General features: G+C 73.9%; 42 protein-coding genes, 2 tRNA genes and 1 pseudogene. 16 read left to right on the forward strand and 29 right to left on the reverse strand.

Annotation, left to right across the window (positions count from 1 at the left end; translation table 11 throughout):
* Window positions 1-270: 270 nt before the first annotated feature.
* The 4 genes from ACFVU9_RS32995 to purS all read right to left on the reverse strand — a co-directional run bounded on the left by ACFVU9_RS32995 (window position 271) and on the right by purS (window position 4,329).
* Complete coding sequence (locus ACFVU9_RS32995; RefSeq protein ID WP_380506965.1) at window positions 271-1,083, reverse strand: sterol carrier family protein; 813 nt, start codon at window positions 1,081-1,083, stop codon at window positions 271-273.
* 62 nt (window positions 1,084-1,145) lie between these two features.
* Complete coding sequence (gene purL / locus ACFVU9_RS33000; RefSeq protein ID WP_380498504.1) at window positions 1,146-3,401, reverse strand: phosphoribosylformylglycinamidine synthase subunit PurL; 2,256 nt, start codon at window positions 3,399-3,401, stop codon at window positions 1,146-1,148.
* On the reverse strand, window positions 3,401-4,078 hold the full coding sequence (gene purQ, locus ACFVU9_RS33005) for a phosphoribosylformylglycinamidine synthase subunit PurQ (RefSeq protein ID WP_329931337.1): 678 nt from the start codon (window positions 4,076-4,078) through the stop codon (window positions 3,401-3,403). The genes purL and purQ overlap by 1 nt, the downstream gene beginning before the upstream one ends.
* Complete coding sequence (gene purS, locus ACFVU9_RS33010; RefSeq protein ID WP_030278336.1) at window positions 4,075-4,329, reverse strand: phosphoribosylformylglycinamidine synthase subunit PurS; 255 nt, start codon at window positions 4,327-4,329, stop codon at window positions 4,075-4,077. Before purS ends, purQ begins: the two co-directional genes overlap by 4 nt.
* Before the next feature lie 466 nt (window positions 4,330-4,795).
* Between purS and ACFVU9_RS33015 the strand changes: the two genes are divergently transcribed.
* From ACFVU9_RS33015 to ACFVU9_RS33045, 7 genes are all read left to right on the forward strand, one after another.
* Complete coding sequence (locus tag ACFVU9_RS33015; RefSeq protein ID WP_030304494.1) at window positions 4,796-5,113, forward strand: Lsr2 family protein; 318 nt, start codon at window positions 4,796-4,798, stop codon at window positions 5,111-5,113.
* 153 nt (window positions 5,114-5,266) lie between these two features.
* A tRNA-Gly gene (locus tag ACFVU9_RS33020) sits at window positions 5,267-5,339 on the forward strand.
* Window positions 5,340-5,378: 39 nt separating this feature from the next.
* A tRNA-Gly gene (locus ACFVU9_RS33025) sits at window positions 5,379-5,451 on the forward strand.
* Window positions 5,452-5,626: 175 nt separating this feature from the next.
* Window positions 5,627-6,652 carry an ABC transporter ATP-binding protein gene (locus ACFVU9_RS33030; RefSeq protein ID WP_380445546.1) on the forward strand — a complete coding sequence of 342 codons (1,026 nt, stop codon included), beginning with the start codon at window positions 5,627-5,629 and terminating at the stop codon, window positions 6,650-6,652.
* Entirely contained in the window at window positions 6,649-7,503 is an 855-nt protein-coding gene (locus ACFVU9_RS33035; protein WP_380445547.1) for an ABC transporter permease, read from the forward strand. The genes ACFVU9_RS33030 and ACFVU9_RS33035 overlap by 4 nt, the downstream gene beginning before the upstream one ends.
* A gap of 96 nt (window positions 7,504-7,599) precedes the next feature.
* Complete coding sequence (locus ACFVU9_RS33040; RefSeq protein WP_380445548.1) at window positions 7,600-8,829, forward strand: sensor histidine kinase; 1,230 nt, start codon at window positions 7,600-7,602, stop codon at window positions 8,827-8,829.
* Window positions 8,830-8,869: 40 nt separating this feature from the next.
* Window positions 8,870-9,490, forward strand: a complete 621-nt coding sequence (locus ACFVU9_RS33045) for a response regulator transcription factor (protein WP_359970474.1) — start codon at window positions 8,870-8,872, stop codon at window positions 9,488-9,490.
* Between the two features lie 27 nt (window positions 9,491-9,517).
* On the opposite strand, the gene ACFVU9_RS33050 is transcribed toward ACFVU9_RS33045, so the two are convergent.
* The 4 genes from ACFVU9_RS33050 to purD all read right to left on the reverse strand — a co-directional run bounded on the left by ACFVU9_RS33050 (window position 9,518) and on the right by purD (window position 15,679).
* Window positions 9,518-10,417, reverse strand: a complete 900-nt coding sequence (locus ACFVU9_RS33050; RefSeq protein WP_380445549.1) for a phosphoribosylaminoimidazolesuccinocarboxamide synthase — start codon at window positions 10,415-10,417, stop codon at window positions 9,518-9,520.
* A 145-nt stretch (window positions 10,418-10,562) separates the two neighbouring features.
* Window positions 10,563-12,107 (reverse strand): N,N-dimethylformamidase beta subunit family domain-containing protein, encoded by a 1,545-nt coding sequence (locus tag ACFVU9_RS33055; protein WP_380445550.1) that lies wholly within the window; start codon window positions 12,105-12,107, stop codon window positions 10,563-10,565.
* Between the two features lie 216 nt (window positions 12,108-12,323).
* Complete coding sequence (locus ACFVU9_RS33060) at window positions 12,324-13,883, reverse strand: hypothetical protein (protein ID WP_380506979.1); 1,560 nt, start codon at window positions 13,881-13,883, stop codon at window positions 12,324-12,326.
* A 545-nt stretch (window positions 13,884-14,428) separates the two neighbouring features.
* Window positions 14,429-15,679: a phosphoribosylamine--glycine ligase gene (purD, locus tag ACFVU9_RS33065; protein ID WP_387599772.1), complete on the reverse strand. Its 1,251-nt coding sequence runs from the start codon at window positions 15,677-15,679 to the stop codon at window positions 14,429-14,431.
* A 369-nt stretch (window positions 15,680-16,048) separates the two neighbouring features.
* On the opposite strand from purD, the gene ACFVU9_RS33070 reads away from it, so the two are divergent.
* The gene (locus tag ACFVU9_RS33070; protein WP_380445553.1) at window positions 16,049-16,834 is read left to right on the forward strand and encodes an SLATT domain-containing protein; all 786 of its coding nucleotides are present in this window, start codon (window positions 16,049-16,051) and stop codon (window positions 16,832-16,834) included.
* Between the two features lie 66 nt (window positions 16,835-16,900).
* Here the strand turns inward: ACFVU9_RS33070 and ACFVU9_RS33075 are convergent, their stop codons facing one another.
* The 3 genes from ACFVU9_RS33075 to ACFVU9_RS33085 form a co-directional block, all read right to left on the reverse strand.
* Window positions 16,901-17,548, reverse strand: a complete 648-nt coding sequence (locus tag ACFVU9_RS33075; protein ID WP_380445554.1) for a hypothetical protein — start codon at window positions 17,546-17,548, stop codon at window positions 16,901-16,903.
* Window positions 17,549-17,665: 117 nt separating this feature from the next.
* Window positions 17,666-18,649, reverse strand: coding sequence for a GntR family transcriptional regulator (locus tag ACFVU9_RS33080; RefSeq protein ID WP_387599776.1), 984 nt, complete (start codon window positions 18,647-18,649; stop codon window positions 17,666-17,668).
* Window positions 18,650-18,809: 160 nt separating this feature from the next.
* Window positions 18,810-19,607 (reverse strand): carbon-nitrogen family hydrolase, encoded by a 798-nt coding sequence (locus ACFVU9_RS33085; RefSeq protein WP_387599779.1) that lies wholly within the window; start codon window positions 19,605-19,607, stop codon window positions 18,810-18,812.
* A 173-nt stretch (window positions 19,608-19,780) separates the two neighbouring features.
* Here ACFVU9_RS33085 and ACFVU9_RS33090 point away from each other — a divergent pair, with 173 nt between their 5' ends.
* A complete protein-coding gene (locus ACFVU9_RS33090) occupies window positions 19,781-20,602 on the forward strand; it encodes a maleylpyruvate isomerase family mycothiol-dependent enzyme (protein WP_380498511.1) in 822 nt (273 codons plus the stop codon).
* Window positions 20,603-20,759: 157 nt separating this feature from the next.
* Window positions 20,760-21,584: a Bro-N domain-containing protein gene (locus ACFVU9_RS33095; protein WP_387599782.1), complete on the forward strand. Its 825-nt coding sequence runs from the start codon at window positions 20,760-20,762 to the stop codon at window positions 21,582-21,584.
* Between the two features lie 96 nt (window positions 21,585-21,680).
* Here ACFVU9_RS33095 and ACFVU9_RS33100 read toward each other — a convergent pair whose 3' ends face one another.
* The 3 genes from ACFVU9_RS33100 to ACFVU9_RS33110 form a co-directional block, all read right to left on the reverse strand.
* The gene (locus ACFVU9_RS33100) at window positions 21,681-23,033 is read right to left on the reverse strand and encodes a nitrate/nitrite transporter (protein ID WP_380506991.1); all 1,353 of its coding nucleotides are present in this window, start codon (window positions 23,031-23,033) and stop codon (window positions 21,681-21,683) included.
* A 73-nt stretch (window positions 23,034-23,106) separates the two neighbouring features.
* Entirely contained in the window at window positions 23,107-24,285 is a 1,179-nt protein-coding gene (locus ACFVU9_RS33105) for a M64 family metallopeptidase (protein ID WP_380498513.1), read from the reverse strand.
* Between the two features lie 206 nt (window positions 24,286-24,491).
* Window positions 24,492-25,718, reverse strand: a complete 1,227-nt coding sequence (locus ACFVU9_RS33110) for a benzoate/H(+) symporter BenE family transporter (RefSeq protein WP_387599784.1) — start codon at window positions 25,716-25,718, stop codon at window positions 24,492-24,494.
* A gap of 208 nt (window positions 25,719-25,926) precedes the next feature.
* Here ACFVU9_RS33110 and ACFVU9_RS33115 point away from each other — a divergent pair, with 208 nt between their 5' ends.
* Window positions 25,927-26,874 carry an LPXTG cell wall anchor domain-containing protein gene (locus tag ACFVU9_RS33115; protein WP_380445562.1) on the forward strand — a complete coding sequence of 316 codons (948 nt, stop codon included), beginning with the start codon at window positions 25,927-25,929 and terminating at the stop codon, window positions 26,872-26,874.
* Window positions 26,875-27,129: 255 nt separating this feature from the next.
* Complete coding sequence (locus tag ACFVU9_RS33120; protein WP_387599787.1) at window positions 27,130-28,110, forward strand: LAETG motif-containing sortase-dependent surface protein; 981 nt, start codon at window positions 27,130-27,132, stop codon at window positions 28,108-28,110.
* 80 nt (window positions 28,111-28,190) lie between these two features.
* Here the strand turns inward: ACFVU9_RS33120 and ACFVU9_RS33125 are convergent, their stop codons facing one another.
* The 3 genes from ACFVU9_RS33125 to pdhA are packed head-to-tail and all read right to left on the reverse strand — an operon-like array spanning window position 28,191 to window position 31,801.
* The gene (locus ACFVU9_RS33125) at window positions 28,191-29,657 is read right to left on the reverse strand and encodes a dihydrolipoamide acetyltransferase family protein (RefSeq protein WP_387599790.1); all 1,467 of its coding nucleotides are present in this window, start codon (window positions 29,655-29,657) and stop codon (window positions 28,191-28,193) included.
* A 15-nt stretch (window positions 29,658-29,672) separates the two neighbouring features.
* Window positions 29,673-30,647 (reverse strand): alpha-ketoacid dehydrogenase subunit beta, encoded by a 975-nt coding sequence (locus ACFVU9_RS33130; protein WP_380441665.1) that lies wholly within the window; start codon window positions 30,645-30,647, stop codon window positions 29,673-29,675.
* Window positions 30,647-31,801 carry a pyruvate dehydrogenase (acetyl-transferring) E1 component subunit alpha gene (gene pdhA / locus ACFVU9_RS33135; protein ID WP_387599793.1) on the reverse strand — a complete coding sequence of 385 codons (1,155 nt, stop codon included), beginning with the start codon at window positions 31,799-31,801 and terminating at the stop codon, window positions 30,647-30,649. Before pdhA ends, ACFVU9_RS33130 begins: the two co-directional genes overlap by 1 nt.
* A gap of 424 nt (window positions 31,802-32,225) precedes the next feature.
* Here pdhA and ACFVU9_RS33140 point away from each other — a divergent pair, with 424 nt between their 5' ends.
* Both ACFVU9_RS33140 and ACFVU9_RS33145 read left to right on the forward strand, forming a co-directional pair.
* The gene (locus ACFVU9_RS33140; RefSeq protein WP_380441668.1) at window positions 32,226-32,885 is read left to right on the forward strand and encodes a response regulator; all 660 of its coding nucleotides are present in this window, start codon (window positions 32,226-32,228) and stop codon (window positions 32,883-32,885) included.
* A 67-nt stretch (window positions 32,886-32,952) separates the two neighbouring features.
* Complete coding sequence (locus tag ACFVU9_RS33145) at window positions 32,953-34,062, forward strand: phosphotransferase (protein ID WP_387599796.1); 1,110 nt, start codon at window positions 32,953-32,955, stop codon at window positions 34,060-34,062.
* 29 nt (window positions 34,063-34,091) lie between these two features.
* On the opposite strand, the gene ACFVU9_RS33150 is transcribed toward ACFVU9_RS33145, so the two are convergent.
* The 11 genes and pseudogenes from ACFVU9_RS33150 to ACFVU9_RS33200 form a co-directional block, all read right to left on the reverse strand.
* Window positions 34,092-35,858 carry a protein kinase gene (locus ACFVU9_RS33150; RefSeq protein ID WP_380441672.1) on the reverse strand — a complete coding sequence of 589 codons (1,767 nt, stop codon included), beginning with the start codon at window positions 35,856-35,858 and terminating at the stop codon, window positions 34,092-34,094.
* A 111-nt stretch (window positions 35,859-35,969) separates the two neighbouring features.
* Window positions 35,970-37,379: a protein kinase gene (locus ACFVU9_RS33155; protein ID WP_380498519.1), complete on the reverse strand. Its 1,410-nt coding sequence runs from the start codon at window positions 37,377-37,379 to the stop codon at window positions 35,970-35,972.
* A gap of 300 nt (window positions 37,380-37,679) precedes the next feature.
* Window positions 37,680-38,255: a bacterial proteasome activator family protein gene (locus ACFVU9_RS33160; protein WP_359970521.1), complete on the reverse strand. Its 576-nt coding sequence runs from the start codon at window positions 38,253-38,255 to the stop codon at window positions 37,680-37,682.
* A 267-nt stretch (window positions 38,256-38,522) separates the two neighbouring features.
* Window positions 38,523-39,176: a hypothetical protein gene (locus tag ACFVU9_RS33165; RefSeq protein WP_387599801.1), complete on the reverse strand. Its 654-nt coding sequence runs from the start codon at window positions 39,174-39,176 to the stop codon at window positions 38,523-38,525.
* A 137-nt stretch (window positions 39,177-39,313) separates the two neighbouring features.
* Window positions 39,314-40,291, reverse strand: a complete 978-nt coding sequence (locus ACFVU9_RS33170; RefSeq protein ID WP_380507168.1) for an NAD(P)H-quinone oxidoreductase — start codon at window positions 40,289-40,291, stop codon at window positions 39,314-39,316.
* A gap of 112 nt (window positions 40,292-40,403) precedes the next feature.
* Window positions 40,404-41,450, reverse strand: a complete 1,047-nt coding sequence (locus ACFVU9_RS33175) for a potassium channel family protein (RefSeq protein ID WP_380441680.1) — start codon at window positions 41,448-41,450, stop codon at window positions 40,404-40,406.
* Between the two features lie 25 nt (window positions 41,451-41,475).
* The gene (locus ACFVU9_RS33180; RefSeq protein ID WP_387599812.1) at window positions 41,476-42,657 is read right to left on the reverse strand and encodes a molybdopterin molybdotransferase MoeA; all 1,182 of its coding nucleotides are present in this window, start codon (window positions 42,655-42,657) and stop codon (window positions 41,476-41,478) included.
* Between the two features lie 50 nt (window positions 42,658-42,707).
* Window positions 42,708-43,005: pseudogene (locus ACFVU9_RS33185) on the reverse strand (DUF6457 domain-containing protein); the annotation flags it as partial.
* A 111-nt stretch (window positions 43,006-43,116) separates the two neighbouring features.
* A complete protein-coding gene (locus ACFVU9_RS33190; protein WP_380441682.1) occupies window positions 43,117-43,704 on the reverse strand; it encodes a molybdenum cofactor guanylyltransferase in 588 nt (195 codons plus the stop codon).
* A gap of 16 nt (window positions 43,705-43,720) precedes the next feature.
* Entirely contained in the window at window positions 43,721-44,656 is a 936-nt protein-coding gene (locus ACFVU9_RS33195; RefSeq protein ID WP_387599805.1) for an MBL fold metallo-hydrolase, read from the reverse strand.
* 149 nt (window positions 44,657-44,805) lie between these two features.
* Window positions 44,806-45,441, reverse strand: a complete 636-nt coding sequence (locus ACFVU9_RS33200; RefSeq protein ID WP_380498523.1) for an FMN-dependent NADH-azoreductase — start codon at window positions 45,439-45,441, stop codon at window positions 44,806-44,808.
* A 107-nt stretch (window positions 45,442-45,548) separates the two neighbouring features.
* On the opposite strand from ACFVU9_RS33200, the gene ACFVU9_RS33205 reads away from it, so the two are divergent.
* On the forward strand, window positions 45,549-45,950 hold the full coding sequence (locus tag ACFVU9_RS33205) for a winged helix-turn-helix transcriptional regulator (protein WP_380498524.1): 402 nt from the start codon (window positions 45,549-45,551) through the stop codon (window positions 45,948-45,950).
* 94 nt (window positions 45,951-46,044) lie between these two features.
* Here ACFVU9_RS33205 and ACFVU9_RS33210 read toward each other — a convergent pair whose 3' ends face one another.
* Window positions 46,045-46,809 carry a polyprenol monophosphomannose synthase gene (locus ACFVU9_RS33210; RefSeq protein ID WP_380441690.1) on the reverse strand — a complete coding sequence of 255 codons (765 nt, stop codon included), beginning with the start codon at window positions 46,807-46,809 and terminating at the stop codon, window positions 46,045-46,047.
* Between the two features lie 350 nt (window positions 46,810-47,159).
* Between ACFVU9_RS33210 and manA the strand changes: the two genes are divergently transcribed.
* Complete coding sequence (gene manA / locus ACFVU9_RS33215; protein ID WP_387599809.1) at window positions 47,160-48,359, forward strand: mannose-6-phosphate isomerase, class I; 1,200 nt, start codon at window positions 47,160-47,162, stop codon at window positions 48,357-48,359.
* Window positions 48,360-48,418 lie beyond the last annotated feature (59 nt).

Below are 48,418 nucleotides of genomic sequence, written 5' to 3' on the forward strand. Positions count from 1 at the left end.
TCCCCGGCCCATTCCCCCATCGCCACAGAATGAGTCTGGCCCCACCGCTTGCGCGGCGGGGCCAGAACCCAAGATCTTCATCAGCCTTCTAGGGCGTGTCTTTCGGCTCAGGTCGGAGGGCCGCGGCGTCAGGGTGCGTGCATCGCAAGGCGGAGGAGGGAGTCCATGCGGAGCATCGGCGACCGACGACAACGCAGCGAGGCGCGTGCCCTGGCGTCGCGGCACCCGGCCTGATCCGAAAGACACGCCCTGGGGCGAAGAGCCGCCGGATCAGCCGAGGACCGGCAAGTACGCGCTCAGGTCGCTGCGTTCGCCCGAGGCCGAGACCGCGGCGGCGTCCACCGCCGCGGCCCAGGCGGTGCGGCCGGTGGCGAGCCGGATCCAGGTCAGCGGGTCGGTCTCGACCACGTTGGGCGGGGTGCCCCGGGTGTGCCGGGGGCCCTCGACGGCCTGCACGACGGCGTACGGCGGGATCCGCAGCTCGACCGCGCCGCCGGGGGCCCGGGCCGCGAGGGTGTCGGCGAGCAGCCGGGTGACGGCGGCGACGGCCTGGCGGTCGTGCGGGAAGGCCTCGGGGCCGAGGGCGTCGGCCAGGTCGTCGGCGTGCACGACCGTCTCGACGAGCCGGGTGACCAGCATGTCGGCGAGCGTCATCGAGCCGAGCCGGATCTCGAACCGCCGTGCCGGGTCGGCGGCTTCGGGCCGCTCCAGCAGTCCGGTCAGCGCGTCGGCGGCCCGTCCGAAGGCCTCCGCCACCGCGGCCGGGGCCCCGGCGAAGTCCGCCGCGGCGCGCTCCCCGGCCTGCTCGTCCAGCAACAGCGCGACCGTACCGACCGCCGCCACCCAGCCCGTCAGGTCCAGCGGCGGGCGCCCCTGGAGCGGATCGTCCAGGTGCGCGGGGACGAAGTCGAGCTGGACGGCGAGGTGCGCGAGCAGCTCGCGGACGGTCCACTTCCCCAGCCTGGTCGGCAGGTCCAGCTGCTCCGCGGTGAGGCCGCGCACGGCGGCGCGCAGCGCCCCGGTCTGGGCGGCCAGCGCGGCGCGGACCTTCTGCGGTTGGTACGTGCGGGACTTGGGAGGCATGCGGCTCAAGATACGCCGAGGGGCGGACGGTTCGATCGAACCGCCCGCCCCTCGAAAGCCGATCAGGCCAGCAGGGCCTCGATGACGCCGGTGTGGGCGTCCTTCAGCTCGGCCAGCGTGACGCTGAACTGCCCCTGGACGTCGATGCTGTCGCCGTCCACGACGCCGATCCGGGTGGCCGGCAGGCCCCGGGCGGTGCACATGTCGTTGAACCGGAGCTCCTCGCTGCGCGGCACCGCCACGACGGCGCGGCCGGCCGACTCGGAGAACAGGAACACGAACGGGTCCGTGCCCTCGGGCACGATGATCCGCGCGCCCTGGCCGCCCTTGAGGCAGCTCTCCACGAGCGCCTGGCCGAGGCCGCCGTCGGAGAGGTCGTGCGCGGCGTCGATCATGCCGTCGCGCGAGGCGGCGATCAGGATGTCGCCGAGCAGCCGCTCGCGCTCCAGGTCGACCTTGGGCGGCAGGCCGCCGAGGTGGTCGTGGACGACCTGGGACCAGGCCGAGCCGCCGAGCTCGTCCGCCGTGTCGCCGAGCAGGTAGAGCAGCTGCCCCTCCTCGGCGAAGGCGACCGGGGTGCGGCGGGTCACGTCGTCGATGACGCCGAGCACCGCGACCACGGGGGTCGGGTGGATGGCGACCTCGCCGGTCTGGTTGTACAGCGAGACGTTGCCGCCGGTGACCGGGGTGCCGAGGACCAGGCAGGCGTCGGCCAGTCCGCGGGTGGCCTCGGCGAACTGCCACATGACGTCCGGGTCCTCGGGGGAGCCGAAGTTGAGGCAGTCGGAGACGGCGAGCGGCTTGGCGCCGCCGGCCGCGACGTTGCGGTAGGCCTCGGCGAGGGCCAGCTGGGCGCCGGTGTACGGGTCCAGCTTGGCGTAGCGGCCGTTGCCGTCGGTGGCGACCGAGACGCCGAGGTTGGTCTCGTCGTCGATCCGGATCATGCCCGAGTCCTCGCCGTGCGAGAGCACGGTGTTGCCGAGCACGTACCGGTCGTACTGGTCGGTGATCCAGGACTTGGAGGCCTGGTTCGGGTGGCCGGCGACCTTCAGCAGGTCGGCCTTGAGGCCCTCGCCGGTGGTCGGGCGGGCCAGCCGCTCGCCGGTGGGGGCGTCGGCCTGCAGCGCGTCCTGCCAGCTCGGGCGGGCGTACGGGCGCTGGTAGGTCGGGCCCTCGTGGGCGACGGTGCGCGGCGGCACGTCGACGACGAGCTCGCCGTGCCAGAAGATCTCCAGGCGCTCGCCGTCGGTCACCTCACCGATGACGTTGGCGATGACGTCCCACTTCTCGCAGATCTCCAGGAAGCGGGCGACCTTGTCCGGCTCGACGATCGCGCACATGCGCTCCTGCGACTCGCTCATGAGGATCTCCTCCGGCGAGAGCGTGTTGTCGCGCAGGTGCACGGTGTCGAGGTCGATCCGCATGCCGCCGGAGCCGGCCGAGGCCAGCTCGCTGGTGGCGCAGGACAGGCCGGCGCCGCCGAGGTCCTGGATGCCCTTGACGAGCTTCTCGCCGAAGATCTCCAGGGTGCACTCGATGAGGAGCTTCTCCTGGAACGGGTCGCCGACCTGGACGGCCGGGCGCTTGGCCGGCTTGGTGTCGTCGAAGGTCTCGGAGGCCAGCACCGAGACGCCGCCGATGCCGTCGCCGCCGGTGCGGGCGCCGTACAGGATGACCTTGTTGCCGGCGCCGGAGGCCTGCGCGAGGTGGATGTCCTCGTGCTTCATGACGCCCACGCACAGCGCGTTGACCAGCGGGTTGCCCTGGTAGCAGGAGTCGAAGACGACCTCGCCGCCGATGTTCGGCAGGCCCAGGCAGTTGCCGTAGCCGCCGATGCCCGCGACGATCCCGGGCAGCACGCGCCGGGTGTCCGGGTGGTCGGCCGCGCCGAACCGCAGCGGGTCCATGACGGCGACCGGGCGGGCGCCCATCGCGAGGATGTCGCGCACGATGCCGCCGATGCCGGTGGCCGCGCCCTGGTAGGGCTCGATGTACGACGGGTGGTTGTGCGACTCGACCTTGAAGGTCACCGCGTAGCCCTGGCCGACGTCCACGACACCGGCGTTCTCGCCGATGCCGACGAGCATGGCGTCGGAATCGGGCTTCTTCTCGCCGAACTGCTTCAGGTGGACCTTGCTGCTCTTGTACGAACAGTGCTCCGACCACATGACCGAGTACATCGCGAGTTCCGCCCCGGTCGGGCGGCGGCCGAGAATCTCCCGGATCCGCGCGTACTCGTCCTCCTTGAGGCCGAGTTCGGCCCACGGCTGGGCCGCGTCCGGGGTCTGCTCGGCGTTCTTGACGGTGTCGAGGCTCATCAGGCGTTCACCAGCTGCTTCAGGACGGAAGTGAAGAAGCCCAGGCCCTCGGTGGTCGGACCGGTGAGCGGCTCCACCGCGTGCTCCGGGTGCGGCATCAGGCCGACGACATTGCCGGCGGCGTTGGTGATGCCGGCGATGTCGCGGTACGAACCGTTCGGGTTGACGTCCAGGTAGCGGGCGACCACCCGGCCCTCGGCCTCCAGCTCGTCCAGGACGTGCGCGTCGGCGACGAAGCGGCCCTCGCCGTTCTTCAGCGGAACCACGATTTCCTGGCCCGCCGAGTAATCCCGGGTCCACGCGGTGCCGGCGTTCTCGATCCGCAGCTTCTGGTCGCGGCAGACGAAGTGCAGCGAGTCGTTGCGGGTGAGCGCGCCCGGCAGCAGGTGCGATTCGCACAGCACCTGGAAGCCGTTGCAGATACCGAGGACCGGCATTCCGAGCTTCGCCTGCTCGATGATGGTGGTCATGACCGGCGAGAAGCGGGAGATCGCCCCGCAGCGCAGATAGTCGCCGTAACTGAAACCGCCCGGCAGGACGACGGCGTCGACCTGGTGGAGATCCTCGTCACGGTGCCAGAGGGAGACCGGCTCGGCGCCGGCCAGCCGGACCGCGCGCTGCGCGTCGCGGTCGTCGAGGGAACCGGGGAAAGTGACGACGCCTACGCGGGTGGTCACTTCGCCGCCTCCTCGACCCGGACGGTGAAGTCCTCGATCACGGTGTTGGCGAGAAAGGTCTCGGCGGCTTCGCGGATACGGGCGAGTGCGGCGTCGTCGACCGGACCCTCCAGCTCCAGCTCGAAACGCTTGCCCTGGCGGACGTCGGCGATCCCGGTGAATCCGAGACGGGGCAGTGCGCGCTGCACCGCCTGTCCCTGGGGGTCGAGGATCTCCGGCTTGAGCATGACGTCGACTACGACGCGTGCCACTGGCACTCCCGGTGGTGTCTTCGTGAGGCGGGGGAACTCCAGACTACCGGTGGTTTCGGGCGGGATTGCTGGCCGGGGAGAGCGACGCGCGTAGACCCGAGACCCTTACGCCGCAAGGGATCCGGCCGCGCCGACCCCCACCCCCGCCAGCCGATTTCGGCGGATTGGCCGGCCGGGCGGAGAACCCCCGAAGAACACCCGAATACGGCACTCCGGGACAGAACCGCCCGTCCCGCGCTCCGGTATCCGCAAGTCCCACGAAGAGACGTGAATATCCGGAAAAGAATGCCGGACTCTTCGATTTCGACCAGCTTCGGGTGCAGAATAGGGCCACCTGTCGCGGCAAGTGCTGCGTATCCGGCGGGCCACCAGGCCTGCCCGTATGCGCTTGCGCGAGTGGTGCACATCAGGCCCCGGGGCGCACCCCGCGCGCCGACGGCCGAATTGCCCGAGAGGATTGACACCCATGGCACAGCGTGTAGTTGTCACGCTCTCCGACGACCTGGACGGCGGCGCCGCCGCGGAAACCGTCCACTTCGGCGTCGACGGGAAGTCGTACGAGATCGACCTGTCCGTGGACAACGCGGAAAAGCTGCGGGAGGCCCTCGCGCCGTTCGTCGCGGCCGGGCGGCGGCAGAGCCGCACCGGAAAGTCCTTCCGCCGCACCGCGCTGACCCCCGACCCGGCCGCGGTCCGCGCCTGGGCCCAGTCGCGCGGAATGGAGCTGCCGGCCCGCGGGCGCATCCCCAAGCACGTGTACGAGGCGTTCGCCGAGGCGAACTGACCCCGGCGGGGACGTCCGGCCCGAGCCGGCGGTCCCGCGGTCGCCCTGCCCGCCGAAAGGGTGGGGCGACCACCCCGAACGATGCTGTAGAGTATTCCTCGTCGCCGCAACGGAGAGATCCGAAGAGGCGGCCGGTGCCCCACCAGGCACCGTGCGGACGTGGCTCAGTTGGTAGAGCATCACCTTGCCAAGGTGAGGGTCGCGAGTTCGAATCTCGTCGTCCGCTCGCAGTGCGCGAGCACAGCACAACTCAATAGTTTGACCTGCGGACGTGGCTCAGTTGGTAGAGCATCACCTTGCCAAGGTGAGGGTCGCGAGTTCGAATCTCGTCGTCCGCTCAGAAACGAAGGGCTCCTCGGTAGAGGGGCCCTTCGGCATTTCCCCGGGCACTCCCCGCACCCGCGGGCGTACCGGTGACCGATGACATTTGTCACCGCCGACCCGTGGATCCGCACCCCCTTCCGATGACGGCGCGCACTGACCGCGCGGACCGGGCGGCGGAAGGCTGGAGCCATGGAAACGCGCCAGCCCGCCGGCACCTCCGGCCCCGTGATCGAGGTCACCGACCTCCAGCGCCACTACGGCTCCGGCACCACCGGCTACCACGCCGTCCGCGGCGTCGACCTGACCGTCGGCCGCGGCGAGCTCTACGCCCTGCTCGGCACCAACGGGGCCGGCAAGACCTCCACCATGGAGCTCGTCGAGGGCCTGGCCGCGCCCAGCGGCGGCACCGTCCGGGTGCTCGGCCACGACCCGTACCGGGAGCGGGCCGCGCTCCGCCCGCGGATCGGCATCATGCTCCAGGAGGGCGGCTTCCCCGGCGAGCTCACCGTCGCCGAGACCGGCCGCACGTGGTCCGGCCTGACCAGCGGCGCCCGCCCGGTGGCGGAGGCGCTGGAGCTGGTCGGCCTCGGCCACCGGCGCGACGTGCGGGTCAAGCAGCTGTCCGGCGGCGAGCGCCGCCGGCTCGACCTCGCGATGGCCCTGCTCGGGCGCCCCGAGGTGCTCTTCCTGGACGAGCCCAGCACCGGCCTGGACCCGGAGGCCCGCGCCGCCGTCTGGCGGCTGGTCCGCGAGCTGCGCGCCCAGGGCACCACCGTGCTGCTCACCACGCACTACCTGGAGGAGGCCGAGGAACTGGCCGACCGGCTGGCGATCATGCACGGCGGGCGGGTCGTCACCACCGGCACCGTCGCCGAGGTGATCGCCGGACGGCCCTCCCGGATCACCTTCGAACTGCCCGAGTTCAGCGGGGCCTCGCTGCCGCTGCTGGCCGGGGCCGAGGTCGCCGTCGACGGCCGCAAGGTCACCGTGCAGACCTCCGCCCTCCAGCGGGACCTCCACGAGCTGCTCGGCTGGGCCCACCACCACGACCTCGCGCTCGGCGCCCTGGACGCCCGCAGCGCCTCGCTGGAGGAGGCCTTCCTCGCGATCGCCTCCGAGGCCGCCCACCAGGACGAGCCGCGGCCGCCCGCGCCCGCCGGCCGCGCCTCCCGTCCCTCCCGCTCCTCCCGCCGCCTGATCGGATCCGCCCGATGACCACCGCCGCCCCCTCCAGCGCCACCGGCACCACCACCGGCACCGCCGCCGGCCCGCAGGGGACCGCCCTGCGCCGCCTGGCCTCCCTCGGCCGCTCCGAGGCCACCCTGCTGCTGCGCAACCGCTCGGCCCTGTTCACCGCCCTGCTGCTGCCGGTGCTGATGATCGCCGGCCGCCGCAGCATGCTGAAGCAGCAGGCCTCGGACCACCCCGGCCTGGACGTCGACTCGCTGCTGATCATCGGCACCATCGGCGGGATCCTGGCCTTCGTCGTCTACTACAACCTGACCGCCGCGTACGTCGGCCGCCGCAACGAGCTGGTGCTCAAGCGGCTGCGCACCGGCGAGGCCCGGGACCTGGAGATCCTGGCCGGCACGGCCGTGCCCTCGGTGAGCCTCGCGCTGCTGATGAGCGCGGTCGTCGCGGGCGGCGGCGCCGCCTTCCTGCACCTCGGCGCCCCGGTGAACCCGCTGCTGCTGGCCGCCGGGCTGCTCCTGAGCATCGGCACGATGATGGCGACGGCCGCGCTCACCAGCGCCTTCACCAAGACCGTCGAGACCGCCGGCATCACCACCCTCCCGCTGCTGCTCGTCTCGCAGTTCGGCTCCGGCCTGTTCATCCCGCTGGAGGTCATGCCCGACCGGGTCGCCGACTTCTGCCGGCTGCTGCCCACCACCCCGGGCTTCCAGCTGATCCGGATCGGCTGGACCGGCACCGACGGCTCGGCCGCCGCCACCGGCTTCGGCGGCACCTGGTCCACCGCCGTGCCGCACCTCGTCACGGGCGCCGTGTGGCTGGGCCTGGCGGGCTGGGGCGCGGTCCGGTACTTCCGCTGGGAGTCCCGCCGCTGACGTCCCGGCGGACGGCACCGCAACCGAAGCCCCGGCCCCTCCCTCCCTCTGATATGAAGGCAGCGACAGCAACGTGACGGGACGGGGAGCAAGTCGATGCAGGTCAGGGGGCCGATCCGGCGCTGGAAGGGCTACGGCAAGCCGCAGCGCGCCGAGCTGTACTTCCGCTGGTCGCTGTACCTGATGGCGTGGATGATGCTGCCGATCAACCTCGTGGTCAGCGCCTCCCCCGCGAACCTCCCGCACTACGGCACCGCCGTCCGGGTCGCCCTGGTCGTCTCGCTCGCCTCCACGCTGGTCACGCTCCGGGCGTACCGCACCGCGCTCGACCACTACCTGAAGCGGCCGGTCGAGTACCGGCGCTGGCTGGTCGTCAACGCCGTCCTGACGGTGGTCGGCTCCTGGACCGTCATCCTGCTCGGCCCGTCCACCGGCGGGCCGGTGAGCCCCCACGCGCCGCCGTTCACCGCGGTCGTCGCCACCGCCCTGATGGGCTCGGCGATCGGCCCGACGGCCGTCGCGGTCTCCCTGCCCCGGACCTTCCTGATCGCCATCGGCCAGGTCCTGGCGATCGCTCCCGCGATGGTGCTGGCCGGGTTCGACCCGGGCATCACGATCGGGCTGCTGGTCGGGGCGGTGATCGGCCTGTCCTTCCTGATCGGCAGCTGCCGCAGCTTCGCCTGGGTGACCGCGATCGTCTGGGAGCTGGACGCCGCCCGCGAGGCGCAGTCCCGGCTCGCCGTCGCCGAGGAGCGGCTGCGCTTCTCCCGCGACCTGCACGACGTCATGGGCCGCAACCTCACGACGATCGCGCTCAAGAGCGAGCTCGCCGTCCAACTCGCCCGCCGGGGGCGCGCGGAGGCCGCCGAACAGATGGCCGAGGTGCAGCGGATCGCCCAGGACTCGCAGCGCGAGGTCCGCGACGTCATCCGCGGCTACCGCACCGCCGACCTGCACGCCGAGGCGATCGGCGCCCGGGCGGTGCTGCGCTCCGCCGACGTCGCCTGCGAGATCGACCTCGGCGAGGACGCGGACCGGCTGCCGGCCCCGGTGCAGTCGGTGCTCGGCTGGGTGATCCGCGAGGCCACCACCAACGTGCTGCGGCACAGCGAGGCCGCGCACTGCCTGATCCGCCTGCACCGGGAGGACGGCCGGGCGGTGCTGGAGCTGGAGAACGACGGCGTGCCGGAGGTCCCGCTGCCCTCCCAGGGCGGCGGCACCGGACTGCGCGGGCTCCGCGAGCGGCTGGCCGCCCACGACGGCGAGCTGACCGTCCCGACGGCCGCACCGGGCACGTTCCGGATGCTCGCGGCCGTACCGATCTGACCGACGTCACCCCGTCCGCCGGCGCCGAGGAGGCCCACCGATGACCGAGACCCCGCCCGTCCGCGTCCTGCTCGCCGACGACGAGCACCTGATCCGGGGCGCGCTGGCCGCGCTGCTGTCGCTGGAGGACGACATCGAGGTCGTCGCCCAGGCCGGCTCCGGCCCGGAGGCGCTCGCGATGGCCCAGGCGCACCGGCCCGACATCGCCGTCCTGGACCTGCAGATGCCCGGACGCGACGGCATCGAGGTCGCCACCGAACTGCGCCGGCTGCTGCCGGACTGCCGCTGCATGATCGTCACCGGCCACGGCCGGCCCGGCTACCTGAAGCGGGCGCTGGAGGTCGGGGTGCGCGGCTTCCTGCCCAAGACCGTGTCGGCGGCCGACCTCGCGGGGATCATCCGGACCGTCCGGGCCGGCGGCCGGTACGTCGACCCCGAGCTCGCCGCGGACGCGATCAGCGCCGGCGAGACGCCGCTGACGCCGCGCGAGACCGACGTTCTGGAGCTGGCCGCGGACGGCACCCCGATCGCCGAGATCGCCGCGCGGGCGGCGCTGTCCCAGGGCACCGTCCGCAACTACCTGTCCTCGGCGGCCACCAAGCTGGGCGCGGAGAACCGGCACGCGGCGGTGCGGATCGCCCGCGAGCACGGCTGGATCTGACGGCCGTACCCGCGGGCGGTCGGGTGATCAGACCCAGCTGGTGCCGGTTAGGCGCTCGTACACCTCGACGTACTTGGCCCGGGTCCGCTCGACCACCTCGGCCGGCAGCGCCGGCGGCGGCTCCTCGCTGTAGCGGTCCCAGCCGGAGGCCGGGGAGACCAGCCAGTCGCGGATGAGCTGCTTGTCGAAGGACGCCTGCGAGCGGCCGGGCTCGTAGTCGTCGGCCGGCCAGTAGCGGGAGGAGTCCGGGGTGAGCACCTCGTCGCCGATCACCAGCTCGCCGTCCAGCAGGCCGAACTCGAACTTGGTGTCGGCCAGGATGATGCCGCGGTCGCGGGCGATGTCCCGGGCGCGGGCGTAGACGTCCAGGGTGGTGCGGCGCACCTGGTTGGCCAGCTCGGCGCCGATCCGGCGGGCGGTCTCCTCGTAGGGGACGTTCTCGTCGTGCTCGCCGACCTCGGCCTTGAGCGCCGGGGTGTAGATCGGGGCGGGCAGCTCGGAGCTGTTGACCAGGCCCTCGGGCAGCGCGATGCCGCAGACCGTGCGGCTCTCCTCGTACTCGCTCAGGCCGGAGCCGGCCAGGTAGCCGCGGGCGACCGCCTCGACCGGGATCATGTCCAGGCTCTTGCAGATCAGCGTGCGGCCCTTCCAGTCGGCGGGCGCGCCGGCCGGGACCTCGGTGGAGATCACGTGGTTGGGCACGATGTCGGCGATCCGCTCGAACCACCACAGGGAGAGCTGGGTGAGGACGCGGCCCTTGTCGGGGATCTCGTTCGGCAGCACCCAGTCGTGGGCCGACATCCGGTCGCTGGCCACCATGACCAGCTCGCCCGACTCGGTGCGGTAGAGGTCGCGCACCTTGCCGGTGTGCAGGTGGACCAGGCCGGGCACCTGGACCGGCTCGGGCTTGGTGACAAATCCGCTCAAGGTGTTCAGTCCTCAGGGGTCGTTCACGGGCGTGGGCCATCAGTCCAGCGGCCGGGCCGTGCGAAAGGGGAGGTCACTGCCCCCGCAGTCTTTCACGAACGCTCCCGGCGGCCTTCCGGGCCTTCCGGGCCCTGCGCCGACGGGCTCAGGGCCCGTTCTTGCAGAGCCGGTCGAGCAGATTGGCGGTGGCGCGCTGGACGCGCTCGTCGGTGAGGCCGGGGCGGCCCAGCGCGGGCGACCAGGCGAAGGTGCCGGCCGCGAAGACGTACGCGCCGCTGGGCGCGCGGTAGAGCGAGGTCTCCTGGTAGCGGGTGCGGCCGGCGAGGTCCCGGTACGGGGAGTGGGCCAGCAGGACGCGCTCGGTGTGCTCGGGCAGCGCCACCTTCGGGTAGTAGCGGTCGGCCTCGCCGGCCACCAGGCCGGGCAGTTCGTCGCCCTCCTGGAGCCCGGTGCCGTCCCACAGCCAGTGCGCGGTGTGCCGGGCGAGCAGCGGGGCGGGCGCGGCGACCCGGCCCGAGTACTGCACGCCGAGCAGGTGCTGCTCGGGTTCGCCGGCGTCCCGCCACAGGGCGCTCGCGGCGCCCGGCGCCCCGGCCGCCGGGCTGCCCGGCCGGACCTTCTGGCGCTTGCGGCAGTTGAGCAGCCGGTTCGGCTCGCCGGAGGCGGCGGCGGTCAGCTCGACCCGCCAGTACATGGTGTTGGCGGACAGAAAGACCAGCGAGGTGCCGCCGTCGCGGGCCCGCTCGGCGGCGCGGCGCATCGGCTCGGACCAGTACTCGTCGTGGCCGGGGAAGACCAGCGCCCGGTGCCGCGCCGGATCGACCAGGCCGGCGTGCAGGTCGGTGGCGGTCGCGTAGGCGAGGTCGTAGCCGTAGCGCTCGGCCCAGCGGATGAAGTCGTAGGCGTGGCCGACGTGCAGCGGCAGCCCGGCGGTGGCGTGCGGGCGGTCGAAGGAGACGGTGACGGCCGCCTCCGACTCGCCGACCAGCCCGCCCCGGCCGTCCCACGCGTGGTAGAGGCTCGCGCCGCTGCGGCCGTCCTCGGGGAACAGGTTGTAGGCCTGCCAGGTCACGTCGGGGAGCACCAGGAGCAGTTCGGCGGCGTGCGCCCGGTCCTCGAAGTCCCGTACGGTGAACGGGATGTGGCTGCGGTGCAGCATGTCCGCGGTGGTCAGCACGGCGACGTACGCGCCGGGCCGCCAGTGGGCGGGGATCTGCAGCCGCCAGGAGTGCCACCAGTGGTGGCAGGACACCGTCCGGCCGACCACCAGCGGGGCGGGCTGGGCGAGGCCGGCGATGAGCGGGCTGGACGTCATGTGGTGCGCCCCGTCACCGCCGTAGTGGCCGATCCGGTAGACGTCCACGGTGAACTCGCGCGGCGGGTTGACGGTGACCCGGAAGTCCACCGAGCCGCCGGGGCGGACCACCCCGGCCGAGGCGAAGCCCTTGATCTGCTGGACGACGTCGTCGGCGCTGCGCGGGGTGCCGACCGGCGGCCGGGGCCGGGCAGCGGCGGCCAGCGGGCGCTGGCCGGGGGCGTCCACGGACACGTACCAGGGCACGGTGCCCTCGGCGTCGGCCAGGTACTCGTCGGGGCTGCGCAGCCAGGGCAGCGGGCCTTGGCCGAAGGGGTCGGAGGCGCTGTAGGCAAGCGTTCCGGACTCCCAGCGGCGGTTGAGTTCGGTACCCACGCGCCCCTCCCAGGTGCACTCCCCTCCGGCTGGCACGTGCCCCCCGGATGTGCGTGCGGTCTAATACACCACACAGTGCTGGCGCAGCGTCACCCTGCGGTAGCAATTGGTGGTGGCAATCTCGGGCCGGTCGGCGGCGGGCCCTCCGGCCTGCGCGGACGGCCGCCCGCGGGCCCGGCCGGGGGCGCGTGGGCGGCGTTCGAGCGCCGCTGTCGATCAGAGGCGGACGGGCTTCTCCAGGCGGACGTCGGCGGCGTCGAGCCAGGCGCGCAGGGGGCCGTCCTGGCCCTGTTCGACGGCTTGGGCGACGGGGGCGGCGAGGTCGGTGCGGCGCACGCCGCGGATCAGCAGGACCGGGCCGTCCAGCCAGTCCAGGCCGGGGGTGGCGCCCGCGGTGTCGACGGCGGCGCAGCAGACCATCGCGGTGACGTGGTCGACCAGCAGGTCGCGGCCGCTGCGGACGGGTTCGAGCAGCGGGGCCGGGGCGGTGGTGCGGGCCAGCTCGGCGGCGAGGGCGGCGGCCAGTTGTTCGCCGTCGCCCTCGGCGAGGCGGACCAGCAGCCGGGTGAGCGTCGGGGCGCCGGGGCGGGCCTGGGGCGCGAGGCGGTCCAGGGCGCTCTGCAGGGCCGCGGCGCGGGCCCGCCAGCCGGCGTCGACGGCCTCGGCCGGGTAGTCGGTCCACTCCAGCTCGTGCCAGGCGCCGGCGGCCGGCTCGCCGAAGAACAGCTCGGCGGCGAGCCGGGAGACCGCCCGGTCGACGGTGCCGGGCTCCTCCAGCAGGTCGCAGGCGGGGCGGTCGCCGAGCCGGGTGCCGTAGCCGTCGGCCAGCCGGTCGCGCCGGGACAGCTCGGTGAGGGCGGCGACCACGCCGGCGTTGAGGTGGGCCGGGTGGCGGCCGAGCCGCCAGGCGGGCAGTGCGACCCGGGTGAGCAGGCGGTCCCAGCCGGCGTAGGCGAGGCCGACCTGCTCCTGGGCGGCGATCCGCAGGCCGTAGTCGACCGTCCTGGCCTGCTCGGAGGCCCAGCTCGCGACGGACCGCTCAAGCTCGGCCGCGTGGCCGCGGCAGGCGCCGAGGAGGCGGCGGGTGATCCGGTCGGTCAGCAGGGCCGGGCCGCGGCGCGGCGCCCGGGGCGGGCCGGCCAGCACGGCGCCGCCGAGCCCGGCCGGGGACGGGCCGGTGTCCAGGCTGGCGTCGAGGCTGCGCAGGAAGCGGCGGGCGGCGGCGATGTCCGGGTCCGCGGAGGCGGCGGTGCCGGCCACCACGGGCGCGAGCAGGGCGCGCAGCTCGTCGGCCCGCATCCACCACAGGAACGGCGAGCCGATCACCAGGACGGGCGCGGGCGGCTCGGACCGGGGGTGGTGCGGGTGCGCGGGCTGGACGTCCTCCAGCCAGCTGTCGCAGTCCGGGGTGAGCGCGATGGCGGAGGGCGCGGGGACGTCCAGCCGGTCGGCGAGTTCGGCGATCAGCCGGTACAGCTCGGGCGCCTCCGCGCGCTCCAGCGGGACGGCCGGGGTGCGCGGTGGGACGGCCCTGCGGTAGGCGCGGGCGGCCAGGCCGGCCACCAGGAGGGCGAGCACGGCGACCGCGCCGACCGCCCAGCGGGCGGCGTCCCAGCCGGCCGCGTCGGAGGCGCCGGGCGCCCCGATGCGGCCGGTGAACCGTCCGGCCAGCAGGACCACCGCGACGGCGGCGGGCACGGCGGCGGTGGCCAGGGCGAGCCCGCGGATCCGCAGGACCGCCTGGGCGTGTGCGCGCGCGGTGTCGGCAGCGGCCATACGGTGCGGCACCCCCTTCGGAGCCCTCGGGCGCCCGCTGACGGGCCCCTGAGCCGACTCGAAACGATCAGTTCCGACCGGGAAGCGGTGGTGTCCGATCCCGGTAGTGCGTGCTGTGTGGCGCTTCTGCCATGTTCGACGCCCCGGTCCGCGTGGGTGTTCCGGAACGACCCGGTTTCCACTCGTCCCGGTGACGCCGTCCGAATATCCGGACGACGTACCGGACGCCCCGCGACCGGTCCGGTGCGAAGCACCCGGGCGACCGCCCGGCCGGACGCCGTCCAGCATCCCCCCGCGGGACCGCCGCTACCCGGCGGCGACCCCAGCGCGCGGCCACGGCGCGGTGCGATCCAGCGCACCATAAGGCCGGGCGGCCGGTTACGTCAGCCGGATGCGGGTGCTGTCACTCGATGGGCTGGAATCCGGCCGCCGAACGGTGCGCCGCCCACCACGGCCGCCCCCGCCCGGGAACGCCGCAGGGCGCTGCGTCCATGGGGGTGTTTCCCACGACGCGGCGCCCTGCGGGGTGCGGACGGCCCGGACGGCTAGGCGGTGGCCGCCGCCTTGAGGGCGATGTCGGTGCGGTGCTGGCCGCCCTTGAGCGAGATGCGGTCGACGGCGGCGTACGCCCGGCCGCGCGCCTCGGCGAGGTCGGCGCCGGTCGCGGTGACGGACAGGACCCGGCCGCCGGCGCTCAGCACCCGGCCGTCCCCGGCCGCCGCGGTGCCGGCGTGCAGGACGAACGCGGTGCCGTCCGCCTCGGCCTCGGCGAGGCCCTCGATCGGGTCCCCGGTGCGCGGCGCGGCCGGGTAGCCCTCGGAGGCGACGACGACGGTCACGGCCGCGTCCTCGCTCCAGCGCAGCGGCTCCAGCTGGTCGAGCGTGCCGGTGGCGGAGGCCAGCAGGACGCCGGCCAGCGGGGTGCGCAGCCGGGCCAGCACGACCTGGGTCTCGGGGTCGCCGAAGCGGGCGTTGAACTCGATCACCCGGGTGCCGCGCGAGGTGAGCGCGAGGCCGGCGTAGAGCAGGCCGGAGAACTCGGTGCCGCGGCGGCGCAGCTCGTCCACGGTCGGCTGCAGGACGGTGTCCAGGACCTCCTGGACCAGCCCGTCGGGCGCCCACGGCAGCGGCGAGTAGGCGCCCATGCCGCCGGTGTTGGGGCCCTCGTCGCCGTCCAGCGCGCGCTTGAAGTCCTGGGCGGGCTGCAGGGGGAGGACGGTGGTGCCGTCGGTGATCGCGAACAGCGAGACCTCCGGGCCGTCCAGGTACTCCTCGATGACCACGCGCTCGCAGGCGGCGGCGTGGGCCAGCGCGGCGGCGCGGTCCGAGGTGACGACGACGCCCTTGCCCGCCGCCAGGCCGTCGTCCTTGACGACGTAGGGCGCGCCGAAGGCGTCGAGGGCCTCGGCGGCCTCCTCGGCGGTGGTGCACACGTAGGAGCGGGCGGTCGGGACGCCGGCGCCGGCCATCACGTCCTTGGCGAAGGCCTTCGAGCCTTCCAGCTGGGCGGCCGCGCCGGACGGGCCGAAGACGGGGATCCCGGCCGCGCGCACGGCGTCGGCGACGCCCGCGACCAGCGGGGCCTCCGGGCCGACGACGACGAGGTCGGCACCGAGCCGCCCGGCCAGGCCGGCGACCTGGGCGCCGTCCAGCTGGTCGACCGGGTGGACCGTCGCCACCTGCGCGATGCCGGCGTTGCCCGGGGCGCAGTGCAGCTCGGTGACGGCGGGATCTTGGGACAAGGAGCGGCACAGGGCGTGTTCGCGGGCGCCGCCGCCGATGACGAGGACCTTCACGGTTGGCAAGGGTAGTCGGTGGCCTGTTCCGGCCGCTCTCCGGTCCCGTCGGAACCTCCAAGCGGAGAGCTCCGTACGCTCACGATGTCGGAGGATCCTCCAAGGCCGGGCCCCGTCTTTCGGCGGCGGGTGGCCGGGTCAGGACGGCGGGTCACCGGGGCCTCGCTCGGACGGGTGAAATCTCGCCGACCCCCGCATCCCTCCGACCTCGTGTTCCGGTGGCCGAATCCGATAACGATCAAGGGGGAAGCGCCCCGCGGTCAGCCATTTGGCGGTAAGAAGTGCTGTTGGACAACCTCTGGCAGACGATCCGTCAGCCGGACGCGTCGCCAGACCCAGCCGCCCGCCCCGCCACAGGGAGCCCCACAGGTGAGCCAGCCGGAAATGCAGCCCGAGGAGAGTGCCTGGGGCAAGGAGATCGGCGAGGAGGACCAGCCCGTCGCGGCGGTCGCCCGCCGGGCGTCCACCCGCCGCCGGACCGATCTGAGCGCCCGCCAGTTCCCGCTCGGGGACTGGGGTGAGCCGGCCGAGCGGCTGGAGGAGCTCTACCGCTGGTCCGAGGAGCGGGCGGTCGAGGCGATCGAGTGGTACCGCAAGGACCGGGTCTGGAAGCGCCGCTGGGCCCGCCTGCTGCGGTTCGGCACGGTCGGCTTCGCGATCGGCGGGGTGTCCGCCCCGCTGGTGGACCTGACCGGCACCGTCGCGCACGGCACCAGCTGGGGCTACGTCGGCCTGGCCCTCGCGGCGGCCTGCCACGGCACCGACCGGGCGTTCGGCCTCACCTCCGGCTGGATGCGGGACGTGAGCACCGCGCAGGCGCTGCAACGCCGCCTGGAGGCCTTCCAGTTCGACTGGGCGTCGGAGTGCGTGCGGGAGGTGCTCGGCCCGACCGAGGGCACCGCGGGCGAGGCGGCCGAGCGCTGCCTGGGCGTGCTGCGCCGGTTCTGCGAGGACGTGTCGGACATGGTCCGCACCGAGACCTCGGAGTGGATGCTGGAGTTCCGCGCGTCGATGACGCAGCTGCCCACCCAGGCCCCCGGGACGTGGGGCGGGCGCACCGAGACCGGCGTGGGCGCCCAGGTGCGGGTGCTGCCCCCGCCGGGCACCCGGCCCACCATGCCGCGCCAGCGGCCGCCGGAGGGCCCGCTGCGGTAGGCGGGCGGCCGTGCGGGGGCGGACGTGCGGGGGCCGAGGACCGGACAGCCGAGGCTGCCGCCCGGCTCAGGCGAAGACGATCATCGAGCCCTGGGAGACGCTCCGGGTCGCCGCCGCGTACAGGCCCGCCCACGCGTGCCGCTCGCGGGCGAAGGGGTGCAGGTCGTCCAGCGGCGGGCCGAACGGCTGCTCCAGGCCGGTCGGCCCGAGCGGCTTGGTCGGGGCCGGCGGGTTGTACGGGTCCAGGCCCAGGGACGGTGCCACGGCCTGGAGTTCGCGCAGCAGCCCGTGGCTGGAGCCGAGCGGGCCGCCGACCGCGAGCAGCGCGTCGTCCACCAGCGGCACCGCGAACTCGATCGGCACGTAGGCGCCCGCGTGGTCGAAGTGCCAGACCAGGTGGGACTGTTCGGCGCTGTTCTCGAACATCTCCAGGAGCTGCTCGTAGTCGCCGCCGAGCGAGTCGACCGGCGTGATGTCGAGGCCGGTGAGGCCCAACAGGTAGGCGCGGCGCAGGAAGTGCAGGGAGTCGTAGTCGAAGGCGGCTATCGGCTCGACCGCCCCGCTGATCCCCGGGACGTACTGGTAGACCGGCACTTCGGGCAGTCCGCGCGAGGTCAGCACGGCGTTGTACAGCGCGAGGTCGTCCCGGAAGGGGTTGTCGGGGCTGTGGCTCAGCACGTCCACGAGCGGGACGAGCCAGAGGTCGCAGGCCATGGCCGGCTCTTCCTCTCCGGGCGGGGAGTCGTCCGCGCGGACGGGGACGACTACGGGCGGCGGTGTCCGCACCGGGACGGGTCCCGACGGGGACGTCCGGTACGACGACCGCCCACCCTACCGGCCCGGCGCGCGATGCGGATCGGGCCGTCCCTGCGGGTGCTCGGGGGGCTCGGGCAGCCGCCGGCCGAACCGGCCGTGCGGGATCGATCGCGGCTGCGGCACCAGGCCGAGCCCCAGTCCGAGCTCCCGGCCCAGCTCGCGGCCGACGTCCTCGCCGCGCCGCGCGCGGGCCGTCCCCGGCACCGCGGGGCCCGGCTCGTCCGGCGGCGGCCCGGCCGGCCCGGGGGCCGGGGCGGGCTCCTCGTCCACGGACTCGGTGAGCAGCCCCAGCACGGCCACCGACTCCAGCGGCTGCCCGGCCAGCTCGGCCAGCAGCCGGACGGTGAACAGGTTGTACTCGCAGATGATCCGGTGCGCCCCGGCGAGGTCCCGGGCCTCGATCGCGTCCACCAGGTCGACGTGCCGGTCCCAGCACACCCCGCCCAGCGCGGACAGCTCCCGCAGGTAGGACGCCGCGAACATCCAGGACTGCACGCGCAGCCAGTCCAGGTAGGCGCCGATCCGGCGGTTGCCGAGCAGCCCGGCGACCTCCTGCCAGAACCGGCGGTCGCAGCCCACCATGACGTCCAGGTTCCCGGCCCTGGCCGCCCGCACGGCCGCGTCCGCCCGGCGGCGCAGCGAGGGCAGCCGGGTGAGGTCGGGCAGGGCGCGGCGGGAGCGGTACTGGCGGTAGTAGCTGTCGGTGAGCAGCACCCGGGACTCGAAGATCTCCACGAAGTCGTCCCAGCCCAGCTCGGGCACGGTGAAGCCGCGGTGGTGCTCGGCCCGCAGCAGGCCCTGGGCACCGAGGTCGACCAGCGCCTCGCGGGCCGGGGTCGCGGAGACGCCGTACAGCTCGGCGATCTCCTTGACGGTGAAATTGCGGCCCGCCTCAAGGCGGCCGGCCATCATCTCCTCGCGCAGCGCGCCCGCGATCTGCTCGCGGAGGCTGTTGCGGCGGATGACGGGACGGGTGTCGCCTGCGCCGTTGCCGGCCATGCGCGCGACCTCCTCGGGCGGGCCGACCGGCCGCCCCTCGGCGGACCGGCCGAAGAACGACTGGGAACACGACGAGTGCTCATCTTCTCAAACCCGTCCGGAGCAGGTACAAACCAACCCCGGGAACGGCCGGATCCCGCCCGTTCCGGCCCCTCCGGCGTCAGCGCTGGACCGGCGCCGGGATCCCCAGCAGGCGGTCCCGCAGCACCGGGAACTCCGCCCGCGCCTTGGCCACCTCGGCCGGGTCGAACTCGACGGTCAGCACCTGCTCCCCCGCCCCGGCCTCGGCCAGCACCCGGCCCCACGGGTCCACCACGATGCTGTGCCCGGCCTGCTCGACCCCGCCGTGCGTCCCGGCGGTGTTGCAGGCGAGGACGTACGCCTGCTCCTCCACCGCGCGCGCCCGGGCCAGCAGCGTCCAGTGCTCGCGGCGCCGCGCCGGCCAGGCCGCCGGGACGACCAGCAGCTGCGCGCCCGCGTCGAGCAGGGCCCGGAACAGCTCGGGGAAGCGCAGGTCGTAGCAGGTGGCCAGGCCGAGCGTGCCGAAGTCGGTCGCGGCCGTGACGATCTCCTGCCCGGCGCCCATCACCACCGCCTCGCCGCTGTCGAAGCCGAAGCGGTGGATCTTGCGGTAGGTGTGCATGAGCTCGCCGTCGGGGGCGAACAGCAGCGAGGTGTTGTAGATCGGCCCGTCCGGGTCGCGTTCGACGATCGAACCGGCGTGCAACCAGACCCCGGCGGCCCGGGCGGCGGCCGCCATGGCGTCCGAGGTGGGCCCGTCGAGCGTCTCCGCGCCCTCCGACCAGAGGTCGTAGGCGAAGCCCCCGAGCGGCCACAGCTCGGGCAGGACCACCAGGTCACAGCCGTGCTGGGCCCGTACCAGGGAGGCCGCCCTGGCCCGTCGCTCGGCCGGCGGCTCGGCGTCGGAGACCGCGAGTTGGATCAATGAAGCGCGCACAGTACCACCGTCCACGGCAAGAGTCCTACGATCGTCACCCGAAAGCGCTGCCCGGCTGTCACCCGGCAGCGTAACGTGCGGTTAGCGTGTGCGCCCGAAGGCCGGACCGACCCGGCCGGCCGACGGGGCAGGGTGCGCGCGGCAAGGCAGCTGACGGAGGGCCGGAGATTCCCGTGACGGACAACCAGACCGTGCAGGCGCACACCGAGGCGTGGACGCAGAGCATCGAGTCCATATCCGAACTGGTGACCCCCCTGCCGGAGGGCGCCTGGAACCGCGCCACCGAGTGCCCCGGCTGGTCCGTGCGGGACGTCGTCTCGCACATCATCGCCGTCGAGTCCGAGCTGCTCGGCGACCCCCGCCCGATCCACGCGCTCCCGCGCGACCTGCGCCACGTCACGAGCGAGTTCGCCCGCTACGTCGAGCTGCCGGTGGACAAGCGCCGCTGCCACACCGCGCTGGAGATGACCGGCGAGCTGGAGTACACGATCATCCGCCGCTCGCGGGCCCTGCGCAACGCCCGGCAGACGCCCGAGGAGCCGGTGCGCTGGCCGGCCGGCCCGTTCGCCCGGGACGTGCCGTACCACGAGCTGCTGCGGCTGCGGGCCTTCGACGTCTGGGTGCACGAGCAGGACCTGCGCCGGGCCCTGGCCGCACCCGGCAACCTGGCCTCCCCGGCCGCCCTGGTCGCCCGGGACGTCCTGCTGGAGAGGCTGCCCAAGGCCGTCGCCCACACCGCGGGCGCCCCGGCCGGGACGACCCTCGTGCTGGACGTCACCGGCCCGGTCGAGTTCCTGCGCACCGTGCGGGTCGACGCGGCCGGCCGCGGCACCGTGGACGAGTCGGTCAGCCTGGCCCCCGACGTCCAGCTGACCATGGACTGGGAGACGTACGTCCGCCTCGCCTGCGGCCGCGGCCGCCCCGGCCCGGTGGGCGTCGAGGGCGACAAGGAGCTGGCCGAGCGGGTGCTGGCCACGTTCTCGGTCACCATCTGAAACAGCAGTCGCGCACCACCCGGCGTACACGCACAACCGTGCGCCGGGGCGGTACGCCTCGTGCATCCGTGCGTCAACGTGGGACCAGTACCCCACTCGTTCGACCTCGTTGTTCCGAGCAGTCCTGCCATCACTCGGAAGAAGGAGGGGCGTCCCCATGGACGACGAACAGGAACAGCAGGAACAGATGGTGCTGGTGCGGTCGAGCTTCCCGGTCACGGGCCAGCCGATCAGGGTGGTGATGATCGACGGGCAGCCGTGGTTCGTCACGGCGGACGTGTGCCGAGTGCTCGGCCGCAGCAATCCGAGCGAGGCACACAAGATCGTGAAGCCGATGAACGCACGGATGGTCGACCTGCGCCTGGTAACCATCAGAAATTCTGATGGTTACCAGGTTCTCGCAGGTCAGAAACCATACAGGCGTGGAAATCCCATGCTTGGGGTCATCAGCGAGACGGGTCTGTACACCCTGATCATGAGGTCGACCAAGCCGAACGCGCAGCCCTTCCAGGAATGGGTCACCCGCGACCTCCTCCCGTCCATCCGCCGAGGGGACACCGACATCCCCACCCAGCAGCGGCGGATGGCGGAGACCCTCACCGAGGCGATCGGCCAGCAGGTGCAGATCATCGCCGAGATCGACCACGAGGACTGGCCAGGTGTGACCATCCACTCGGACGGGACGGTGCACTGTCGGCACGGGGAGATGGTCTTCCACATGCCGACGCGGGAGGAGGACAGCGGGCCGCCCTTCGGCGCGTACTACGCCTGCCGGTCCGTGGAGCGGGTCGGGATCCGGGGCAGCAGGGTCGTCTCCGGCTGCCCGAAGCTGAAGCTGGTGGACCTGGTCCGCCTGCGGCGTGAAGCGCAGCACGAGTCGGCTCCACCTGACCACGGGCTCATGCACGCAGAGCTCCATGGCGCCCGGATCTACGGGACGCCACCGCAGATGGCCGCGATGATGCGGGAGTACGGTCGCTGACGTATGCCCCCGGTATGAGTGAGTTCAACTCACTCATACCGGGGGCATTAACCTTCCCCAAAGGATGGCTAATCGCGTTTTCGCAGGTCAGAAACCCTACGCACCCACTGCCACTAGCCTCCGCCGCAGCCGCAGGATCATCGCCGTCCCCACCGCCAGCGGCACGTACTGCCAGCAGAACGCCCACCGGAAGGCGTCCGCCGAGTACGTCTCCGCGCCGGCCGGGGCCAGGGCGTCGAGCAGGACACCGATGCCGAACAGGGTGATCATCGTGCCGATGAAGCCGCCCATGTTGACGATGCCGGAGGCCGTCCCGAGCCGCTCCACCGGGTTGCGGGCGCGGGCGTAGTCCAGGCCGACCAGCGAGGCCGGGCCGTTGCTGCCCATCACCAGGATGATCCCGACGAGCAGCCACACGGGCGGGTGCGCGCCCGGCCAGGCCAGCACCAGCGCCCAGCCCAGCGCGGTCGCCCCGATCACCGTGAACACGATCGGCATCCGGGCGCGCGGCGAGAAGGACAGCACCCGGCCGAACACGAAGCCGCAGGTCATGTTGGAGAGCACCAGCAGGGTCAGCAGCCCGCCGGCCTCGGCGCGCGTCATGCCCTGCGCCTCGACCAGGTAGGGCAGGCCCCAGAGCAGGCCGAAGGCGTTGCCGGGGAACTGCGTCGTGAAGTGCACCCAGAGTCCGAGCCTCGTGCCGGGCTCCTGCCAGCACTCCCGGACCTGCCGCCCGATCCCGGTCCGCGGCCGGTGCTGATCGACCGGCTCGGCCACGGCGGGCGCGTCCTTCAGGAAGAGCGCGACCAGCGCGAACACCGCCACGCCCAGCAGCGCGATCGCCGCGAAGGTCGGCGTCCAGCCCTCGCTGTGCAGCACCTGCGCGAGCACCACCGTCGTGAACAGGTTGCCGCCCATCCCGACGAGGCCGGTCAGCTGCGCCACGAACGGGTTCTTCGCCGCCGGGAACCAGCGGGCGGCGATCCGCAGGACGCTGATGAAGGTCATCGCGTCCCCGCAGCCCAGCACCGCGCGGGAGGCCAGCGCGGGGGCGAACGAGGAGCTGAACGCGAAGGCCAGCTGCCCGGTGCTCAGCAGCAGGACGCCGAGCAGCAGCACCCGCCGCGGCCCGAACCGGTCCACCAGCAGCCCGACGGGCACCTGCATGGCCGCGTAGACCAGCACCTGGAGGATCGAGAAGGTGGAGAGCGCCGAGGCGCCGATCCCGAAGCGCTCGGCGGCGTCCAGCCCGGCCACGCCGAGGCTGGTGCGGTGGATCACCGCGAGGACGTAGACGCTGACGCCGACGGACCACGCGAGCCACGCGGCGCGCCCGCCGGGCGGGGACGCGAAGGCGGCCGAGGACGTGACGGCGGCCGGGGACTCGTCGGAGGAACGGGGAGCGGGGGCGGACAGGGGACGGACTGAACGGTCTGGCTCCACGGGCATAGTGCATCCAGGGTAGTCATCCCATGATTGGACGCCCAGAGTGGGGTACGACCGATCTCCCCGGGACCTGCGCTCAGCCGGTGACCGTCCAGGACACCGAGCGGGTCATGTACTTGTCCCGGAAGCCCTCGTCGCGCACCCAGTCCGTGGTGTCCCGGACGGTCGCCGTGACGGTGGCGGCGCGGCCGGCCGGGATGTTCAGCTGCGCCGAGTCCAGCCGCCCGCCGTTCACCGTCCGCGGATCCGCCGGGACGCCGTCCACCGTCCAGTCCACCCGCAGCTGGCGCGGCCCGGACAGCGGCAGCGGCCGGGCGTCCAGCTGCGGGCGGCCGTCCACCTCGCCGGGCGGCGGCACCGGGGGGTCGGTCGGGCGGATCCGGCGGTACAGCTCCTCGATGATCGCCTCGCGCGAGGGCAGGTTGTAGGCACTGCCCAGGGTGCGCATCACCGAGTCCTGCGTCGGCCGGTAGAGGCCGTTGGCGCTGCGGTACGCCCCGACCGTCCCGGCGCCGTCCGGGGACGCGGCGCCCAGCCAGCGCCACCACTTGGTCTGCTTCTTGCGCATGTCGTCGGCGTTGAGGGTCGAGAGGTTCGGGTAGTCGGCGTCGTCCGGCGCGGAGTCGTACTCGTCCCCGAGGTCCCCCACGGTGTGGCCGATCTCGTGCTGGATGATCCGCCCCGCGTCCGGGCTGCCGCCCGCCAGGGTGGTCACCCCGGTGCCCCCGGCGCCGCCGTACTCGGTCGAGTTCGCCAGCGCTATCAGGTACTGCGGCCCGGCGCTGTCCCCCGCCAGCCGGGCGGTGGCCGCCTCGTCAGCGCAGAGCAGCCGGGCGGTGCCCTCGCACCAGAAGTGCATGCCGAGCGGGGTCGAGGGGTTGCGGCCGCGGCTCTCGGTCTCGGCTATCCCGGAGACCGGCGAGAGCACCTCGACCCGCCGTATGTTGAAGAACGCCTGGTAGCTGCGGAACGGCTCGATGTCCATCAGCGAGTGCCAGGCCCGGTCCGCCTGCTGCTGGAAGAGGTCCTGCTCGGCCGCCGTGTAGCCGTCGCCGAGCAGCACCAGGGTGATCCGGTTGGCCGGGTCGCCGGTGCGGCGTATGTCGACGGTCGGGGCGGGCGCGGCGCCGCGCAGGTCGGCGCGCTGGGCCGTGTGCGGCGGCACCGCCCGGTCGACGGGGGCGCCGGCCCCGATCACGCCGAACGGCGAGGGGCCGACCAGCTCCAGGGCGGCCGGGAGTACGGCGGTGGACACCAGCACGAGCGCGGCCAGACTCCGAACGAGACGGCCAGGGTTGCCAGGCGGCATACGGGTGCGTCCTCGGGGCTCCGGTCACCCGGTGTCGCCCGGGTGGTGGAGCGGAGACGTACCCGACCCGGCGTGTCGCCCCCACCGGCGGACGAAAAAGTCACCGACCTGGCCGAACGATCCACATCGGACCAGTCATACCAATGAATCTGTCAGGGCTTCCGTGCCAGGCCGAGCACCAGGTGCGTCCCCAGCCCGAACAGCAGCCCCCAGAACGCCGAACCGATCCCGAACAGGCTCATCCCCGACGCACTCGCCAGGAACGTCACCACCGCCGCGTCCCGCCCCCGCTCCTCCGCGACCGCCGCCGCCAGGCTGCCCTGCAGCGACGCCAGCAGCGCGACCCCGGCGATCACCGCGATCAGCTCCTTCGGCAGCCCGGTGAACAGGCTCACCAGCACCCCGCCGAAGCTCCCCACCACGACGTACAGCGCCCCCGAGGACATCCCCGCGACATAGCGCCGCCGCGGGTCCGGGTGGGCCTCCGGGCCCGAGCAGATCGCCGCCGTGATCGCCGCGAGGTTGACCCCGGGCGAGCCGAACGGCGCCATCAGCAGCGACATCGCGCCGGTCGACCCGATCAGCAGCCGGTCGTCCGCCCGGTACCCGAAGGCCCTCATCACCCCGAGGCCCGGCGCGTTCTGCGAGGCCAGGACGACGATCGTGAGCGGCAGCGCCAGCCCCACCACGGCCGACCAGGAGAACGCGGGCACCGTCAGGACCGGCACGGTCGGCCCGCCCGACCCCACCCGCAGCGGCAGGCCGACCGTGACCGCCGCCAGCACCCCGCCCACCAGCAGCGCCACCGGCACGGCGTAGCGCGGCGCGAACCGCTTGGCCAGCAGGAACGCCGCGAAGCTCCCCACCACCAGCACGGGTGCGCCGTGCACCGCCCCGAAGATCCCGGCGCCGAACGAGAACAGGATGCCCGCGAGCATCGCGTTGACGATCCCCACCGGCACCGCCGCGATCAGCCGCCCGAACCAGCCCGTCACCCCGAACAGCGTCACCACGACCGCACACACGACGTACGCCCCGACCGCCTCCCGGTACGGGTACGCCCCGAGGCTCGTCACCAGCAGCGCCGCCCCCGGCGTCGACCAGGCCGTGATCACCGGCGTGCGGGTCCACCAGCTCAGCAGGAACCCGCTCACCCCGCTGCCGACGCCCACCGCCCAGATCCAGGACGCCGTGTGCGCCGCGTCCAGCCGCCCCGCCGAGGCCGCCGCGAGGACCACCACCAGCGGCCCCGAGAACGACACCGCGATGCACACCAGCCCCGCCAGCAACGCCGTCCCCGACGCGTCCCGCCGCAGCGACCGCCGCTCCCCGTCCCCGCCCGGCACCGTCCCCGGACGGACAGTCAGCTCATCCGTCATTCCGGCAGTATCCCGAAACACGGCTCCGGAAGGCTTCCGAAAAAACTTCTGAACCCACCTGCAACCACCGGCGGGGATGCGCGTCTATACGGATGAAGGCACGGAGAGCGAGACCGGCAGAGCCGGGGGGCGCTTCCGCTCAGGAGGAGCGGAGCCGGTCGTCTTCACCCACCACACCGTCAGACCCATGACCCTGGGGAGTCACGTCATGCGCACGTCCGTTATCACCCGCTTTGCGAAGAACACCCGCTCGCTCTCCACCCGCCGCACCCTCGCCGCCCTCGCCACCACCGCCGTCCTCGCCGGCGGCATCCAGATCCTCACCACCGACACCGCCTGGGCCTGCTCCGGCCCCTACCAGGGCCCCGGCACCACCATCTCGGCCGACGCTCGGGCGCGGCACCACGCGAACCCCCTGGACGCCGACATCATCGAGCCGAACCCGACCTCGCTGACCGCCGGTTCGAGCATCGAGTTCGGCGTGAAGCTGCTCAACCTCAGCGGAGCCGACTACGACAACGCCGCGTTCGGCCTCACCCTGAAGGACGACAGCGGCGCGAACCGCCTCCGCACCGGGGACGTGACCATCGAGGCGATGATCGACGGCACCTGGACGAAGCTCGGCATCGACGACGGATGCGGCGGCGAGGCCGTCCGGGTCGACACCGGGTCGTTGGGCCAGCACCTGGCCGACGGCCGGACGGCTCGGGTGATGTTCCGGTTGCACCTGGCCGCCAGTGCCCCGAAGGACCTCACCATGCTCTCGGTCACCGCCTCGCCCTGGGCGGAGGCCGGACCCGCCAGCAAGCCCGTGGGCGTGGGCATCAGGGTCCTCCACGCCAACGGCGAGGCCAAGCCCGCCGGCAAGCCCACGGTCACGGCGAAGCCGAGCGCCCCGGCCAAGCCCGCGCCCGGCAAGCCCGCCGCGGACGAGACCAAGACCGCCGCCCCGGCCGCGCCCACCGCCGAGGCCCCCAAGTCCCCCGTCACGAGCCCGACTTCCGCCCCGGCCACCACCGCCCCGGACGGCGCCACCGAGCTCGCACACACCGGTTCCTCCTCCACCAACGGCTTCCTCGCCCTGTCCGCCGCCGCGCTGCTCGCACTCGGCGCGGGCGTCCTGATCGCCGTCCGTCGCCTCCGGCCCCAGCGGTAACCGACGAACGGACACCACGAAGGGGCCTTCCTCCACACGGCGGTGTGGAGGAAGGCCCCTTCTTCTCGCGCTAGCAGCAGACGTCCGAAAAACTTTTGAACTCACCTGCAACCACCAGCGCAGATGCGCGTCTATACGGATGAAGGCACGGAGAGCGAGACCGGCAGAGCCGGGGGGCGCTTCCGCTCAGGAGGAGCGGAGCCGGTCGTCTTCACCCACCACACCGTCAGACCCATGACCCTGGGGAGTCACGTCATGCGCACGTCCGTTATCACCCGCTTTGCGAAGAACACCCGCTCGCTCTCCACCCGCCGCACCCTCGCCACGCTCGCCACCACCGCCGTCCTCGCCGGCGGCATCCAGATCCTCACCACCGACACCGCCTGGGCCTGTGCCGGTCCGTACGAGGTGACGACTCCGGCCACCCCGGCCCCGGCCGCCACCCACAACGGCGACCTCACCGCTTCCTTCCACCAGACCCGGGACGGCCAGACCCTCATCGCGGGCGGCCCGAAGGTGGAGGTGGGCGTCGGCATCACCAACTTCACCGGTGCGCCCTACGAGAACGTCGCGGCGTCCATCTGGCTGTTCAACCCGGTGCCCGGCACCGGCCTCCGGACCGAGGACTTCACGGTCGAGGTGGCGTCCGGCGGGACCTGGAAGCCGGTCGCCCTCAGCCCCGGTTGCGACCCGTCGCTCCACACCAACGCCTCGCCTGCCACCGTCGTCAAGCACCTCGAGAACGGCCGGGCGGAGCACTTCACCTTCCGCATCGGCCTCTCCGCGAAGGCCCCCAAGAACCTGGGCAAGGTCAAGATCGGGGTCCTCGGACAGGCTCCCGGTTCCCAGGCCGTGGTCGGCGACTCGAACTTCACTTTCCCGGTGGAACACCCGGCCGCCGCCCAGCCCGTCCCGACCGCCACCGCCACCGCCACCGCCACCGCCAAGCCGAGCGCCCCGGCCAAGGCCAAGACCACTCCCGTCGCCCCGGCCAAGCCCGCCGCGGACGAGACCAAGACCGCCGCCCCAGCCGCACCCACCGCCGAGGCGCCCAAGTCCCCCGCCGCGAACCCGACTTCCGCCCCTCTCGCCACCACCGCGCCGGCCGGCACCCCCGAGCTCGCCCAGACCGGCTCCTCCTCCGCCAACGGCTTCCTCGCCGGCTCCGCCGCCGCCCTCCTCGCACTCGGCGCGGGCGTCCTGATCGCCGTCCGTCGCCTCCGTCCCCAGCGGTAACCGACGGACGGACACCACGAAGGGGCCTTCCTCCACACCGATGTGCGGAGGAAGGCCCCTTCCGTGGTCCTACCGGCCGGTCAGCCCCAGGTGATCAGGCGCTTCGGCTGCTCCAGGAGGGCGGCCACGTCGGCCAGCACCCTGGAGCCCAGTTCCCCGTCCACCAGGCGGTGGTCGAAGGAGAGGGCCAGCGTGGTCACCTGACGCGGGACCACCTTGCCCTTGTGCACCCACGGCAGCTCCCGGACCGCGCCGAAGGCGAGGATCGCGGCCTCGCCCGGGTTGAGGATCGGGGTGCCGGTGTCGACGCCGAAGACGCCGACGTTGGTGATGGTGACCGTGCCGCCCTGCATGTCGGCCGGCGAGGTCTTGCCCTGGCGGGCGGTCTCGACCAGTTCGCCGAGCGACGTGGCCAGCCCGGTCAGGGTCTTGGCGCCGGCGTCCTTGATGTTGGGCACGATCAGGCCGCGCGGGGTGGCCGCGGCGATGCCGAGGTTCACCTGGCCCTTGATGACGATCTCCTGGGCCGCCTCGTCCCACTGCGCGTTGATCTCGGGGTGCCGCTTGATCGCGGTGAGCAGCGCCTTGGCGACGATCAGCAGCGGGCTGACCCGGACGTCCCGGCCCAGCTCGCCGCTCTCCTTGAGCCGGCGGACGAACTTCATCGTGCGGGTCACGTCGACCTGGACGAACTCGGTGACGTGCGGCGCGGTGAACGCCGAGGCCACCATGGCCTGCGCGGTGGCCTTGCGGACGCCCTTGATCGGCACCCGGACGTCGCCCGCGGCGGACCCGGACACGACGACCGGAGCCTCGGCCGGCTCGGCCGCGACGGGCGCGGCGGCAACGACGGCGGCAGCGACCGCGGCCGGAGCCGAGGCCGCGGCGGCCAGGGCCGACGCGTGCGCGTGCACGTCCTCGCGGGTGACGACGCCGTCACGGCCGGTGGGGGTGACCGCGCGCAGGTCGATGCCGAGGTCCTTGGCCAGCTTGCGCACCGGCGGCTTGGCCAACGGCCGTTCGCCGGCGTGCTGTTCGGCCACGACAGGAGCCGCGACGGGAGCCACGACAGGAGCCGGAGCCGCGGGGGCGGCCGGCGCGGCCACGACCGTGGTCGTGGTGGTCCGACGGGCCCGGCGCTGGGCGGTGCCGGTCCGCGGACCGTAGCCGACCAGCACCTCGCGCCGCTCGGGCTCGGCCGGCGCGGCCGGCGCCTCGGCCGCCGGAGCGGCGGGAGCGGCGGGAGCGGCCTGCGCGGCGGGGGCGGCCGGAGCCGGGGCCCCGCCCTCCCCGGCGACCGCGACCGAGATGATCACGGTGCCGACGTCGACCGTCGCGCCCTCGGGGAAGAAGAGCTGCTCGACGACCCCGTTGAACGGGATCGGCAGCTCCACCGCGGCCTTGGCGGTCTCCACCTCGCAGACGACCTGGCCGTCCGTCACCGTGTCACCCGGCTTGACGTACCAGCTGAGGATCTCGGCCTCGGTGAGGCCCTCGCCCACATCGGGCATCTTGAACTCGCGGAGCGAGCGAACTTCGGTGGTCATCTTCGCTCCCCGGTATCAGAACGCGAGCGCGCGGTCGACGGCGTCGAGCACGCGGTCCAGGTCGGGCAGGAATGCCTCCTCGACCCGGGACGGCGGGTACGGCGCGTAGTAGCCGCCGACCCGCAGGACCGGCGCCTCCAGGTGGTAGAAGCACCGCTCGGTGAGGCGGGCGGCCAGCTCGGCGCCCATGCCCAGGAACACCGGCGCCTCGTGCACCACGACGGCCCGGCCGGTGCGCTTGACCGACTCCTCCAGGGTGGCGAAGTCCACCGGGGAGAGCGAGCGCACGTCGACGACCTCCAGGCGGCGGCCGTCCTCCTCGGCGGCCGCGGCGGCCTCCAGGCAGACCTTGACCATCGGGCCGTACGCGATCAGCGTCGCGTCGGTGCCGGGCCGGACGATCCGGGCGTCGTACAGGCCCAGGTCGGCGGCGTCGCCGACCTCGCCCTTGTCCCAGTAGCGGCGCTTGGGCTCCAGGAAGATCACCGGGTCGTCGGAGGCGATGGCCTGCCGCAGCATCCAGTGCGCGTCGTGCGCGCTGGACGGGGTGACCACGCGCAGGCCGGCGGTGTGCGCGAAGTACGCCTCGTGCGACTCGCTGTGGTGCTCGACCGCGCCGATGCCGCCCGCGTAGGGGATCCGGATGGTGACCGGCATCTTGACGTGCCCGAGCGCGCGGGCGTGCATCTTGGCCAGCTGGGAGACGATCTGGTCGAAGGCCGGGTAGACGAAGCCGTCGAACTGGATCTCCACGACCGGGCGGTAGCCGCGCAGCGCGAGGCCGATCGCGGTGCCGACGATGCCCGACTCGGCGAGCGGGCTGTCGATGACCCGGCCCTCGCCGAAGTCCTTCTGCAGGCCGTCGGTGATCCGGAAGACGCCGCCGAGCTTGCCGATGTCCTCGCCCATCAGGAGGGTCTTCGGGTCGTCCTCCAGCGACTTGCGCAGGGCGCTGTTGAGCGCCTTCGCGATGCTGAGCTGACCGGCCATCAGAGGTTCTCCCCCGCCTCGAAGGAGGCCGCGTACTGGACGTACTCGGCCCGTTCCTCATCGACCAGCCCGTGCGGCTCGCTGTACACGTGGTCGAAGATCAGCGTCGGGTCCGGGTCCGGCATGCTGCGCACGCCCTCGCGCACCCGCAGCCCCAGCTGCTCGCTCTCGGCGTCGATCGCGGCGAAGAACTCCTCGTCCGCGAGGCCCTCCTTCTCCAGGAGGGTGCGCAGCCGCAGGATCGGGTCCTTGGCCTTCCAGGCCTCGGTCTCCTCGGTGAGCCGGTAGCGGGTCGGGTCGTCGGAGGTGGTGTGGGCGCCCATCCGGTAGGTGAACGCCTCGATCAGCACCGGGCCGTTGCCGCTGCGGGCGTGGTCGAGCGCCCAGCGGGTCACGGCCAGGCAGGCCAGCACGTCGTTGCCGTCGACCCGGACGCCCGGGAAGCCGAAGCCGGAGGCGCGGCGGTACAGCGGGATCTTGGTCTGGGTGGTGGTGGGCTCGGAGATCGCCCACTGGTTGTTCTGGCAGAAGAACACCACGGGGGCGTTGTAGACCGAGGCGAAGGTGAAGGCCTCGTTGACGTCGCCCTGGCTGGAGGCGCCGTCGCCGAAGTACGCGATGACCGCGTCGTCCGCGCCGTCCTTGGTGATGCCCATCGCGTAGCCGGTCGCGTGCAGGGCCTGCGCGCCGATCACGATGGTGTACAGGTGGAAGTTCTTCTCGTTCGGGTCCCAGCCGCCGTGGTTCACGCCGCGGAACATGCCGAGCAGGTTCAGCGGGTCGACGTCGCGGCACCAGGCCACGCCGTGCTCGCGGTAGGTGGGGAAGGCGTAGTCGCCGGTGCGCATGGCACGACCGGAGCCGACCTGGGCGGCCTCCTGGCCGAGCAGCGAGGCCCACAGGCCCAGCTCGCCCTGGCGCTGGAGCGCGGTGGCCTCGCCGTCGAACCGGCGCACCAGCACCAGGTCGCGGTAGAGGGCGCGCAGCTCCTCCGGAGTGGTGGTGAGCGGGTAGTCCGGGTGCTCGACCCGCTCGCCTTCCGGCGTGAGCAGTTGGACGAGCTCCGGCTGGGCGTCCGTACCCGTGGCGCGCAGGGTGTCAGGGACGGAGGGGGCCGCCTTCTTGCGGGCCCTCGCCGTGCTTTTGACGGTCACGTTCACTCCTCGGTCTGTCCGGCCGCCCGGGGTCGCCGGTGACCGGTCCGGTCACCGCCTCGCGGGGCGCGTGGGTATGCGCACCTGTTGCGGGGCAGGTGGTGATCCTGTTCCGACGGCGTCCCTCACGAGAACGTTACCCAGCGTCCGCCCTTGGCGCGCCTGCGCTAGGACGTCCTACTTGTTCAGGGCCTACAACCCCGTGGGTGCCGCGCTCGGCTCGCCGTCGGTTGGGTGGGGGTGACGGACCGCGTGACGCAGCTCTCAATTCGGGCGCCTTCAGGACACCAGCGCACGTTATCCGGGCGACGGCCCGTACGTAAGGGGGTTCTCGGTATCGGTTTCGGACCGGTCTGGCCGGAACACGCCCCTGGGGCAGTACGTACGAGAGGCCACTTGTAGGGTCATATGGGAGGTTTTGGGTGTGAGTGATAACGGACAAATCAGAGTTTTCCTGCTCGACGACCACGAGGTGGTCCGACGGGGCGTGCACGACCTGCTCTCGGTCGAGGACGACATCGAGGTGGTCGGGGAGGCCGGCACCGCCGCCGAGGCGATCACCCGGATCCCCGCCGTCCACCCGGACGTGGCGGTGCTCGACGTGCGCCTGCCGGACGGCAACGGGGTCGAGGTCTGCCGGGAGGTCCGCTCGCGGCTGCCCGAGCTGAAGTGCCTGATGCTGACCTCCTTCTCGGACGACGAGGCGCTGTTCGACTCGATCATGGCCGGGGCCTCCGGCTACGTCCTGAAGGCCATCCGCGGCACCGACCTGATCACCGCGGTGCGGGACGTCGCGGCCGGCAAGTCGCTGCTCGACCCGGTCGCCACCAGCCGGGTGCTCGCCCGGCTGCGCGACGGCGGCGAGAAGGAGGACGAACGGCTCGCCCAGCTCACCAAGCAGGAGCGCCGGATCCTCGATCTGATCGGCGAGGGGATGACGAATCGTCAGATCGGCAACGAGTTGCACCTGGCCGAGAAGACGGTGAAGAACTACGTCTCCAGTCTGCTCGCCAAGATGGGCATGGAGCGGCGCACCCAGGCGGCGGCCTTCGTGGCCCGGCACCAGGCCGACCAGCAGCACTGAGCCCGGGCAGCATCACAGTTCTGACGACTTGTCAAGGGCCCCCGCCAGGGGGCCATAACCTCTGGCTGTGACTTTCAGCCAGACCCTCGCCTGCGCCCCGGCCCGCCCCGACCTCGCCGCCCCGCCGATAGGGACCCTCAGCCCGCCCGTCCCGCGCGCCGCCCTGGCCGAGGTGCTGTGCCGCTACCCGATCGGACGGATACTGACCGCCGAACCGGTCGCCGAGGGCCTGCTCAACCGCGGCTACCGGGTCGTGACCGAGGCCGGTCCCCATTTCTTGAAGTGCTACGTCGACGCCGCCACCGCCAACCGTCCGAAGATCGTCGCCCACCACCGCGCCATGGCCGCGCTGCACGCCCTCGGCCTGCCCGTCGCACCCCCGCTGACCCGCACCGACGGCGCCGGGACGGTGGCCTCCTCCGGCGGCCGGCTGTTCGCCGTGTTCCCGTGGGTGGATGGCCGACACCGGCACGGTACGGAGCTCCCCCTGCCGCAGTGCGACGCTCTCGGCGCGCTGCTCGGCCACCTGCACGGCGCGCTCGACGACGTCTGCGCCCCGCTCGACCAGCCCGACGGCTACCGCAGCGCCGACCCGCTCGACAGCGCCGACCTCGCCCGCGACCTGCTCGGACACGCCCGCGCCCACCGCCCCCACGGCGACCTCGACGCCCTGGTCGAACGCCGGCTCGCCGAACGGCTGGAACTGCTCGCCGACCACGCCCACCGCCGCCCCGCCCCGCAGGCCGCCCCGCCCACCGGCTGGACCCACGGCGACTTCCACGGCCTCAACCTGCTCCACCCGGCGGCGCTCGACGCCCCCGGGGCGGACGGCGTCGTGGCCGTCCTGGACTGGGACAAGCTCGGCCCGCAGCCGCGCGCCGAGGAGGCCGTCCGCGCCGCCACCCTGCTCTTCAACGACCGGACGACGGGCACGCTCGACCTCGTCCGGGTCCGGCACTACTCGCAGGCCTACCGGGCCACCGGCGCCGCCACCCCCGAACACCTCGCCGCCGCCGCCCACCGGGTCTGGTGGGAGCGGCTGAACGACTTCTGGATGCTGCAGTGGCGCTACCAGCGGGGCGACCACCGGGCCGACCCGCTGTACCCCGCCTCCGCGGGCCAGTTGGCGTGGTGGTGCCAGGAGTACGAACAGGTCCTGGACGCCTTCGCCAACTGACCCCGGCCGGAAGCCGGTTCAGCCCCCGATCAGCCGAGCGTCGGCGGCGGCGTGATCGGGGGCTTGCCCGTCGGCGGCGCCGGCTGGCTGGTCCCCGGGTTCGCGCCGGTCGGCGTGCTGCCGCCGCCGCTCGGCGTCGACGGCGCCGTCGTCGGGGTGCTGGACGCCGACGAGGAGGCGGTCGGGGAGTGCGTCCCGGTCGGCGTCGGCGTCTGGCTCTGCGTGTGCTTGTTCGTCGGCTGCGGCGACATGTTGGTGCCGCCGTTGCCGCCGCCGTAGTTGCCGTTGTCGGTCGGCTGCGAGGGCTTCCGGCTGTTCGTGTTGGAGGCCGGCGGACTCTGGCTGCCGCTCGCGGGCGGCGTGGTGGCGTCGGTGCTGCTCACCGCCGGGGCGGGCGTGCTGGGACCGAGGTTGGTGCCGCCGCCACCGCCGCCACCGCCCCCGCCGCTGAGCGCGAGCGCGATGCCGACGCCGGCCGCGACCAGGACGGCCGCGATGCCGGCCACCCAGCCCCACGGCCCGCGCCGCCGCCCGTACCCGTCGTCGTCCCCGCCGTCGTGGCCGTCGTCGTAGGGGCCGCCGGGGCCCTGGTAGGGCGAGGACGGGGTGTGCGGGCCCGCGGGCGGCCGGCCGCCGTGGTACGGCAGCACCGAGGTCGCGTCGCCCGCGCCGATCGCGCCGAAGGCCGCGGTGGCCGCCGTCTGGTCCGGCCGGATCACCTGCGTGGCGCCGGTGTCGCCGGGCGCCGCGGGCAGCCCGGCCGTGGCGCCGGCCCAGCCGGCCCCGGCCGCGCCGTGCATCTCGCGCAGCGCGTGCTGGACGTGCGCGCGGAACTCGTCGGCGTCCTGGAAGCGGTCGTCCGGGTTCTTCGCGAGCGAGCGCAGCACGATCCCGTCGAGGCCGACCGGCACCCGGCTGTTGGCCTGCGAGGGCGGCACCGGCGGGTCCTGGACGTGCTGGTAGACCACCGAGAGCGGGGTGTCGCCGGTGAACGGCGGGCGCAGCGTCAGCAGCTCGTAGAGCATGCAGCCGGCCGCGTAGAGGTCGGAGCGGTGGTCAACCGGCTTGCCGAGGGCCTGCTCGGGCGACAGGTACTGCGGGGTGCCCATCACCATGCCGGTCTGGGTCATGGTGGTGGCCCCGCCGGTCAGCGCGCGGGCGATGCCGAAGTCCATCACCTTGACCGCGCCGGTGGTCGTGATGATCACGTTGGCGGGCTTGATGTCGCGGTGCACGATGCCGTGCCGGTGGCTGTAGGCGAGCGCCTCCAGCACCCCGGCGATGATGATCAGCGCCTGGTCGACCGGCGGCGCGGCCTCGTCCACCAGCAGTTCGCGGACGGTCCGGCCCTCGACCAGCTCCATCACGATGTACGGGGTGGACTCGTCGCCGAAGTACTCCTCGCCCGTGTCGTAGACCGAGACGATCGAGTGGTGGTTGAGGGCCGCGACGGCGTGCGCCTCGCGGGTGAACCGCGCCCGGGCGATGTCGTCCTGGGCGAGCTCGCCGCGCAGCAGCTTGACCGCGACGGTCCGGCCGAGCCGGATGTCCTCGGCGGCGAAGACCTCGGCCATGCCGCCGCGGCCGAGCCGGTGGGTCATCCGGTAGCGGCCGTCACCGACCGTGCCCAGCGGGGCGGCGGTGCCGCGCCCGGGGGTCTGCGGGCCGCCGGGCGGCACCGGCGGGAACGCGCTGGTCGCGGCGTCGCTCCCGGGCACGCTCGGCTGCGGGGCCCCGCCGGTCCGGCCGGCCGCCCGGGCGCCCTCGTCGTCGTCCGGATGCTGCGTCTGTGCCATCGCTCCTCGCCCCGGGCGTTCGCTCGGATCGCGGTGCCCTGTCGCTTTCGTATCCCCGAACGCTACCGCCTCCGGCGCGCGCCGTGACACGCCCGATCCGGCCGCGACCGGTCAGAGCAGGCCGGAGCGCTCCGGGGCGTCCAGCACCAGCACCACGGCGGACGGCGCGGCACTGCCGTACGTGGTGCTGTGGGTGTTGTTCTTCGCCTTGTTGATCACGATCGCGATGATGATGCCCGCCAGGACGAGCACGCCGATGATGATCATGATGACCACGGCCGCCGTCGAGCAGCCGCCCCCGCCGGCCGCCGGGGCCGGGTTCGGCCGGTACGGCGGCACGGGCTGCGGCGGCGGGGTGTGCGCGGGCCGCTGGAACGGCTGCGGCGTCTGGTACGCCGGCGGCGGGGTCTGGTACTGCGGCTGCTGCTGCGGGAAGGGGTGCGGCGTCTGCGGGGCCTGCGGACGCGGGGTCTGGTAGGCCGGCGGCGGCGTCTGGTACTGCGGCTGCTGCGGCGCACCGCCCTGCTGGAGGTACTGCGGGTGCGGCGTGGCCGGGTTCTGCGGCGCGGCGTGCACCGAGCGCGGGCCCTCGTTGATCACCAGCGGCGTGCTCGCCTGCAGCGAGTGCCCGCCGCCGCCCTTGAGCTCGGCGATCAGCCGCTCCGCCTCGTCCCGCATGGCCTCGGCGCTCGCGAAGCGGTGCGCCGGGTCCTTGCGCAGCGCCTGGGCCACGAACGCGTCCACCGCCGGCGGGAGCGACGGGTTCATCGTGGACGGCGCCGGCGGCTCCTCCTGCACGTGCTTGTAGGCGATCGAGAACGCCGAGTCGCCGTCGAAGACCAGCTGGCCGGTGAGCATCTCGAAGAGCATCACGCCGACCGAGTACAGGTCGGAGCGGGCGTCGACCGGCTTGCCGAGGGCCTGCTCGGGCGACAGGTACTGCGGGGTGCCGACCACCATGCCGGTCTGGGTCATCGACGTGACGCCGGATTCCAGCGCCCGGGCGATGCCGAAGTCCATGACCTTGACGTTGCCCTTGCGGTCGAACATGACGTTGCCGGGCTTGATGTCGCGGTGCACGAGACCCATGTCGTGCGAGGCCTCCAGCGCGTTCAGCACGCCGATGGTGACCCGCAGGGCCTCCTCGGTCGGCATCGCGCCGTACTGCGCGACGGCCTCGTTGATCGTCTCGCGCAGGCCCTTGCCGTCGATCAGCTGCATGACGATGTACGGCGTGCTGGAGCCGTCGGGGGCGACGTCCTCGCCGCTGTCGTACACCGTGACGATGTTCGGGTGCTCCAGGCGGGCCACCGCCTGCGCCTCGCGGCGGAACCGCTCCTTGAACGAGTCGTCCCGGCCCAGCTCGCTGTGCATGCTCTTCAGCGCGACCTGGCGGCCCAGCACGCTGTCGAACGCGAGGTGCACGGATGCCATGCCGCCCTCGCCCAGCAGCCGCTGCAACACGTAGCGGCCGTTGCCCAGGGAGTAGCCCTCGACCGCCGCGTTGCCGTGCTCGCTCATCTGCTGCTCCCCCTCGGCGCGGGCGTCACCGCCGCGACCGTGACGTTCGGTCTCGTCCGTACGTGCTGCGGTCCGGGCCCGTCGGCCGGCCCGGCCCCCTGCCGCGGCGGCTGCACCGGCCTGCGACAGGGGGCCAGGGTATCGGCTCCCGCCGACGGTGATCGGTCCAGGGCCGCTCCGCGGGGATCGACCCGGTGGCTACCCGCCGGTAGCCCGCCCGGCGGCGGGCCGTCCCGGTACGACCGGCGGGTGCGCCGTGCGGGCGCGGCCCGCGGGTGTCGCCGCGGGCCGCGGGTGGGCCTACAGGTACGGGCCGGAGCGGATCCCGCGGCCCTGGCCGGGCTCGTCCTCGTCCGGCTCGCCGCCGTGCAGACCGGGCGGCAGCGCCCGGCGCATCTGCTCCAGCTGCGCCCGCGCGGCCATCTGCTGCGCGAACAGCGCGGTCTGGATCCCGTGGAACAGCCCCTCCAGCCAGCCGACCAGCTGGGCCTGCGCGATCCGCAGCTCCGCCTCGGTCGGGATGGAGTCCTCGGTGAACGGCAGCGAAAGCCGCTCCAGCTCGGCGACCAGCTCGGGAGCCAGGCCCAGTTCCAGCTCCTTGATGGAGCTCGCGTGGATGTCCTTCAGCCGCGCCCGGCTGGCCTCGTCGAGGGGCGCCGCCCGGACCTCCTCCAGCAGCTGCTTGATCATGCTGCCGATCCGCATGACCTTGGCGGGCTGCTCGACCATCTCGGTCACCGGGAGCTCGCGCGGCCCCTCGCCCTCGTCGTCCCCCGCCGGGCCCGCGAACCCCTGGCCCACCGGCATCCCGTCCGGTCCGAGGATCAGCACCTTCTGGCCGTCCTGCGACGAGCTCTCGTTCATCGGATTCGTCATGAACAACATTCTCTCTCACTGGGGTTGGTCGGGCGGAAGCCCCCGGCCCGCACGGCCGGTCCCGACGGTACGCCCCGGCCGGCCCCTCGGGAATCCGTACGGATACTCAGTTCTCGCGCGCCGCACCGCCGCACCACCCCCCGATCCACCGCAACCCCGCACACAACCTCCCCCACACCCACGCGCGCCGCACCGACCCTCCTCCGCCGGATCCGAGCCCCCGCGCGCACGGCCGCCCCGCCACGCCGCCCGTCTCCCGTCGGGCGGTTACCAGCCCCTGCGCAGACGCAGGCCGACCAGGCCGAGGCCGCAGCCGATGAGGCCCAGGCCGGCGCCGAGGGGGAGCTGCAGGGTGGAGGCGTCGCCCCAGCGGGCCGGGATCACGGTGGGGGCGGCGATGGCCTGCGTGGCGGCCGTCGCGGCGGTGTCCGGGGCCGCGTCGTCGGCCGGGGTGTCCGGGGCCTCGGCGTCGGCGGTCCCGGGAGCCTGTTCGGCGGACTGGTCCGGGGCCTGCTCGACGGCCCCGTCGGACGCCTGGTCGGGCGCCTGGTCCGGCGCCTGCTGCGGCGATGTGTCCGGCGCCTGCTCCGGCGCGGCGGGCCGGTGGCGGTGGGCGCGCGGGTCCCAGTCGTCCGGGCGGGAGTGGGTGGCCGCACGCTCCGGCGGCGCGGCGGACGGGACGGCGCCCCCGGACCAGCCGGACCCGTCCGGCCCGTCCGACCGGTCCGCGCCGTCGGCCCGGTCCGCGGCCTCCGCCGAGCTCGCCGCCCCCGGTCCGGGGGCGGCGACGGCCACCGTCGCGGCGGCCAGCGGCAGGACCAGCCCGAGCACGGCCGCCGCGGCCAGCCGGCGGGCCCGGGCGGGGCGGCGGGAGGGAGCGGCGGGCAGCGGCCCGAGGTGCGCGTGCGTTGGTGCGGCCACGGTCGGAGGTCCTTCCGACGGCCGACCGCGCGGGGCGGGGTCGGCGGCGGGACAGCTCCGGACCAGCCTCACACACTCCGGCAATCAGGGCATTTCGGACGCCCCTCGGGTGCTGGTACCGCCGCACCCGCGGGGCCTCAGGCCCGCAGCACGACCTTGCCCACCTGCTCCCCCCGCTCCAGCACCCCGTGCGCCACCCCGGCCTCCGTCAGCGGCAGCACCCGGTCGACGACCGGCTTGACCACGCCCGACTCGACCAGCGGCCACACGTGCTCCCGCACCGCCGCCACGATCGCCGCCTTCTCGGCCAGCGGCCGCCCGCGCAGGTTGGTGGCGACGACCGCGCCGCGCTTGCGCAGCAGCGTGTTGAGGTCCAGCTCGCCCTTCACCCCGCCCTGCAGCCCGATGATCACCAGCCGTCCGTTGACGGCGAGCGCGTCGACGTTCCGCTGCAGGTACTTGGCGCCCATGATGTCGAGGATCACGTCCGCCCCGGCCCCGTCGGTGGCCTCCCGGAGCGCCTCGACGAAGTCCTGCTCCCGGTAGTCGATCACGATGTCCGCCCCGAGCTCGGCGCACCGCGCGAGCTTCCCGGCGCTGCCCGCCGTGACCGCCACCCGGGCGCCGACGGCCTTGGCTAGCTGGATCGCCATCGTCCCGATGCCGCTGGCGCCGCCGTGCACCAGCACGGTCTCGCCGGGCCGCAGGTGCGCGGTGAGGAAGACGTTGGACCACACCGTGCAGGCCACCTCGGGCAGCGCCGCGGCCTCCTCGAAGCCGAGCCCCTTCGGCAGCGGCAGCAGCTGCCCGGTCGGCACCGCGACGCGCTGCGCGTAGCCGCCGCCGGCCAGCAGCGCGCACACCTCGTCGCCGACGGCCCAGCCGGACACGCCCGGCCCGAGGGCGGCGATCCGCCCGGCGCATTCGAGCCCCGGGTACACCGGGGAGCCGGGCGGCGGGTTGTAGAAGCCCTGCCGCTGGAGCAGGTCGGCCCGGTTGACGGCGGTGGCCACCACGTCGACCAGCACCTCGCCCTCACCGGGCACCGGGTCCGGCACCTCCGCCCAGACGAGCGCCTCGGGACCACCGGGTACGGGAATCGTCATCGCATGCATGCCCCGAACCTACTGCGCACCGCCCCCGGCCCGGGGCAACGGCTTGGGGCCTGTCTTCGAACTCCCGCCTGCCGTGCGGGCGGACGACGGGAGTTCGAAGACGGGCCCCGACTCACCCCGCCGACTTGATGACGATCACCCGGTCGGTGAGCTGGAGCACGGCGGCCTCCGGCTCGGTGTAGTTGATCACCCGCCGGCCGCGGACCACCGCCACCACGAGGTCCTCGCACGCGCGCGGGCTGTGCCCGGCCTCGGCCCGGGTGACCGGCCGCTCGACGACGTCCAGGCCGTTGCCGTAGGTGAGCAGGTCCTCCATGACCGCCCCGGCGTGCGGGCTGAGCATGGACAGCCCGAGCAGCCGGCCGGCCGAACTGGAGCTGGTGACGACGACGTCCGCGCCGCTCTGGCGCAGCAGCGGCGCGTTCTCGTCCTCGCGGACGGCCGCGACCACGGTGGCGGCCTTGTTGAGCTGGCGCGCCGTCAGCGTGACCAGGACGGCGGTGTCGTCCCGCTCGGGCGCGACGACGACCCGGGCGGCCGTCGGCAGCGCCGCGCGCAGCAGGGTGTCGGTGCGGGTGGCGTCGCCGACGACGCCGACGAGCCCGTGCTGGGAGGCGTGTTCGATCACCTTGCGCTGCGGGTCGACGACGACGATCTCGTCCTTCTTGACGCCCTGCCCGAGCAGCGTGTCGACGGCGCTGCGGCCCTTCGTGCCGTACCCGATCACGACGGTGTGCTCGCGCACGGTGGACCTCCAGCGGTTCAACCGCCACTGCTGGCGGGTGCGTTCGGTGAGCACCTCTAGCGTGGTGCCGACCAGGATGATCAGGAACAGCACGCGCAGCGGGGTGATCACCAGGATGTTGGTGAGCCGGGCGCCCGAGCTGTACGGCGTGATGTCGCCGTAGCCGGTGGTGGAGAGCGTCACGGTCGCGTAGTACGCGGAGTCGAGGAAGTCGAGCCCGCCGCCGGCGTTGTCGTTGTAGCCGTCCCGGTCGAGGTAGACGATCACCGTGGTGGCGACCAGGACGGCGAGCGCGAGCAGCAGCCGCGAGCCGACCTGCCGGACGGCGGGCGCGCTGCGCCGGGCGGGCAGCACGATCCCGGCGTCCGCCCACGGTTCGGTGCCCGGCGCGGGCCCGCGCAGGAGCTTGCTCATGCGCGGGCCTCCTCGGTTCGCCCGCTCACGGAGCCTCCAGCAGCTCGACGAGGTCGCCGGCCCGCGCACCGCCCGGCGGGACGACGGCGAGCGCCTCGGCCCGGGCCAGGCCGCGCAGCATGGCGGGCCCGTCGAAGGCGAGCGGGACGACGCCGTCGGCGGTGCGCCGGACGGGCAGCAGCCGGGTGTCCGTCGGGTGCCCGGCCAGCGGGACGGCGGCGGCCGCGGGGGCCGGGCCGCCGGCGGGCCGGCCGCTGCGGGCGTGCAGCAGCGGCAGCGCGAGCGTGACGGTGCCGGCGACGGCGGCCAGCGGGTTGCCCGGCAGACCCACCAGGTGGCGACCGCCGGGGAGTTCGCCCGGGAGCCCGCCCGGTGGCAGTTCGGCGAGCAGCATCGGGTGGCCGGGGCGGACGGCGACGCCGTCGACCAGCAGCCGGGCGCCGACCTCGTCGAGCGCGCGGTGCAGGAAGTCGACCGGGCCGGCCGCGGTGCCGCCGGTGGTGACGACGACGTCGGCGGTGGAGTGCCGGAGCGCGTCCCGCAGCAGACCGAAGTCGTCCCGGACGGAGCGGACTTCGGCCACCTCGGCACCGCACGCCCGCAGCCACGGCGCCAGCATCGGTCCGAGCGCGTCCCGGACGAGACCGGGCCCCGGCACCCCGGACGCGACCAACTCGTCACCGAGGACGAGGAGTTCGACGACCGGGCGGCGGCGGACCGGGAGCCGGTCGTGGCCGCAGGCGGCGGCGAGGCCGAGCACCGCCGCGTCGACGGGGGTGCCGCCGGGCAGCAGCGCCTCGCCCCGGCGGCACTCCTGGCCGCGCGGACGGACGTCCTGGCCGGTGGTCGTCGGCCGGGGACCGCAGTCCCGCAGCAGCGCGCCGTCCGTCGAGCCGTGCTCGCGGCGCAGCACGGCGGTGGCACCGGGCGGCAGTTGGGCGCCGGTGGCGATCTCGACGGCGGTACCGTCGGCCAGCGGCGCGACGGCGGCCCGCCCGGCCAGCAGCCGCCCGGCGACCCGCCAGGGGCCGGGGCCGGCGACCGCCCAGCCGTCCATGGCGGAGGTGTCGAAGGCGGGCAGGTCGGTGAGGGCGGCCAGCGGCTCGGCGAGCGTGTGGCCGAGGGCGGCGGCGAGCGGCAGCACGACCGGCGGCAGCGGGCGCAGCCCGGCCCGGCGGGCGGTCTCGCGGGCCAGTGGCCAGGCCATGGTGCCGGGCCCGGCCGGGGGCGCGGTCACGGCGGTCTCCTCGAGGGCCGTCACGGCCGGCCCGGCCCGTCCGGCCCGTCCGGCGCGCTCCAGCGCTCGGCGAGCACGGCGGTGCGGCGGGCCGCCTCGGCGACGGCCTCGGGGCCGCCGCCCTGCTGGGCGGCCGCGTACCCGATCAGAAAGGCGGTCAGCGGCGCGGCCGGCCTGGCCACCCCGTGCGCGACCACCCGGGTGAGGTCCAGCAGGCCACGGACATCGACGTCCAGGTCGATCCCGAGTTCGGCGCGGACCTCCGCGATCCAGTCATCCAGCGTGCGCTCCATGCGCCCCATGCTGCCTGATCGGCGGTTTCCCCGGGATGTTCCCCCGGTGTGCGGGGCGCGTCGTTTCCCTCACGACCCCGCCCGCCGCCTGGTGAGCAACCGTCCGCAGCACCTGCGGCACGGTCCTCTGCTCCCCCTACCTCCCGTCCCGGTCCCACTCGCGGGCCCGTTCCAGGTCCTCCCACGTGTCGCAGTCGTACGCCACGTTGTCCGTGTCCGCGACCAGCAGCCGTCCCAGGCCGCCGGTGAGGCGGCGCAGCGGGAGGCCGGACGGGTCGCCGAGGGCGGCCAGGGCACTGCGCAGGGCGGCGGTGCGGTAGGCGGCGGCGAGGGGCTGGTCGCGGCCGCCGGCGTCCACCAGGACGGCCGCCTCGACCGTCGGTTGCGCGTCGTCGAGGGCGGTGACGAGCCGCTCGACCGTGCGCCGGTCGAGGAACGGCAGGTCGGCGGCGAGCAGCAGCACCGTCGCGGCGTCGACCAGGTCGAGCCCGGCCGCGACGGCGGCGACCGGCCCGCCGCCGGGCGGCTGCTCGCGGGTCCAGCGGACGCCGGTGCGGGTGGTGGGGCGGTCCGGGCCGACCACGACGGTGGTGCGGGCTCCGGTGCAGGCGGCGAGCACCCGGTCGAGCAGGGTGGTCTCGCCGACGGTCAGCCCGGGTTTGTCGGCCCCGCCGAGGCGCCGGGCGGCCCCGCCCGCCGGAACGATCACGTCGTACGGCGTCATGCGGCCAGTATCCGCCCTACCCGGCCGCATCCTCCTCGTCCCCCTCGTCCTCCTCCACATCGTCGTCCCCGTCCAGCGACTCCTCGGCCGCCCGCGCGACGTTCGCCGCCGCGCCCAGCTCCAGGACGACCGGCAGCGTCAGCTCCCCGTACCGCTCGTTCACCGCCGTGACCAGCGCCTCCGCGTCGTCCGGGTGCTCGGCCAGCAGCCGGTCGAAGTCCTGCAGGTACTCGCCGGTGAAGGCGAGCACCCGGGTCGCGTCGTGGCCCTGGTCGGGCGCCCGGTGCCCGGCGATCACCCGGTCGACGTCGAGGTCGGCGATGCGTCCGAGGTTGTGTCCCCAGGTGACGCGCTGCGCGGGGGTGGTGTCGGCGGTCCACACGTGGGTGCCGTTGTAGACGAAGTCCCCGGCGATCACGGTGCGGACGCTGGGCACGTGGACGACGGTGGAGTCGCCGCAGTCGCCCTGCCCGAGCATGAGCACGGGGATCACCTGGCGGTCGAGCATCAGCGGCTGCGGCAGCAGCGGGGCCGGGATCAGCGGGTGGTCGGGGATGTCGTCGCCGTACACGGGCTTCCACTGGGCGACCTTGGCGGCGACGGTGCGGTGGATGCCGTCGACGACCGCCGGTGCGGCGAGCAGCTGGGCCTCGGGGAAGAGCTTCAGCACCTCCTCGGCGCCGAAGTAGTGGTCCGGGTGGTGGTGGGTGACGACGATGGCGAGCAGGCGCCGCCCCTTGCCGGCCACCCACTCGGCGAGTTCGCGTCCGGCGCTGCGGGTGAGCTGGGCGTCGACCAGGATCGCGGTCCGCTCGCCGAGGATCAGGGTGGAGGTGGCGAAGAAGGCCGACTCGGGGCCGGTGAAGACGTCGATCTCCAGCGGCCGGACGGGCTGTTCCCCGGTCTCCGCGCGGTCCGCGTCGGCGCTCTCCTCGGGCGGGGACGACGTCACGGGTTGCTCCCTCTGGTCGGCGGCCGGGCTCTCTGCGCCCCACCGGTCTGCGCCCTACAGCATGGGAGAACGGGCGCCCGAATACGCGGAAGGCGCGCCCGTGCGGGCGCGCCTTCCGGCGAGGGTCACGTCGGCGGCCGGGCCGGGCCTCAGGCGGCGAGCTCCTTGGCCCTGCGGGCGGCGTCCTCCAGCGCGCGGGCCTTGGAGTCGGCGGCGTTCTGGACGAAGTCGGCCATCGCCGGCACCTTCGGCGCCAGGGTGAACTCGGGGACGATGAAGTCGACCTCCAGCCCGAGCATCCCGGTCAGCACCTTCTCCAGGTAGGTGGTGACGAACTCGTACGGCTCGCGCGGCGCGCCGGGCGCGTAGGAGCCGCCGCGGGCGGCGACCACGGTGACCGGGGTGCCCTTGGCGGAGGGCGTCTCGCCGGCGGTGCGGCCCATGAGGATGACCTGGTCGAGCCAGGCCTTGAGGGTGGACGGGATCGTGAAGTTGTACATCGGGCTGCCGATGACGATCGCGTCGGCCTGCTCCAGCTCGGTCATCAGCTCCTCGCGCAGGGCGAGCGCGGCGTCCTGCTCGGCGGTGCGGCCCCCGGCGGGGACGAAGGTCGCCGAGATCCCGTGCACGTCGAGGTGCGGGACCGGATCGGCGGCGAGGTCGCGGTAGACCACCGTGCCCTCGGGGTGCTGGGCCTGCCAGGCGGCCCGGAACGCCGCCGAGACCTCGCGGGAGACGGAGCCGTCGGCGACGGCGGACGAGTCGATGTGGAGCAGGGTGGGCATGACGGTACCTCCATCGGATAAGTAGCTGCCTTTTCCCCCGCAGCTGCAACTACCGTAGCAGCTTACTTTTCTGCAGTCACTAGGGATCGGTCAGGTACGCTGGAGCCATGTCCGAGCACGAGGTAGTGACCGACCGCCAACCGGCCGCCTCCGACGCGTGCGCCGAACAGCGCACCTGCTTCAACGTCGAGCTGGCCCTCACCCGGGTGTTCACGCTGCTCGGCAAGCGCTGGACGGGCCTGCTCGTGGGCGTGCTCAACCACGGCGGCCCCGCCTACTTCTCCGAGCTGCGCCGCGCCGTCCCCGGCATCAGCGAGCGCATGCTCTCCGACCGCCTCACCGAGCTGACCGAGGCCGGCCTGGTCCTGCGCGAGGTCGACGCGGGCCCGCCGCTGCGCGTGAGCTACCGCCTCACCGACGCGGGCGCGGCCCTGCGCCCCGCGCTCGACGAGCTGGCCGTCTGGGCCGACCAGTACCTCCCGGAGAGCGCCCTCAAGGGCGGCTGCTGAGAGTCGGCCCGACCCGCGCACGACCGCGGACACGACGAAGGGCCCGCCCGCTGTTCACACAGCCGGCGGGCCCTTCGCCCGGAACGTCAGGGGTTCAGCGCCGCTTCGCGCCCCGCAGCCGGGCCACCCGGTCCGCGATGCCCCACGAGGTCACCCGCCAGAGCGCCTCGATCACGATGCTGCGGCTCATCTTGGACGCGCCCAGCTCGCGCTCGACGAAGGTGATCGGCACCTCGGCGACCTTGAAGCCGGCCTTCACCGTGCGCCAGGCCAGGTCGACCTGGAAGCAGTAGCCGGCCGAGGCCACCTCGTCCATGCCCAGGCCGAGCAGCGTCTCCTTGCGGAAGGCGCGGTAGCCGCCGGTGACGTCGCGGATCGGCACGCCCAGCATCAGGCGCGAGTAGGTGGAGCCGCCGCGGGAGAGCAGCAGGCGCGACTTCGGCCAGTTCACCACCCGGCCGCCGGGCACCCAGCGGGAGCCGAGCACCAGGTCGGCGCCGCGCAGCGCGGCGAGCAGCCGGTCGAGCTCCTCGGGCTGGTGCGAGCCGTCCGCGTCCATCTCGACCAGGACGTCGTAGCCGTTGTCGATGCCCCAGCGGAAGCCCGCGAGGTAGGCCGCGCCCAGGCCCTCCTTGCCCTTGCGGTGCAGGACGTGCACGTGCTGGTCCTCGGCGGCCAGCTTGTCGGCGAGCTCACCGGTGCCGTCGGGGCTGTTGTCGTCGGCCACCAGGACGTGCGCCTCGGGCACCGAGGTGCGGACCCGTCCGACGATCCGCTCGACGTTCTCCGCCTCGTTGAACGTCGGAATGATCACCAGCACCTTGCCGAGATCAGCAAAACGCGGCTGGTTCACGGTCACGTACAAACCTCTCGGCCAATGGCGGGAGTGCCGGTCACCGTCGCGCCCGCACTCCGGAACGCCGCTCCCGTCGGCGGCCCGCCGAGGGGTTCCGCGGCGGAAACTGCTGCGCACGGTGGAAACAACTGGGTCCTGGCATCCTACTACCGCACCTGCCGGACCCCGGCCCGATCGCCGCCGCGACCACGGCACTCGCACCGGACGCCCGCCGTTTCCCCTCACGTGACGCGCGTCGGCTAGGGTCGATGCCTCGCCCCGGCCCGGACCGCCCGCCCGGCCCGCCGAGGACGATCCGCTGGCCGCCGATCCGGCACACCCCGCCACCGCAGCGAAGGAGTAGGACCGCGCGCATGGACAGGCTCGTCAACACCATCCGCCCGTACGCCTGGGGATCGGCCACCGCCCTCCCCGAACTCCTCGGGCAGGACCCCACCGGCGAGCCGCAGGCCGAACTGTGGATGGGCGCCCACCCCGGCGACCCCTCCCGCACGGACCGGGGCGCGGGGCCGCGCCCGCTGGACGAGCTGATCGCCGCGGACCCCGAGGGCGAGCTCGGCACCGCGACCGTCGCGCGCTTCGGGCCCACCCTGCCGTTCCTGCTCAAGATCCTCGCGGCCGGCATCCCGATCTCCATCCAGGCCCACCCCACGCTCGACCAGGCCCGGGCCGGCTTCGCCGCCGAGAACGCCCTCGGCATCCCGCTGGACGCCCCCCGGCGGAACTACCGCGACGCCAACCACAAGCCCGAACTCATCTGCGCGCTCGACGAGTTCGAGGGCCTGTGCGGCTTCCGCCCGGCCGCCGAGGCGGCCGCGCTGCTGGCCGGCCTGGCGGTGCCCGCGCTCGCCCCGGTCATCGAGCTGCTGAGCGCCGGGCACGAGCCCGAGGCGCTGCGCCGCGCGCTGGCCGCGATCCTCACCATGGACGACGCAACTGCGGCCGACGCCGTCCGGCAGGCCGCCGCGCAGGTGGACCTCGCCGCCAAGGAGGACCCGCAGGGCCCCTACGCGGCGTACGCCCGGATCACCCGCGACTTCCCCGGCGACCGCGGCCTGATCGCCGGCCTGCTGCTCAACCACTTCCGGCTGCACCCGGGCGAGGCCCTCTACCTGGGCGCCGGCGTGCCGCACGCCTACCTGCACGGCGTCTGCGTCGAGCTCCAGGCCAACTCCGACAACGTGCTGCGCGCGGGCCTCACGCCCAAGCACATCGACGTGCCCGAGCTCATGAAGGTGGTCGTCTTCGAGGCCGGCGCCCCCGACGTCCTCCACCCCACCCCGGTGGACGGCACCCCGGGCGAGGAGCTCTACCCCGTCCCGATCGACGAGTTCCGCCTCTCCCGCTTCCGGCTGGACGGCACCGACCGCGAGATCGACGGCCGCACCCCGCAGATCCTGCTCTGCACCGCCGGCACGGCCCGCCTCACCGGCCCCGACGGCACCGTCCTCGACCTCTCCCGCGGCGAGTCCGCCTTCCTCCCCGCCACCGGCACCCCCACCCGCCTCTCCGGCACGGCCACCACCCTCTTCCGGGCCACCGTGACGATCTGAGGACGGCGACCGCCGAACGCGAAGGGCCGGGGGCGGCTCACGGGTGCGCACCCGTGAGC

Origin of the sequence: Kitasatospora sp. NPDC057936 (assembly GCF_042887525.1) — a bacterium.
GTDB lineage: Bacteria > Actinomycetota > Actinomycetes > Streptomycetales > Streptomycetaceae > Kitasatospora.

Excerpts from the sequence above, each read along its gene's own strand:
- ACFVU9_RS33200 (WP_380498523.1), bottom strand. The coding sequence starts at position 45,441 with ATGCCCACCCTGCTCCACATCGACTCGTCCGCCGTCGCCGACGGCTCC.
- ACFVU9_RS33155 (WP_380498519.1), bottom strand. The coding sequence starts at position 37,379 with ATGAGCGAGCACGGCAACGCGGCGGTCGAGGGCTACTCCCTGGGCAAC.
- ACFVU9_RS33080 (WP_387599776.1), bottom strand. The coding sequence starts at position 18,649 with ATGGCCGGCAACGGCGCAGGCGACACCCGTCCCGTCATCCGCCGCAAC.
- ACFVU9_RS33130 (WP_380441665.1), bottom strand. The coding sequence starts at position 30,647 with ATGGCCGGTCAGCTCAGCATCGCGAAGGCGCTCAACAGCGCCCTGCGC.
- ACFVU9_RS33095 (WP_387599782.1), top strand. The coding sequence starts at position 20,760 with ATGGACGACGAACAGGAACAGCAGGAACAGATGGTGCTGGTGCGGTCG.
- ACFVU9_RS33205 (WP_380498524.1), top strand. The coding sequence starts at position 45,549 with ATGTCCGAGCACGAGGTAGTGACCGACCGCCAACCGGCCGCCTCCGAC.
- manA (WP_387599809.1), top strand. The coding sequence starts at position 47,160 with ATGGACAGGCTCGTCAACACCATCCGCCCGTACGCCTGGGGATCGGCC.
- ACFVU9_RS33125 (WP_387599790.1), bottom strand. The coding sequence starts at position 29,657 with ATGACCACCGAAGTTCGCTCGCTCCGCGAGTTCAAGATGCCCGATGTG.
- ACFVU9_RS33175 (WP_380441680.1), bottom strand. The coding sequence starts at position 41,450 with ATGAGCAAGCTCCTGCGCGGGCCCGCGCCGGGCACCGAACCGTGGGCG.
- ACFVU9_RS33035 (WP_380445547.1), top strand. The coding sequence starts at position 6,649 with ATGACCACCGCCGCCCCCTCCAGCGCCACCGGCACCACCACCGGCACC.
- ACFVU9_RS33110 (WP_387599784.1), bottom strand. The coding sequence starts at position 25,718 with ATGACGGATGAGCTGACTGTCCGTCCGGGGACGGTGCCGGGCGGGGAC.
- ACFVU9_RS33120 (WP_387599787.1), top strand. The coding sequence starts at position 27,130 with ATGCGCACGTCCGTTATCACCCGCTTTGCGAAGAACACCCGCTCGCTC.
- ACFVU9_RS33060 (WP_380506979.1), bottom strand. The coding sequence starts at position 13,883 with ATGGCCGCTGCCGACACCGCGCGCGCACACGCCCAGGCGGTCCTGCGG.
- ACFVU9_RS33040 (WP_380445548.1), top strand. The coding sequence starts at position 7,600 with ATGCAGGTCAGGGGGCCGATCCGGCGCTGGAAGGGCTACGGCAAGCCG.
- ACFVU9_RS33030 (WP_380445546.1), top strand. The coding sequence starts at position 5,627 with ATGGAAACGCGCCAGCCCGCCGGCACCTCCGGCCCCGTGATCGAGGTC.
- ACFVU9_RS33160 (WP_359970521.1), bottom strand. The coding sequence starts at position 38,255 with ATGACGAATCCGATGAACGAGAGCTCGTCGCAGGACGGCCAGAAGGTG.
- ACFVU9_RS33015 (WP_030304494.1), top strand. The coding sequence starts at position 4,796 with ATGGCACAGCGTGTAGTTGTCACGCTCTCCGACGACCTGGACGGCGGC.
- ACFVU9_RS33150 (WP_380441672.1), bottom strand. The coding sequence starts at position 35,858 with ATGGCACAGACGCAGCATCCGGACGACGACGAGGGCGCCCGGGCGGCC.
- ACFVU9_RS33115 (WP_380445562.1), top strand. The coding sequence starts at position 25,927 with ATGCGCACGTCCGTTATCACCCGCTTTGCGAAGAACACCCGCTCGCTC.
- ACFVU9_RS33075 (WP_380445554.1), bottom strand. The coding sequence starts at position 17,548 with ATGGCCTGCGACCTCTGGCTCGTCCCGCTCGTGGACGTGCTGAGCCAC.
- ACFVU9_RS33190 (WP_380441682.1), bottom strand. The coding sequence starts at position 43,704 with ATGACGCCGTACGACGTGATCGTTCCGGCGGGCGGGGCCGCCCGGCGC.
- ACFVU9_RS33100 (WP_380506991.1), bottom strand. The coding sequence starts at position 23,033 with ATGCCCGTGGAGCCAGACCGTTCAGTCCGTCCCCTGTCCGCCCCCGCT.
- purL (WP_380498504.1), bottom strand. The coding sequence starts at position 3,401 with ATGAGCCTCGACACCGTCAAGAACGCCGAGCAGACCCCGGACGCGGCC.
- ACFVU9_RS33180 (WP_387599812.1), bottom strand. The coding sequence starts at position 42,657 with ATGGCCTGGCCACTGGCCCGCGAGACCGCCCGCCGGGCCGGGCTGCGC.
- ACFVU9_RS32995 (WP_380506965.1), bottom strand. The coding sequence starts at position 1,083 with ATGCCTCCCAAGTCCCGCACGTACCAACCGCAGAAGGTCCGCGCCGCG.
- ACFVU9_RS33045 (WP_359970474.1), top strand. The coding sequence starts at position 8,870 with ATGACCGAGACCCCGCCCGTCCGCGTCCTGCTCGCCGACGACGAGCAC.
- ACFVU9_RS33170 (WP_380507168.1), bottom strand. The coding sequence starts at position 40,291 with ATGCATGCGATGACGATTCCCGTACCCGGTGGTCCCGAGGCGCTCGTC.